This is a genomic window from Glaciecola sp. HA4-3, from assembly GCF_055693685.1.
Window position 1 is genome coordinate 57,672 of record NZ_CM146340.1, and the last position, 57,671, is coordinate 115,342.

The window sequence follows — 57,671 nt, forward strand, 5'->3', positions numbered from 1 at the left end:
TTTTCCGCATCCTAGTCATAGCGTTCTTAGTGACAGCTTAGACATATTATCACAGATAGATCTTCGCGAAGCGCTCAGGCAGCTTGATCCTAAATGTATGCGGATTTATGGGCGTTTAGATTCATTGGTACCCTATCAAGCAATCAATGCAATACAAGATATTAATCCTAGCGCACAATCTATCGTTATTGAACATGCATCACATGCGCCTTTTATTAGCCATCCTCAACAAGTAATAGATGCGATTTATCTTTTTATAAAAAATCTAAAAAAATAGTTAAAGAATGTGTAGTCGCGGCCGATACCTAAGTTACGAAGAAGTGTAACTAACGGGTTTACAGGTGATGGTTGAGATGATTTATAACACAAATGGTGTATCTCCATCGGCATTTACCAATGGCCTAAACGGATACAAAAATGCGTCTGAACAACTAACTAGTGCCGCAAATGATTTAGCAAATAGCCAGTTAGGAAATAAAGATATCACTAAGGCTAGTATCAGTTTATTGAGTGCCCAAACTCAGGCACAAGCTTCCGCAGAAATAATTGAACGCAGTGATAGTATGCTCGGTTCAATTATTGATATATATGTTTGACATTAGTAGGTCCTTAAAAAAAATGAATGCGGTTTTGCCTTTTGATTATCTTGCAAACTCTCAAGCGCCATTAGCTTTAGGGACGGCAAACGCACGTGCAGAAAACAGTCAAAAAGATGCCATTTCAGGCGCAGTCTCTGGACTCAATACAGGCACGTCTCAAAGTGCTTTGCCAGAACAAAGCAATCGTTCGCGCAATAATCAACAAGATGCTTATGCTGAAACATCAAAAGATAAGGTTACTATTTCAGAACAGGGTCAATCACGCCTTGGGCAAACACAGCAATTTGAACTAAGTCAAGAAGAACAGCAAGAGCTTGACGCTTTAAAGCGGCGAGATCAAGAAGTTAGAGCGCATGAGCAAGCTCATGCTGCGGTGGGAGGGCAATATGCCGGTGCACCAACCTACGAGTACGAGAAAGGGCCCGACGGCAACCGCTATGCTGTAGGCGGGGAAGTATCAATTGATGTGAGTGAGGAAGAAAAGCCCCAAGATACAATCGACAAAATGCAAATCGTTAGAGCTGCAGCGCTAGCGCCAGCCCAACCCAGTAATCAAGACCTAAAAGTTGCAGCGCAAGCTTCTCAAAAAGAAAGCGCAGCACGAGCTCAATTGGCCAATCAACAGACCGAGGGGCTGTCATCAGATACTGATAGGCCGAACCCTCACAGCGATGCGGCAAATGTAAGAACCCAAACAAGATTGGTCAATACTTATACGCAAATTCAAGACCAAGCGCTGGTTAATAGTTTTGTCACAAGCGCATAAGTGATGGTAAATCGCAGCCGCGTGCCACTATCATTTTTTCCAATAACGTGTTTTCATACTTTGCAAACGACTCATTGCCAAAGGATCTGCAATATGCTTCGAATCATCATCAGTGTGCTAGTGCTGTTTCAATGTAGTACCTACGCGATAGCTCAAGAAAATAATGAATCTGTACGCTCAAAGCCTGCTGTGGCTAAAGACATAGAAGAGCTAGAGCTTCAAATTTTATCCGTCATGGATTACCATTCAGTGCCGGGCCTTAGCCTTGCGATTATGGATAGAGATGGTGTTCGGTATGCAAAAGGCTTGGGACTTGCCAATAAAGAAACTAATCAAGCTGCAAGCTCAGATACTCTATTTAGAATGGGCTCTATATCAAAAATGTTTGTCGGCTTAGCCGCACTTCAACTTGTCGAAGAAGGTAAATTAGATTTACAAGCAAGAGTCCGAGAGCTAGCCCCTGAAATAAGCTTTACAAACCCATGGGAAACTCGTTACCCCGTAAGAGTGATTCACTTGTTACAACATACCTCTGGTTGGGATGACATACATTTAAAAGAGTATGCTAATAACGACCCCACGCCACTAAGTTTAAAAGCGGGTCTAGATTATCACCCTGCATCACGGACATCTCGTTGGAAACCAGGCGAGCGGATGTCGTACGCTAATTCAGGAGCGCCAGTAGTGGCGTATATTATCCAAAAAATAACCGGCCTGGACTTTGAGGATTACGTAAAAGCGAATTTGTTTGACCCAATTGGGATGACAACTGCAACATACCGGCTACCACAAAACAAGCAGGATCTTGCACAACTGTATCAAGGTAATACACCCGCAGAATATTGGCATATTTTGATGCGTCCTTCAGGGAGTCTTAATGCATCGGCAAACGATATGCTTAACTATTTGCAGTTTTTAGTGGGACAAGGAAAGACGAACAACACACAAATTCTGAGTCCAAGCGCTATGCAACAAATGGAAAAACCTGTCACAACGCTTGCAAGCAAACTAGGGCTTGAAATGGGTTACGGTATTACCAACTATACAACGCCATACAAAGCATTTGTGTTCCATGGCCACAATGGGGGCATTAATGGCGGTGCATCTGTTTTACAATATGAGGCTGAGCTAGGCATTGGTTTTGCATTTGCAATTAATCGCAACGGTGGCGAGCTGATGAACGAAATACAGTCATTGATTCAGGCATATTTGACCAAAGACTTAAAACCACCGATTGCACCTGAAGCTGGCGATATTTCCCAAGTGTTAGCAGAGCGTTATACAGGGTGGTATATGCCGGTTAATCCACGCCAAGAAATGCAACGCTTTATTGACCAAATTACTGGGGTAAAACGGTTTGAATTATTGCAAGATAGAGGGCTGCTATCCTCTAGCAAAAATACCCAAATACGTTATGTGCACTACCGAGATAACTTAATGAGAAGACCCGAGCACTCTCAATCTTCTCTTGCTTTGCTTGAAGATGATGACGGTTTAGCGATTGATGTTAATAATAAGTATTATCAAAAAATATCGGCATTTAGACACTATTCACAGCAAATCGGAATGTGGACCTTCGTCGGTTTAGTGGTCACACATTTTTTCTGGTTTTTTGTTTGGCTGTATCGTCGGCTTAGCAATAAAATAGAGCCAGGTGTGGCGATGCAAATCAGAATCTGGCCCTATGTAGCAAGCATGTGTATTGTTGTGTATATGATTGCGCAAGTTGCCGCTCAGTCCCAAGACGTCATCATGATACTTGGACAGCCAACGGTATATTCTGTTTCGATGATGCTAGCTAGTTATGCGTTTGGATTGGCGTCGCTGATTGGCATGGTAGTAAGTTGGCGATTTGTTTTGGCAAGTATGAACGTTTGGTCAAAGTACTTTTGCTTATTTAGTTCTACGTTTTTCTTTGTCGTAAGCTTATATCTTTGGTACTTTGGCATTATTGGCATTACAACTTATGGATAGTGAGAAAATACTGAGGCTTGAGTGTAGTGAAGGCTTAAGTGTAGTGAAGTTTGCTAAGTTCCCATTTAAAACAATGCTTTACTCTTTTCGTCACACCAAATCGACAACTTATCACAAGTCGCTATTAAGTGCCTAACAACCTTATATAGTAAAGGAGTATCTTGTTTACTCCCTAGACATTCGATACAAAAAGAAGGCTTTAGAGCCTTCTTTTTTTTGTGTGGTATACCATTATCTCAATGGGAGTAACGTTCAAACCAATCGATAATTCGTTCTAGTCTTTCTACTAAGTTAACAGGGGTTCCTGTGCGCGAAAGACCATGGGATTCACCTTCAAAAATAACCAGCTCAGTCTCGACATTATTGGCTTTAAGTGCGTAAAACCACTCTTGACCTTGTCCAATTGGGGTGATGACATCGCCGTCACTATGAATAATGAGTGTTGGCGTCGTTACCTTGTTAGCATATTTAAGTGGCGACCGATCCCAGTAGTAGTCAAAATTAGTCCATAAGTCACCACCAAACTCAGAACTCATTTGCGAAGGAGTAAAGGCTTGAGTTCCCGCTTCAGAAATCCATGAACTGACACTTCGTTGCGTTACCGCAGCTGTAAAACGATCTGTTTTTGTCGTGATCCAATTAGTTAAGAATCCTCCGTGGCTGCCACCTGTCACAAAGAGCTTATCTTCATCTAGCCAATCTTGTTGCGATAACACGGCGTCTAAAAACTGAATATTATCTTGATAATCGGCGCCTCCGTAGTCAAGACGTACGCCTTTACTATGTGCAATACCATAGCCATTGCTACCTCTATAATTAACATAAGCCACAGCATATCCTTTGGCGGCATACATTTGGTTTTCATGAAACCATTTATGCCCCCACATACCGCCTGGGCCACCTTTGATGTTTAATATCAATGGATATTGCTTACCTTTTGTGTAGTTGATTGGTTTGTGAATGAAACCTTGTACATTCATGCCTTTTTCGTTTTCAAACCAAAATGATTGTGCTGGTGATAGTGTCTTTTGGGCCAAAAGAGAATCATTGAAGGTGGTTAATTTTTCAGTTACACCGCTACTCAATGAAAGTCGATAAATTTCAGGAAGACTGACCGAATCCTCTAACGTCAAGTAGGCAAGATCGCTGCTTGATGAGATTCTCACATGATTAACACTTTTTTGTTTAGGACTAATTGCTTTGATTTCGCCACTGTCGATGTTAGCTGCAAATAAACGCTGTGTACCTTTGTCACTGGCCACAAAATATAAAAAACTATCGTTTGCATGCCATTGAGGTGCGCCTACAAAACGGTCAAAGTCTTTGCTTAGGTTTCTAGCTTCGCTACCATCGGTTTTCATAAGATAAAGGTCGGTTTGTTCAAAGTCCGCTTCACTATGTAAATAAGCGATGTAATCACCCTTATTCGATAAAACGGCATTGTATTGCGAATGGGGATGGCTTGTTAAAGGTCGAGTTGTTTTATTGTCTAGATTTACACTGAATATGTCGAAGTTTGAGTCGCCCTCGTATTCTTTTCCAGTCATATTTGCGGTGAAGATGACCTCATTAGTGTTTTTATTAACACTTGGACTCGTCGCATTATAGTCTTCACCTGAGGTTATTTGTGCCAGAGTTTGGTCGTCAATGTTAAATATATATATGTGCTCACGAGCATCACTTAAAAAGCCTCTACCGGATGCCATATATTTAGCTTGATTGAAAATCCTTACATTTGGCGCAACTCGGGTATTCTCAATGTCAGCTTCCTCGATTTTTTGGGGTGATGCATCTATGGATAAAAGTAGGCGTTTATTGTCAGCTAACCACTTTACGCTAACGATATAGTCCTCAATAAAAGTAAGCTGTTTTGCCTCGCCACCATCTGCTGGAATAATAAACACTTGGGGTAAATTATCGACTTTACGCAAAAACGCAATCTGTTTTCCATCGCTAGACCATCGAGGTGAATGGTCATTTTTACCACTGGTGAATAGCATTGCAGACTGTTCATTCTTAATTATATAGATTTGTGAATCGCGGCCACTACCTTCTTTGTTGGTACTTGATTTGACAAATAATAAGGTATTGCCATCTGGTGAGATTTGAGGATCTTTGGGAAAAATAAAATCAAAATAATCCTGTGGTTCAAGGCCAACTTTTTGATTTGCTTGACTTGCAATGATTGGACCTAGTGCAAGTATTAAAGAAATAAATACGACGTGTAACAAACTACGAAACATAATGCTTACCCTAATAGTAATCGCGTTTTTTATGAACGCAAAGACTAAACTACCAGAATATGCAATACAAGCATTCCTACTTTATGGTTTTGGCCTGTCGAGCTATCCAATCTACTGCTGTTGCAAATGTTTCGGGGATATTATTGTGCCCTACACCCGAGAAAAGCACATAATCAAAGTCATGCTCTTTATCTTGCAAGACCTTAAGTCTTTTAATCGATAAATCAACCGGTATGCTGCCATCCTCAGTACCAAAAAGCCATAAACCCGGCATGTCTATATGCTTCAAGCTATCTGATGGGTTAGTATCTTTGCCCAGAAAACGAGGCCAAATGTAAGGCGTTTTTCTCGCGTCGAGCGCCGATTGATAGCTTGGTACCACAGATGTGTCTTTGTCTTTAGTATACTTACTGTATATATCTTCTTCACTGACTTTAGTTACAGGTGCGCTCCACAGCACAATAAAATCAACATGCTCGTTTTCAAGTGCTGCTATGGGCACTATCCAAGCTGCTTGACTGATGCCTGTTAGGCCAATTGGAAGGTCTTTGGTGAATGAATGGCTACTTAACGCATTTATTGCCGCGCTAGCATCTGCCGCTAACAAACGGATATTTTTTTCACTAACACTTTGTTGCGATTCATATTCTCCCTCGGATTCTCCTACGCCTCTTTTATCATAAACAAAGGCTGCTACATCATGTTTGGCAAATAACTTGGCTAATTTTATACTTCGCTGTTGAGGCCCTGAACCGTGAACAAATACTACCGCAGCTTTTACATTTTGATCGCCCGGATAAACAAGCGTTCCACTCAATGTACTTGATTGGCTGACAAAGCTAATATCTTCAATTATCCATTGATTTGCGCTGACTCCAGCAGACATACCTAAGCTTAAGCAAAAACTAATGCAATATATTATATTCATATACAAGAATACCTATTCCTGTTCAACCTTGCTTGGTTTCAAACATTTCTTTCATTTGATGAGCAAACGCAACAAACTTTTCTTTAATGGTTGTCTTAATCATAATTTTCAGTTCACTCAACAGTATAAAACCTTCAACCGTTATCACTGGTGCTTGTTTGGTAGCAATTGAAGGCGCTTTGTTTTCAATCCCACTTAACACACAAACGGCTTTGCTGACGATATTTACGTTCTCAGGAACAAAAATTTTATCCCCACTAAGGATGCTATAGACTTTTACCGTCACATTAGGTGAGCTAAACCTTAGCATCAGTAAAATCTATTTTAGTGCCACCTAGAAAGCTAAATACTTTGATAGTTCGTGCGACTGTCCAGACGCCGCTTCTATCAGTCGAACTCAATATATTCACTATGCTGTCAGTATCGGCGGTTTGTTCGTCACTATAATTAACTGAAAACTGACTTTCTTTGTGTTTTTTGACAGTATCATCAGGAACAGGTTCTAAGTCAGCTATTTCGTCCATCATTGCTTGATGAGAGTTGGTTTCTATTACGACATCGAGCCTGCGTTCAAATGCTTCGTTAGAGATATAACCATGGCTGTAGTTATGTACCAAGGTATCAATCACTTCTTCTTTTACTGTTTCAATTGGTCTATCTTCAAGTTTAATGGGCATCGTCTAGTCCTTTTGTGCATGACTATTAGCATCAGCAGTTTCAGTCAACATGGTCAATTAGACCAATAATTTAGTGCAATCCTATTATAAAGCATAGACCATACCATTTATTTATTACATATTTATCAGTGGTTTATGTTTATTAAAGATTTGATTGTGTGTGAAATTAGCCACAAATTAACCAAAATATTAATCTAAAATAAAAAATGCCAGCATAATGCTGGCATATTTACTAACAGATCTCTTAGAAGCTAAAGTTTAGCCCAATTTTATAAATACGCCCTAACGTGTCGTATTGACTTGGGAAAGTGTTACCAGAATTAGCTCTTGTAGCGCCAATCTGATTACCTAGTACAGGTGGATCTTTAGCCAATAAATTATCAATACCTGCGGTAACCACTGCATAATCAGTTACATGATAACTTGCAAATAAATCAAAGTAATCATATGACTCTATGCTTCTGAACTCTTCAAAACGCAATTGTGCTTCTGGAAGTTCAACATCTACAGAGTTGATGTGACGCCATTGAAGTGACACGGTAAAGTCATTCATGCTCCAAGTCGTTCTTTGAATCCATCTTAAATCCGAGATTGGTGTACAACTTGTGCCATAAAACCCTTTGCAGTCCGTTACTGGGACATTATCAGAGCTTTGAGATTCTTGGGTAAGGTATTTATTGATATTGGCTGTAAAGTTAATCTCGCCATATTCGTCTAAATCCATTCCAATATTCATTGCAATTTCAATACCTTCTGCCCTTAAGAACTTCAGGTTGCTAGTAAACAAGTTAACGCCAGCAGATGAGCCCGTTAAATCACCGCCTACACGGTTTATTTTAGCGCAGTCCTCGACTAAACCTTGTATATAGCAAGAGTCCAATACCTCTTGAGCACTAAAGTTACCAATAATATCTGATATATCGATGTCATAGTAATCCGCTGATAGCGTAAAGGTACTAAAAGTATCAAAATCAGGTGTCCAAACAAAGCCTGCGGTGGTTGTATCGGCTTCTTCTGGCCCCGGTGGCTGGTCGGGATTACTACCAGCAAAGGTATTTATTTGACCTGAAATAATATCAGGGATAATACCCACTTGAGCATCGGACATGCCTGTTGATATGCATAATTGACGCAAAGTGTCATCGATATTACCAGCATTTGCTACCGAACATGGGTCTTGGGTTGCGTTACTTAAACCCGAGGTTACAGGCGAAGATAACTCACCGATATTGGGTGCTCGGTTGGCACGTTGTTTCATGACTCGCACTAATAAGCTATCGACAGGGCGCCAATTTAAGCCATATTTCCATGAATCAGTAGTACCAATAGTGTCATAGTCAGAGCTTCTATAGCCAACTTCTAAGTCAAGCTTCTCGGCAAAAGGTTTACCATCAATCATTGGTAAAATACCTTCAAAATAGATATCTTGAGTTTTGTAGCCGCCTTTTATGGGTAGTAAGTTTCCACCAGCACCCCCTTGACAACTTGCTGGCGCCAATTTTAAACACTCATCCGGCTCAAGCAAACCTGTTTCATTTCTAAATTCAAAGCCTACACTGACCGATAATGGCGCGTCTGCAGTTGGCAAAGTTATCGCATCTACTGGACCGGTTAGAACAATTGAACCTATCTCTTGCTCATATTTTTGTTGTTGAATAGCAATGGCTCGAGCAAATCCCGCTTGAGCTTCTGTGATGGTGCCAAAACCACCAAATAGGTCGATGGGTACACACGTTCCACCAGATGCGCAAGTTACGCCATCTCTTGTATCTAATGCGGCTTGAATGTTTGGAAGGTTAGTGTAGCCATCTCTTACGGTAGTTCTGTTTGATTCACCATATTGATACGAAACATCGTACTCCCAGCCATCTTTAATTTCGCCTCTAACTCCTAGATTCAGCTGCCAAATATCAGAATCAAAGCGCTCAGTTCTTGGGCCTAACTCTAATGTACGCCTGCGCAATCTGACGTTGAGTGAATCCTCAGAGTCTACAACGCCGTTAGCATTAGTGTCTGTCCAACTTCCGCCATCAACAAGCGAACCTCCTGCCACTGCATCGTTTGCACCATCTAGAATCCACTGGAGTGCTTGATCCCCAATAAATGGATTGTACAAAGGGAGATTAAAGGCTGCGCCAAACGTACCAGATGGAGCGACTTGTTGATCCACAGAGCTATTTGAGTAGTTAAACGATGCGTACACTTGCGCATGATCATTTATTTCATAGTTTGCTAATGCTGTTGCCGAATATCGTTGCGCCGGGGTTTGGTAAAAGTTAAAGGGATTGAAGTTAAAACGGCTACACTGCTCACCAAGGGTTCTATCATCTCTGAATTGGCCAGACACTCCAGTCCCAATGAGCTCAAAACGGGTGGGGATAGCGGTAGTGGAACCACTGCCGTTGACAAAATCTACGACATTGGGGCCGCCACAACCAGCGATTGGTTCAGCGGGTTGCTGACCGGCAAGGAATTCGGCATAGCCAGCACCGGTATTAGAATTAATGCCTAATTGACCTAGTGGGCGTTGACCTAATCGAATTGCTTCACGCTCAAACCAACTAATTGATACCACAGCATTGCCGCGACCGTCGTCAAAATTTGACCCGACTGTCAGGGCAATACTATCTTGATCGCCGTCAGATTCATCGGTCTGTGAATGGTTTAAGTCAAGAGCGACACCTTCAAAATTATCTTTTAGGATTACGTTAACCGCACCTGCTACTGCATCTGAACCATATACAGCTGACGCACCACCTGTCACAACATCTATCCGTTCGATAAGTGCAGTAGGAATATTAGTAGTATCTACTTGTCCGTTAAAGTTAAACGGCACCATACGTTTGCCGTCAAGTAACACAAGATTACGTTGTGCACCTAAGCCCCGTAAGTCTATTGTCGCAGCGCCAGCGGTACCGTTATTTGCGTTACTCCCGTCAGCAGGAATAGTCGATGGGAGTACTCTTAATACTCTTTCAAACTCGGGCGTTTGTAAAAAACCAATTTCTTCTTCTCCAATTGAAACAATGGGGCTTGTGGATTCGGTGCCTGGAGCTCTGATGCGGCTACCAGTAATGGAAATTTTTTCAACAGTGACTTCCGCTGCGCTGCCTTCTTGTGCTAATGCAGCGCTAGCGCCAAGCCCAGAGAATAAAGCGACGCAAAGTGCCGTATTCACTGATAAAGCGATTTTTGTTTTTGTGAACATATGTATCTCCCTTTTTCTCACGATAAGCATCAGTGCGTGGTGTGAGAAACTGTGTGGTTGAATGCGGACAAAATTGATGTCCTTCATTAAACTAGGCTAAAAAGTAGTACATGCACTAGTGCGGATACACGAAGCGAGGCATTGATGTGATAACTGGTATTGATGAAGGGACAAACGGGGGGAACTTAACAGCAATTACCATCAAAATGATAAGGGCTAATTTAGAATCAAACTATATAAAGTAAGGTAATTACATGAATTAATTGTATTTATTACAGAAGCTTAGGGTATGTCTTATGGCCGGTCTTACAAGGGCTCACTTGTATTGGTACAAATTGTCTATTCGGTGTGATGAGTTGGAATTTAAAGCATAAATAGATTACTGTGTTGAAAAGGCTGTATGGTTTTTTGAACAAAACAGGATGTGAACGGGGTCATCATGAAGGATACAGACACACTATTGACGCGTTATTTTTGGGTCATCAATAGCTGCTTTTGGATAGCGGTGCTGGGCATATTTACACATATCCAAGTTGGAGCAGATTTAGGCACCGAACAAGAGCGTTCGTGGCTGTATACGTGGGTGCTGTTGAGCCCTTGGTTTTTGACATGGATAGGAGTTAGTGCCTGCGTTTTTAAACTTGTCGATGTTTCTAATTTCTTAAAGCTTAGTGTGAAACAAAAAATACTATTACATTTGTTGTCCGCTTGTTTGCTATTGGCAATATATTGGATGATATGTACCTTCTTTCACATCATTTTGCGTGCAGAGGCACTAAGTGATTACATTGCTAGGTTAATTCGAATTGTCTCTGGTAGTGCGCAATTGGATATTGCAATATATGCAGGGGTGTTAGCAGTTGCTTTAGGTGCGAGTCTTTATCATGCGAATATGCATGAAAAGCTTGAAATCAAAAAACTACAAGCCTTGCTGGCACAAGAGCAATTAAAGTCATTACGCTCGCAGCTTAATCCTCATTTTTTATTCAACTCACTAAATACTATTGCCAGTTTAGTGCGCTTAAAGCGTGAAAAAGATGCCATTTCGGCCTTGTCGGAATTGAGTTTAATGTTGCGTCAAATTCTTGAGAGCAAGAACCATACTGATATACGTTTGAAGGACGAAATATCATTTATTAATAGTTACTTATGTATCCAGAAAATTAGATTTGCTGACAAAATCAAAGCTCAAATTGATGTGGAGCCTGCATGCATGGATATTGAAATCCCTAACATGTTGTTACAACCTTTAGTTGAAAATGCAGTGCAACATGGCTCACAATTAGAATCAGACCAAAATCCAATTAGCTTAAAAATTACGCGAGACGAACACGAACTAACATTTTTAATGATCAATAAAGTTGCGGCATGTGATGAACACAATGGGTTTGGTATCGGTGTTTCAAATACACGAGAGCGATTAACGCGATTGTATAAACACTTTTTATTCGAACTGACCCCTTTAAATGGAGGTTTATTTCAAACCGTTTTGACAATACCTATAGGAGCAAAGGATGCTTAATGTATTAATAGCAGATGATGAAGCACTCGCCAGAGAAACGCTAAAACTTCTGTTAAGTAATATTGGTTCAGTGGCCAATGTATATGAAGCGAGTAATGGTACCGAAGCACTTTCACTAGCTACGCAAAAGCAACCTGATATTGTGATATTGGATGTAGAAATGCCTAGGTCAGTCGGGATTAGAGTTAGCAAAGCATTTGCCTTCGCAATGCATTGTTATGTTTGTGACAGCTTATAATAATTATGCGATTGAAGCTTTTGAGTTAAGTGCAGTAGATTATGTGCTAAAACCCTATGAAGATGACAGGTTTATCGAGGCGTTTGAAAGAGCTAGCCAACGATTTCATGAACGTGGTTTTCGTCACTACTCTGAAATGCACGAAGCTTTTCAACAGCTTAGTGAAAAACCTAAGACCGATTATAAAGAACGACTTGTGATAAGAGATCCAGGCCGTATAAGGCTGATTGATATTGAGAATGTCAACTTCATCACTGGTGCAGGCAATTATGTCGAATTGCACCTAGATGACAATAAAACCGTGTTACACCTAGAAACACTATGTGAGTTAGAAAAGCAATTAGATCCCGATATTTACGTGAGGATTCATCGTTCGTCTATTGTTAGACGTAAACTTATTGTTGAATTACGACCAAATGATAAAGGTGACTATACCGTTATTTTGGCCACTGGTGAGACTTTAACCTTGTCTCGCAGGAATAAGCTTAAACTTGAAGAAATCACTCACTAGTACAGGGCTAGTGAGTAACACTTATCCAGAGCAGATTACTTTTTAGCTTTTGCAAACGCTTCTGCAAACGCATTACCCATCATTCCATTTGCAGGAGCTGAATTTTGATGGGAACGACTAGTTTTTGGGGCTCTGTCGGATCTGTTGCTTGCGGGCTTGCCAGCCTTAGTAGGTTTTGAGTGCGCTTGAGTTGGTGCGGATTGAACATCGTCATCTAAGCGCATGCTAAGTGATATTCGTTTGCGCTGAACATCAACCTGTGTCACTCGGACCTTTACAATATCACCTGTTTTGACTATCTCACGAGGGTCTTTGATGAATTTGTTTGTAATGGCTGATATATGCACCAAACCATCTTGATGGACACCGATATCGATAAAGGCTCCAAAATTGGCAACATTACTGACCACACCTTCTAAAACCATACCGACTTCAAGATCGTTCATGGTTTCTACGGCATCATTAAATTTCGCTGTTTTAAACTCTGGCCTTGGATCACGGCCAGGCTTTTCAAGCTCTTTCAATATGTCGTTTACGGTCGGTAAACCAAAGGCTTCGCTGACATATTCTTGAGGCTTTATGGTGCTAAGTGTGCTTTTATCACCCATTAGGTCATTTACAGCAATACCAGTATTTTTAACAATATTGGTAACAACTTCATAGGCTTCTGGGTGAACGCAAGAGCGATCAAGTGGATTATCACCATTCATTACTCGCAAAAAACCAGCCGCCTGTTCGAAGGCTTTGGGCCCTAAGCGTTCTACTGACTTTAAGGCTTTTCTATTGGCAAATGCACCTTGTTGATTACGTAGCATCACAATATTATTAGCCAAGGTTTTATTTAGTCCAGACACATGGGACAAAAGCGCAGGAGAAGCAGTGTTGAGATCAACGCCTACTGCATTCACACAATCTTCAATAACGGTATCTAGTGAAGTGGCAAGTTGGCTTTGATTAACGTCATGCTGGTATTGGCCCACGCCAATGGCTTTGGGCTCTATTTTTACAAGCTCTGCTAGCGGGTCTTGCAGGCGTCGCGCAATTGAAACTGCACCTCGTAAAGAAACATCCATATCAGGTAATTCATCACTGGCTAGCTCAGAGGCTGAATATACACTTGCTCCAGCTTCGCTTACAACAAGCTTTTCTAGTCCTAGGCCTTTGTTTGCCTTTATTATTTCGCCGACAAGTTTATCGGTCTCTCGAGACCCTGTTCCATTACCAATGGCAATTAATTCAACTTTATGTTGTTGACACAGGTTAATCAAAGTGCGCGACGATTTATCCCACTGATTTTGAGGTTGATGAGGAAATATTGTTGTAGTGGCTAATACTTTGCCCGTTGGGTCTAGCACCACTGTTTTAACACCGGTTCTAAGACCAGGATCTAGCCCCATTGTTACTTTTGGACCAGCAGGTGCGGCCATTAATAAGTCTTTGAGGTTTTTGGCAAATACATCAATCGCTTCAGTTTCAGCGCGCTGGCGTAATTTGGCAAACAATTCAGTTTCCATATATTGGCTGATTTTAACGCGCCATGTCCATTGAACCACCGAATTTAACCAAGGTAAGTCTATTACGATTGCTAGTGCTATCTGCAAAAGTGTTAGAACCAAGCGCATCTTTTATAATTTGTTCACATACCTGCGAAGAGGCATCTGGTTGAGCGGCGTTTGCTTCTAATTTAACGTGTAATACGCCTTCATTTCGTCCTCTGAAAACAGCCAGTGCCCGATGAGATGGTACACTTGATAGTTTTTCAGAATAATCAAAATAGTCTTTAAATTTCTCACCTGTACTTTCCATGCCCTTTATCACTTCGCTGACGATATGAGCATGTGACATCAGATATTGGCGCACTGCTTGGAGCACCTTTGCATTTTCAGCAAACTCTTCCATTAAAATAAAGCGAGCACCATCAAGGGCAGACTTTTGATCTTCTATCCCTTTGCTTACATCAATAAATTGATTTGCTATGTCTTGTGGATCTGCCTGTGAATCACTTAACAGCGTTTGTGCTAGTGGACCGAGCCCGTTCTCAATTGCTATTTGGCCTTTTGTTCGTCTTCTTGGCTTAAATGGTAAATATAAATCTTCAAGTTCAGTTTTATTATCAACACCAACAATTTGTTGCTTTAACTCTGGAGTGAGTTTGTCTTGTTCAGCAATCGACTTTAATATGACCTTGCGTCTGTCTTCAAGCTCTCTGAGATAGCCTAAGCGCTGTGCAAGTAATCTAAGCTGGGTGTCATCTAAGCCTTGTGTTACTTCTTTTCGATATCGAGCGATAAAAGGAACAGTTGCTCCCTCGTCTAATAGCTTAACAGCGGCATCGACTTGAGCTACTTGTGCGTTAAGTTCTTTTGCGATCTGATTAATGATCATGATTTGATTCCTAGCATAGTTTGGCTGGGTTAATATTTTTCATAACGTATCTCGATGATTTCCCATTCTGCAATACCCTTTGGGGTATTAACGCTTGCGACGTCACCTACTTCTTTTTTTATTAGCGCGCGCGCCATTGGTGAGTCAATTGAAATGGCGTCTTTACGGGAGAATATCTCGTCATAACCGACAATTTGAAAGCATTTTTGTTCGCCTTCTTCACTTTCTATACTCACAAAAGCGCCAAAAAATACTTTGCCTTCTTGTTGCGCAGAATAGTGAACAACTTGACAGTTTTCTAGACATTTTTTTAGGTAACGTACTCGGCGGTCAATTTCGCGCAAGCGTTTCTTGTTGTATTGATAATCAGCGTTTTCACTACGATCGCCAAGTCCCGCCGCCCAAGTCACTTTTTTGGTGATATCGGGGCGTTCTTCTCGCCATAAAAAATCTAATTCTTTTTTAAGTGCGGCGTAGCCTTTAGAGGTTAATAAGGGTGTTCTCAATGCTCAAATAGGACCTTGTAAAACAAAAGAAGCTGCCTGAAAAGGCAGCTTCATATTGATAAATTGACTTATTGTGCTGCAACAACATCCAGTAATTCAACATCAAATATTAATGTAGAATTTGGCGGAATGCTACCTGCTGAACGTTCGCCATAAGCTAGCTCGCTTGGGATATAGAAACGATACTTTGAACCAACTTTCATTAGTTGTAAGCCTTCGGTCCAACCTGAAATCACGCGGTTTAATGGGAAGCTAGTTGGCTCACCACGACCATATGATGAGTCAAATTCTTCACCATTAATCAAAGTACCTTTATAGTGAACAGTAACAGTGTCTTCAGCAACAGGGCTAACGCCTTCACCTTCACTTATGACTTCATATTGCAAACCAGACTCGGTTACTACCACGCCTTCTTTGTTTGCATTTTCAGCCAAGAATGCTTCTCCTTGCGCTTTTACTTCAGCAGACTGAGCAATTGCTTGAGCCTGTTGTGCTTCTTGTAACGCCATATCAGATGCTTGAGCAAAGCCTTGAATTTCAGCTTCAGTAAATTGAAGCTTATCTGCCATGGCATCACTAAAACCTGCTTTAAGCGCAGTTTCGTCTACTTCAAGGTCTAACGATTTTTGTTGATCTAGACGGTTTTTGGCGAACAAACCCATGCTTGCGCCTAGCGCATAAGAATGTTGCTCGGCTTGGCTTTCAAATGTTGTTAATGTTTGTGTAGTTTCCTCAGCGCTTGCTGCAGGTGCATCGGCTTGTTCTTTTTTGTCGCCAGAACATGCAGCAATAGTCAGTGTAGCGCCTACTAATAGGGCAATTGATGCCTTTTTCATTTTTTTATTCTCCTTCAACATATAGTAAATATGTTTGGGTTAGCTTAGTTTGATGATTGATAGTGTTTTACAAATCATGGATTATACTGTGATACATGTTAATGCGGTTACCAACAAAGTGAAACCCTTGATAAACAATAGAGCCATATTTTTTTCAATTATTGCCATATTTGCGTTATTTCTGGCCGCTTGTTCAGTGCCAAGCTCCACGCCTATTGATAAAGTGAACTTATCACAAGATGGTGTATATGCAGCGGATATACATATGGCGTCAAATTTAGTTGTGTATTCACAGGTAAATGGTGAAATCATAGTGTTTGATTTGACTCAACAAGAGCAGTTATTTTCTTGGCGGCATCAGCAGAAAGGCTTAAATTTAGTCGACAATGTAAAATTTTCTAAAGACGGCCAATTTGTTATCACATCAGATAGTGAAGCATTTGCTATTTGGGATATTGCGAGTGGCGAGCCGACAGGCTTTTGGCGAATTAATGCGCAAGACGATGCTCCAGAACAAGCGACGACTATTCGGGACATTGCTGTTGCCAATGGTGGAAGAGCCGCGCTTATTGCCAAAGCTAATGGACAAGTCATGTTTTTTGAACCGCAGACACAAAGACGTCTTGAATTTATTGCGCACGAGGAAAAAATCAATAGTGTTGATTTGTCTGCCAATGGATTTTATGCCTTAAGTGGCTCTAACGATTATAAAGCTTACTTATGGGACACACGTGATGGGCAAATTATCCATGTGTTTGATCATCCTCATCGGGTAAGTCATGTTACTATTGATCAACAAGGAAAGTACTTATTTACATCAGATAGTCAAAATAAAGCGCAAGTTTGGGATGCACAAACAGGGCAAGCAGTTTCGCGCTTAGACTTTATAGAACGACAACTTATTTTTACAAGCGCAAGGTTTTCAAAAGATAGTAAGTATTTACTGACTGGGTCTCCAGCAAAGCGGCTTGCTTTGTGGGACGCAGCCAGCGGGAAGTTAGTCAATCAGTGGCGTGTGGCACCTAGCAATGGACCAGCTCCGCAATCTGCAGTTGTCTACGCAGTGGATTTTTCCGATGGACGCCCGGTGTCAGTTGCTAGCAGCGGTAATTTTGAGCGATGGGGCCTTGATTCAATCAGTATAGAACAGGATAAAAATGAACAATAAACCGCAAGACCTTCAAGCAAAGATAAGCGACCTTGAAAAACAGCAAGAATCATTAGAGGTAAAATTAGCCTATCAGGAAGACACGATAGAGGCTCTTAATGAGCAAGTTGTTGTGTTACAACAATCTCTAGATAAGCAAAGCTATATGCTGGAAAAGGTTGTTGACAAAATCAAGACAATCAATACCTCTGAGTTACCCACAAACGACCAAGTTGAGCTGCCTCCTCATTATTAAGTCTTTGTGTAAATACCTCGATTTTTCTTGGGGTTAAGCATCCTAATCTAGGGAGCTTTTTAAACCTTGAGTATTTTGTAAATACTTTAAAGTAATATCATCATTTTCAGATAACAAGATATCCTTTGTTAACACCAGTTTGAATGCACTTGCATACCCTTTTAAAAGTACTCATTAGTAGCGTCCTGATACTTGCATCAGCATATTGCTTTGCAAATAAGACGGCAGTGTTTGACAATACCGGCAAAATACTAGTACTTGATGAATATGTAGAGTACGCACTTAGTAGCACTCCATCACTAACAGGCAATGAAAAATGGCAATCTGAGCCCATCGAAAGTAATTCATTTTCATCGCAACAATATCTGCACTTCAGGTTAACTATTCGTAATGCATCCCGATTTGATAAGCCCATTTGGTTTTCTGTTAATTTTCCGGCTTTCTCAACGATTATGGTGAGTGATGGCGATCAAGCATGGTTAACTGGGGATGAGATGCCTTTTAGTTCCCGCCCAATAAAAGCACCAAACTATCATTTCCCGATGATATTAAAATCGGACGAAGACTTACAAGTGTCTGGCTATATGCAAGGCGAGATATTGCGTTATAGTTTTGCACTTGGCACGCCGCAACTGATAAGTGAGCAGTACAGAAAAGAGTTGCAACTTGATATGACCTTTTTTGGCGCGATGTCGCTATTAGTGATCATCGCCATTATGGTATTTTTGACAACCAAGCAGACTGTATTTTTAAGTTTTGCTTGTTTTGTTTTCACTGTCATCGCATGGCTTTTTAGAATTTACGGCTATGGATTTGAAGTAATTTGGCCCTCGTATCCAAGTCTAAATGATGTTACCTATGTCACTACTGTTTATGCTTTGATGGCATCAACTGCCTTGGACTAGTATTGCTTTTTTAATTGATCACAAAGTACCCATGATAGGGAAAAGGGTCATGCTTGCTTATCTAATGGCTTTGCCGATAGGCGGAATTTTACTACGGGTCTTTGAAGGCTTTGAAGCATCCATCGACTATCCATTGTATTGGTTTTTCGCTTTTTTCCCTGCATTAATTATCGTGGTAGCACTAAACATAAAAGCGGGCTCAAAAAAAGCAAAACTATTTGCGATTTCTATGCTGCCTTCTATCTTAAGCGGTTTGCTTGTGGCAATGTTCGTGACAGGTGTTGATTTAGGGCTTGATCCTAAAGCCGCCATTTTATGGGGGCTAGCAGCGACTAGCTTTTTGTTAATTTCGGTTACCTGTTCATATTTGATAAAAGTCTTGCGAGAAGACAGAAACAATCAAAAACAACTAAGCGAAATGAAAACCCGCCAAGCTGAACAACTTGAGAGCTTAGTGATTGAACGCACTCAAGCTCTTGAACAAAGCAACCAGCGCCTCAAAGATATCGCTCATATTGATAGCTTAACCAAACTCCCCAATCGCCGTAGTATTGACATTTTTGTAGACAGCTTACAAGACGCTGATTTGCCCATATATATTGCTATGATTGATTTAGACCATTTCAAACGCATCAATGATAGATATGGCCACGACATCGGTGATATTGTGCTAAGTAAAGTGGGTGAATTGTTTGGTCCATTTGGTGATAAAGATACGATGATTGGTCGCTATGGTGGTGAGGAGTTTTCAATTGTGGCAAGGCATACCGACAAACAAACTTTCGAAGATATGCTCAAGGCCTTGCATGCGCACATCAATACAACAAGCATAAAAGAGTGTTTGGCACTTAAGCTAGGGGTATGCATTGGTTGGGTGGTATGTGATGATATAAATACTATTACCGATGCATTTAAACAAGCAGATCAGGCTCTATATCAGGGTAAGCAAAGTGGTCGAAATTTGGTGATTGAGTATCAAACATCATTTAATCAGGCTTAAACACACCAATGACACCACTATCTGTTTTACTTGCCTGCGTTACCTCAGCAGTTGTTTGTGTTTCTTTGTAGTTGCAATTAACGCAGGCTAGCTTTTCAACATTGTTCTCAAAATACAGCATTAAGGTATCCAGGCTTTTGCACGATGGGCAAGTTGCCCCAGCGATAAATCGTTTTTTAGCTTTATTGGTCATCTTTGTCGATTAATTTGTGTGTCTTAGTCGTATTATACCCGAGGCAAGGATACAATGATCACCATTAATGCGTTTCATCCTATTTACGTATGTACAGGTCACAATACAGAGCTCTTTTATGATAAAGCTACAAAATCTTGGATTGCAAAGAGGCGTTAAACCTCTAATTGAAGATGCTAGTTTAGAAATTTATCCACAGCAAAAAGCCGCCATTATCGGCCCCAATGGTTGCGGTAAGTCTACTTTATTTTCTTTACTATTAAATGATATTAGTGCCGATGCAGGCGAGTGCACGGTTGCAAAACATTGGCAGATTGTTGCGGTTGCGCAATATATTGATGATACTTCGCGCACATGTTTAGACTACGTGATTGACGGCGATACACACTTGCGTGCTCTTGAACAGGCTTTATTAATTGCAGAGTCGGCTAACGAAGGTGAAAAAATTGCCGACTTACATGAACAACTTGCCCACGCTGGCGCATATGATGTTAAGTCTAGAGCGGCGACGATATTGGCTGGCTTGGGTTTCAGTGAAGACGACTTGCATCGCACGCTTGATAATTTCTCGGGTGGCTGGCAAATGCGTTTAAATTTAGCGCGAGCATTGTTATGTCCTTCTGATTTATTGCTATTAGATGAGCCGACGAACCATTTAGATTTAGATGCCGTTATTTGGCTGCAAGATTTTTTACAGCAATATAAAGGTACACTTTTACTGATATCGCACGATCAAGCCTTTATCGACGCTTGTGCAAGCATCATTATCAGTTTTGAGCATAAGTCGCTTGAGGTGTACACAGGTAACTATTCAAGTTATCAAAAACAACGTGCTCAAAAGCTTGTACTTGCTCAAAAGATGTATGAAAAGCAGCAATCAAAACGACAACATCTAAACGCTTTTATCACTCGATTTAAAGCAAAAGCAAGCAAAGCTAAGCAAGCGCAAAGCCGCGTCAAACAGCTAGAAAAGATGGAAGAGCTTTTGCCTATTCAACAGGCAAATGAGTTTTCGTTTGAATTTAGACAAGCTGACAAGCTCCCTAACCCGCTTATCAATATGGAAGAGATAAAAATTGGTTACGATGGGCAAGTTATATTGTCTGATATCCAACTTAATTTAGTACTCAGGTAGCAGAATTGGTTTGCTAGGTCGCAATGGGGCGGGTAAGTCTACTTTAATTAAGTTACTGGCAGGCGAATTAGCGCCAATTTCGGGTAATTACACAACATCTGCAGGTTTGACGATTGGATATTTTGCACAACATCAAGTCCAAGCTTTACATCTAGAAAGCTCTGCCTTTGAACATTTACTGCGATTAGACAATAAACTGAGCGATCAACAAATTCGTGATTATTTAGGTGGCTTTGGTTTTCATGGTGATGAAGCATTAAAGAAAGTTGAGCCAATGTCAGGTGGTGAAAAAGCCCGCCTAGTCCTTGCTTTGATTGTATATACTAAACCTAATTTATTGCTACTTGATGAGCCGACTAACCACTTGGATATGAACATGCGTGAAGCTTTAGCCTATGCTTTACAATCGTTTGATGGCGCAATGGTAATTGTATCGCACGACCGCTATTTGTTGTCATCAGTGTGTGACGATTTTTACTTAGTAGATGCTGGTGAGGTGAATCGTTTCAGAGGTGATTTGATTGATTATCAAAAGTGGTTATTTAGTACTAATGTGAGCGCTCAGAAAACATCAAGTTCTGAGCATTCATCGCCGAGTCTGGATAGAAAAACGATTAAAAGACTTGAAGCTGAGTTTAGGCAATCTACCAAAGCTTATCGTCAAACCATTGCTCAATGTGAAAAGAAAATGGCAGAGCTAGAACAAAGCTTACAAACAATCGAAGAGCAAATGTCTGATACCGCTTTGTATAGCGATGAGAATAAGGGTAAATTACATGCGCTTATCGAACAACAAACCCAATCAAAGAATGATTTAGAAGAAAATGAAATGTTGTGGCTAGATGCCCAAGAGCAACTTGAAAACGCAACGGATTCGTTTAATCAAAGCACGCAGGTATAAGATGCAAGATGTTCTTTCTTTAAAACAAGCATTTTGGGCCTTTTCATTAAACTTTTATCAAAAGCCGGGTAATCAAAAAGCATTATTAGCCTTGCAAGACAACTTTGATGTTAATGTCAATATTGCGCTGTTTGTATTGTTTTGTACGCATCAAACTTTGGCGCTAGACAAACAGACGATGTTTGATATCGTTGGTGAAATCCAACAATCTGACAGTACACTCAAGAGATTCAGGGATAAGCGCAGTAAATTTAAACAACAACATCCACGCAAAATTGATGAATACAAAGCCTTATTAAAACAAGAGCTTCTACTTGAAGAAAAACAACAAATGAGTATTGTAAGTGCCTATCATTTGCGTGCCGATCAAGTCAAAAAAAATACTGAGTCGTTGCCAGAAGCGCAAAGCATTTTATTACTTAAGGCGCTTGTGAATATAAGAACAAACCCAACGCAGATAAAACTACAAAACAAAGAGGATGCTATACGTCATTTGGTGCATTTGTCTGAATCTGTGGCAACGATGCTAAAGGACGAATATGACAGTGGAGCTTAAACCAAGTACTTTCGGTGATATTACGGTATCGTCGTTTGCCCCTACACAAACAATAAGAAACCGGCATTTACAAACCATATTACCTAAATATGCTGTTCAAAAACCTAAGATACAATACATAAAAGAACGCTTAAAAACACCTGATGACGACTTTATTGATGTATCGTGGTACATGCCCAAATCACCTAAGGCACTGGCCATCGTTTTTCACGGTTTAGAAGGTTCTGACCAATCCCATTACGTCTTGCATTGCGCTAATACCTTACATGCTAACAATATAGGCTTAGTCGTTATGCATTTTAGAGGATGTAGCGGCGAACCTAATGTGCAGCCAATCGCTTATCATTCAGGCGCAGTATTTGACCCCTTGTTTTTTATTCCCATTGTGCATGAGCGATATCCTAGTCTACCTTTATTTGGTCTAGGCTTTTCTCTTGGTGGTAACATGTTGATGAAGCTTATTGCTAATTATCCACAAATGCCTTTTACAGCATGCGTTTGTGTATCAGCGCCTATTGATTTAGCAGCCTCATCAGTATCGATTAATCAAGGTTTTGCACAGGTTTATCAGCGTCATCTGATGAAAAGCATGAAACGGAATTTGCTCAATAAAATGCAAAAAGTCGATATGCAAGCGCATCTTAAGGTTGATGCTCAAGCAATTAGTCAAATGACAACATTTAGAGAATTCGACGAGCATATAACATCGGTCTTGCATGGCTATCGTGATGCTGATGATTATTATCAGCGAGCCAGTGCACTTCATGACTTATATAAAATAACCATTCCAAGCTTAATCTTACACGCAAAAGATGATCCTTTTATGGATGAACGTGTGATACCTACTGCTGCTCAAATTAATCAGTGTATTGCTTATGAGTTAAGTGATTATGGTGGACATGTTGGTTTTCTTAGCAGTTTGACGGGACCAAATAAACTATGGCTACCCAATCGAATTGTTCACTTTATTAAGGAGTACTTATGATTGTTCCTTTTAAAGAGCTCTCAACAGAGGCCTTATATGCATTAATTGAAAGTGTTGTCTTACGTGATGGTACTGACTATGGCGAACAGGAGTTAAGCCTAGAAGAGAAAGTCGCTCTGGTAATGACTCAGTTAGACGCAGGCACTGCTGCGATTGAATATTCACAAGAGCACGAGTCAGTCACCATTATACAACTTCCTTAAACACGCGAAACTTTTGGTGCTGCTAAGCCCTTTAAATGAGCTCTTTAAATGAGCCCGTTAAATGAGCCCGGTAAATGAGCCAAACAAATAAGCCATAAAAGTAAAAACCGATGAATATCACAAGTTTAAACGAATAAATGCCAGTAAACTTTATCGAATGTTATACTGTAACAATATCCATACAGTATAATTCAACCTTATGTGAAGAGTAGGTGATATGAATCATGCTGTAAATACGGATGTTACGCATGGAGTCTACAGCGGAGCATCAATTAAATTAGTGTTTACAATTTGATAGGTGAAAAGAATGAAGTTAGGTAAATTAATCGGTACGGCTGCTCTTACATTTATGGCTGCTAGTGTGTCTGCTAATGTCACAGTGGTCAATCAAGGTCTTTCTGAACAAGAAGTACTTGATGCTCAAAACGGTTGGTGCGCTGCGTTATTGAATATTAGTGCAACCAATGAAGAAAAGGGCCAAGCAGCTGCCGAGAAATTAGCAAAAGATATCATCGATGCTGCATACGGTTATCAAATGGGTGGAGTACTGTTTAAACCAACTTTGACTGTTGTTCCACAAACATTTAGACCTACCAGTGAAGGAGCGCTATCGTATTTTGTAGGTGGCAATGAATCTTTTCCAAATGATAAAGGCTTTGCTTTAATGGGTTGGACAGACTGTAAAGTTGACAACAATGCAGTATTTATTGCTGGCGACAGCGCATCGACTATCGGTAAAGTCCACTTTACGGCGCCAGATGGTAGTGTCACATCAGTTGATAAAACATGGGGTTTTGTTAAAGATGATGCAGGTGCGCTAAGAATTGTGCTTCACCACTCTTCATTAGAATATAAAGGCTAGTCCTTTTTATCGCATTAAAAAAATGGCCCTTCAAGATAGGGCCATTTTTGATTGACAAACTATACTTCTAATCCATTAACTCTTGAGCTAAAAATGTATATTCAAGCGCAATACGTTTGGCGGATTCTGCTAAGTTAGCCGCAGCTGAATGACCACCATCAATATTTTCATAATAAGTGAAATCATGCCCTAGGTCTTCAAGCACATATGCCATTTTACGAGCATGAGCAGGATGCACTCGGTCATCTTTTGTTGATGTAATTAAGAATAAGTTAGGGTACTCGGTCTCTTTTTCTACGTTGTGCACAGGTGAAATAGTCTCAAGAAATGCGCGCTCCTGTGGGATATCGGGACTGCCGTATTCACCAACCCAACTCGCGCCAGCTAATAGTTTATGATAACGAAGCATATCTAATAGAGGGACAGAACTAATCACAGCATTGTACAATTCTGGACGTTGAATATACATGACACCAGTCAACAATCCACCATTAGAGCCACCCGCTATTGCCAATCGCCGAGGACTTGTGATTTTACGTTCGATTAAATCTTCAGAGACCGCCGCCATATCATCATAAATGACTTGGCGATTAGTTTTAAGACCAGCTTGGTGCCATGATGGACCAAACTCTCCGCCACCACGGATATTTGCAAGCACGTAGACTCCGCCATTTTCTAGCCAAAGTTTGCCACGAGTACCCGAATAAGATGGCGTTAACGATACCTGAAAGCCGCCATAGGCGTATTGAAGTGTAGGATTGTTACCATCATAAGCGATGTCTTTGTTGCGGATAACAAAGTAAGGTACTTGCGTACCATCCTTAGATGTTGCCATTAGCTGTTCAACAACTAAATTACTCGCATCAAAGCGCTCAGGAGAAGATTTAGCTACTCTTACAGTATTTTCTACAACGTCTACTTGTAGCAAAGCAGAAGGGCTTGTGAATGTCTGTTGATTGATAAATACCATATCGGTATTGTCGTTTGCAGAGCTTACAGATAAGGTACCATTTTGAGGTAGCTTAAGCGCTTCTGAAATCCAGTTATTATCTTCATCTTTTTGAAAGGCGTAGACTTTACCAGTGACATTTTCAAGTACCGTCACCAACACTCTGCTTTTAGTGATACTCATTGATTGAACTGTTGAGCGTTCGTTTGGTTCATACACTAACTGCACTGCTACATTGGTTTGATCTTGACGCCAAGCGTCTATATCCATCGCTACTAGGGCACCTGAAGGATAAATCTTACCGCCAATTGCCCAGTCTTCTTGCAAGTTGATCATAAGTTGTTTGTCAAAAACACCTAATAAACTTGCTTTTGCAGGGACGGGTAACTTGATCTTATCCTCGCCGTTTTTTAACCAATCATATGATGTCTCATAGAAGGTTTCTGCTCGGTATCCAAGCAAGATATAGTCGTCTTCATCTACCTTAACACTGTAAGCCCCAGCCGCTACATCAGATGTTTCACCAGAATATAATGGTGTTGCATCTTCAAGTTTTTGGCCGCGCTTTAGAGATTTTGAAATTAGCGGGTAACCACTATCTGTAAGAGAACCCTCGCCAAAATCGGTACCTACGATGATGGTGTCAGCATCGACCCATGAAACCCTGCTTTTTGCTTCAGGAATCAAAAAGCCATTCTCTACAAACGCCTTTTGATTATGGTCCCACTCTCGTATTTCAACGGCGTCTTTACCGCCATCAGATAATGAAACTAAGCATCGTGTATACTCGGGTTCTAAACAATTACTACCTTTGTAAACCCAATTGGCTTCTTCTTGTTCAGCTAAGGCATCAACATCCAAAAGGGTTTCCCATTGTGTTTCGTCAGAAATGTAACTTTCAAGACTGGTGCGTCGCAATACGCCTCTTACGTTTTTTTCATCACGCCAAAAATTATAAACAAAGCCACCTCGGTATGAGCCATAAGCTATTTTGTCAGTCGCATTAACGATTTCAAGCGCTTCGTTTTGAAATTCAGTAAAGCGTGGATCGGATGTTAAATGCGCAAGGCTTCGTTCATTCCATTGAGTTACTTTACCAAGTGCCTTTTCTCCTTCAACTTCTTCAAGCCACAAAGGTGCTGGCTCAACGACAAGAGAGCTTTGAGAGTCTGCTGAGTCAGTTGGTGGTGTCTCGACGGTTTCACTTGGTTGACTACATGCAGTCACAAGTAGTAGTGATGATGCTATTAAGGTGAGTTTATTGTTCACTAAATTTTCCTTTTTATTATTATACGTGCGCTATTAATTGGGGCCCTTGTGATTTAGGGGCTTGCAATAAAGGTATCAAGCGCTCTATTGCTTTTCAAAATGTACAGAAAACGTTAAGGGTACGGTTTTTGATATACTATTTAGCATGGCTACTTCTTGCAAGGCAGCAACGCCCGCGTCTAACCCAAAGGCCGTAGTACTCACAATGGTAGGTTTGCTTGTTGTGGCCATATAGCTACCATCTGCTAATTTGCTAACGCTAACATTAAACGTTGTATCAACATCCTTGCCGCTAATACTCAAAACACCACTAATCGCTTGATTTGAAGACTCTCCGCTGTTCATTTGCATTAGGTCTTTGTTCAAGGTGGCGGTGAATGTAGCACTTGCAAAATCAGACACCTTAAACAACATTGCTTGCATACGTTCATTACGAATAGGAATAAGTGTATTTACCGAACTTAAATCAATTTTGATTTCAAGGGCGCCTTTTTCACTAAGACTTCCCATTACTGTGTCAAAAGTATGCATTTCTGCGATATGTTCATTTTTAATCGAGATAAAATTAACGGTGCTGTTATCGTTATTTAAAGTGAAATCTGCAAAAGCATTTGTGCTAAGTGAAGCACTTACTAAAAGCGTAACAAAAAGCGATTGAATACATTGATGAAGTTTCATAGCTAACCTTAAAAATAGAATTTATTTATACTGAATTATACTTTCCCAATCGACTCGTTGATCACCTAAGACCACAAAGTCAGGGTTAGTTACAATGTCACGTTGGTTGTACGTAATGGGATCAAAATTAGCTGCTTTTATTTGCCCGCCCGCTTCATTAATGATGCATTGAGACGCACCAGTGTCCCATTCACCTGTCACCCCTAAACGCATAAAGACATCCGCTTTGCCTTCAGCAATAAAACAGGCTTTTAATGAACAACTGCCTGTTGGCAAAGTTTGGTACTGTCTTTTTTCGGTGAGTCGATCAAACACGCGTTCGCGGGATTGCCGGCGGCTGATAGCAATCATAATGACATCTTCGCTTGGTACTGCAAACTTTCTCACCTGAATGGGTAATGTCTCGCGAGAACACAATTTATATGCGCCCTAGTCTTTGCTGGCAAAATACAATGACTCACCACAAGGCCAATAAATTACGCCAATTACAGGCTGGTTGTTTTCAATTAATGCGATATTTACGGCAAAATCACCTGAACGAGCAATAAACTCCTGAGTACCATCAATCGGATCAATTAGCCAATAGCGTGTCCAATTGGCTCGTTGTTGTAAAGGAGCAATTTCTGTTTCCTCTGACATAATGGGGATATTAGGTGTTAAACGTGTTAATGCTTCAGTAATTATCTCATTTGCACGATAGTCAGCGCTTGTTACTGGGCTATTGTCGTCTTTCTCATATTCCTCAAAATCGCCTTTGTCATATATGCTTAGTACTTCAACGCCTGCTTGAACCGCAGCATCCTTGGCGATTTCTAAAAGCTCATTAATGGATTTTGACATCATACTAAGCTTTCCTCCATTTCATTAATAATAGTAAAGCAGCCACGCTGCGTGCTTCACAAAAATCGTCCCTGTCTAATAGGCTGTTTATATCCGTTATCGGCCATTTTATGACTTCTAAGGGTTCTGGTTCATCGCCTTCTAGTCGTGACTCACTTAAATTTTGTGCAATAAGCACATGCATATGTGCATCAAAAAACGTGGGAGCCATGGCAAGAGATTTTAAAGGGCTAAACTGCGCTGCTTGATATCCGACTTCTTCTTGTAATTCGCGATTGCCCGCTTCTACAGGTGTCTCACCAGGATCAATTAAGCCTTTGGGAAAGCCTAACTGGTAGCTATGGGTGCCGGCGGAATATTCTCGGATAAGTAAAAAGTGTTCGTCATCGATTAAAGGAATGACCATAACTGCACCACGACCAGAGCCTGCCATTCGCTCAAATTCGCGAGTTTCACCATTTTCAAATTCAAGATCCACTTGCTCTATTTTGAAAAACTTACTTTTAGCGACGGTTTCTCGCCCATGTATTTGAGGCAACTTTTTTTCTATGTTTATTTTACTCATGCCAACTTCACGCGATACACTATTACCCTAAACTTTAGCATAAGGAAAACCCCTTGGCACTCTTACCGTGGCATAAGATTGAAACTGTCTTGTTGGACATGGATGGTACTTTATTGGATTTGCATTTTGATACGCATTTTTGGATGCATCATATCCCTTTAAAACTGTCACAACGAAGTGGCAAACCCTTTGAACAATGCCAAAAAGAGATGCAGCAGATGTGCGCAGATGTACAAGGTCAGATTCAATGGTATTGTTTGGATTATTGGCAAGAAAAGCTTGATCTGGATATTATGCAAGCTAAGCGTGAAATAACACACCTTATCAGTATGAGGCACGACACTATTCCTTTTTTAGATGCCCTCAAAGCAAAAGGCAAAAAGGTTGTTTTAGTCACTAACGCGCACCCTGACTCCTTATCATTAAAAGTAGAAAAAACGCAATTAGACGAACATATTGATACCTTAATCTCTACGCATCAATTTGGCGTTACCAAAGAGTTCCAATCTTTGTGGCAAAAGCTTCAGGCACATTTGGGTTTTGACGCCAGCAAAACCTTATTTGTAGATGATGGCCAGCGTATCTTAGATGCAGCAAAAGAGTTTGGCATTGCATACACCTTAGGAATTACCAATCCTGATAGTCAACTTGAAGATATTAAAATTACTGGCCATCCTAGTACCAATAATTATCATGACTTGCTTGATTCAATCGAACATTATACATCATAAACACAATAAACCATTTGGAATACAAAAATGACTACAGCCTTACGATTAATTATTGCTTCAAAAAATCCAGTTAAAATAGAGGCAGGTAAGACGGCTTTTGAGGCTGTGTTTGGCGTCGCAGTTGACGCTATTGGGCTAAACGCAGATTCTCAAGTTAGCGATCAACCCATGAGCTTAGAAGAAACACGTTTAGGCGCGCAAAATCGCGTTATAAATGCCAAGCAAAGCGAGGACGCCGATTATTACATTGCCTTTGAGGGCGGCGTAGATGTGTTTGAAGATGGCCCTAAAACATTTGCCGTTGTGTGCATATCAAATGGTGATTTAACGCATCCGCGCACTTTGTTAGGACAATCAGCCACCTTACCCTTGCCCTTAAGTATTTACACGCAATTACTAGAAGGCAAAGAGCTTGGCGATGCAATGGATGAGCTGTTTAATACCCATAATATTAAACAAAAAGGGGGCGCAATTGGTCAGCTAACGAAGGGCTTAGAAACCCGAAAAAGTATTTATACCAGTGCCGCTATTTTAGCATTAAGTCCTTTTGCTTTTCCTGAACTTTATACCAACGCGTAACACTACATCGCAACCTTGGCGTTGCGTCATTACAAACAGACGCAAACTCACAAATCAATAATATAAAACCCTTGTGAGTTAGGTCCTTCAAAAAATTGTGTTGCGTTTCTTATGGTTGCCGGTAGCTCTGTGGATGGTAGAAACTGACCGTCGACTTTATAACTGCCATCAATTGAAAAGGTCGCGGTAGCTCCTAATTGAAGACTATTGCCGGGCTCTATGTTAAGAACAAATTCAGGGGTATTACAGCTTAAGCTGGCTTGAAATGCACCCAAAGGAATATTTTGGTTTTGGACATTCACACTAGCATTAAGCCATGAGCCTATGCCTTGTAATGACTGACAGCCCTTGTCAAACTCAAATTGGTCAATGTCGGCTCTAAAACGACCATCGGCTGTGACAAATACTGGTAGTTTGACACGCGCTAGAGCGGGCTTTGTAGGTACAAATATTTGCGCTTCTTGCGCCTTAATTTTCATCGGATTGAGCAATGATGCGCTGACATTACCTTTAAGATATATTTTATCGGCGTTTCTGATATTACCGCCTTGTACATCTAGATTCGCCCGCAAAGCAAGTAAAGACCATGCGGATAATTGCCACTTAACATTATCGATTCGCATACCTTGAAACTCAATTGCTTCTGCTTGGCCATCAAACAGACTGCCTTGAACAGAATAAAAGCTTATCGCTTTATTTGTGTTAGCGTTAAGGTACTCAGTAACAAAGGTGGCTGGCAAATATTTCACCAAAAAGAAGACATAAACAGCGATGATAAATAATACCCAATACAGCTTTTTCACGTTTTTATTTTCCTAACTGAATTCGTCTAACACGCACGTAACCTTGTTCATCCGCTTTGGAAAAATCGGTTTGCAAAATGATCACTCCACGGCGCTCAAGTGTGTCTATCCACGTGAGTAAAGTATTAAACTGTACTTCATCAATGGCAACTTGAAGCTCTTTACCCTGTGGCTGCATGCGCGCAATGGCAATACCTGCTGAACGGGTTGTTTGATTGACCACTTGGGTTAATGAGCCAGTAAAACGTTGAGCAGACGCGCTTTGCTTTAATAGTTGCGCACGGGCGCTTTGCTCTTGTAACCACTGCTTATTTGCTTTTTCTGCAGCAACGCTTGTTTGTGCATTTTCTAATGATGTATTTAACGGTGACCATATCGCAAAATAAAACGTGGCGATAATCGCCGCGATCCCGCCCAACATGACAATTTTCTGTTCTCTTTCACTTAGGCTTTTATACCAAGTTTTTAGTGCACTCATATTCATCCTTTGATCACCAATACACCTACCGTTTCGTCGCCACGATTGTTGATTGCACCTTGTTCTACCTCAAAGCCAAGTGCTCTGGCGTCTCTGCCGAAGCGTTCAAACGAATCAAAATTACTGGCAACAGATTGCATTCTAATTTCGCCTCGACTCATATCAAAGCCGATACTTTGTGGGCGAATACCACTTGAATTAAAGACATCACTGAGCCGATTTAACATTGCTAGCATGCTAGCATCGCCAGAGCTTTGCTCTAGTCGAGCTATTTCATTTTCGATGGTTTGCCGTCTAAATATCCGAGTATTAGGAAAGTTTTGCTTCATCAAGGTATTGATATCTTGTCTAAGCATGTCACGTTGGTTTTGTAATGAATTTAGCTCGACACCTTTTACAATCAAGTTAGCAAATAATGCCACTACTGCTAGGCTGGCAGCTAATTTCCATTTATCCCATCTTGGATTGGCTTTGCGTTTGACTTCATACTCTGCTTGCAACAGATTAAGTGATACACGAGCACTACCATTTAGTAATAACTGCATGGGCAATTTATCAAAATCAAATTCAACCGTGTCTGATTGCTCAAGCGTATCAATTTCACTATAAGCACAGATTTTGAGCTCTTTTGCTTGCGCTTGTTCCATAATCAGTGGCAATAGCCACTGTGTTTCGCCCATCATTGCAGTGCCATCGGGAAAACGTACTAATAGGTCATCGTCAATTTGTGCAACATTAAGATTCTCATTAAGAGGCAAGCAATAAGCATCGGGGAGTAATTCTTGACAAAAAATACCAGCATTATCAAGTTGTGTCTGCCACTGTTGCATTAGCGATTTGCTCACCACCGCTACTTCTACAATACTGTCAACTTTACTTCCTAGGGCAAAAAACTGAGTTTCTATAGATGAGCATAGTTCTTCCTCAACCATAAAGGGAACCGCTGATAATGCTTTACGAGATGCGCCTTTTGGCATTTCAACACGGGTATGATAAATAGCGCTTGCTGGCACAACCGCGGTGACCCTTGCATTATCTGCATGTGAGCTTAGTGTCTCAAGTTCACTTGCACCAGCAAGTCTACCAGACGCGATAATTTCGTTTTCATCTTCGCTATAAACGAGCCAATGAATGGGTTCTTGATCAGTTATACCTAACCTGACAATTAATCGCTGCATTTACAATGCGCCTCCAAATTCTCTGCCTATCACGGTAACCTCGGTTTCTTCTAATTTAAACAATGTCGACATTCTAAACTGCGAACCTTGGTACGTCGCGCGCGTATCGAGTCTAAAATAATCGCCTGTCACATCAAACCATGCTTGTTTTTCAGGCGACAATTGTAAAGCCTGTACCGTCGAGACATCTAAAAAACTTTGCTTATCTGCAAAGCCTTCTTCGGGTCTGTTGTCGATGATACTTATACTGTTATCTAAAGTGTCCCCTAAAAGAGCTGCAAGCACAACCGCGTTGTCTTGTGTAAAGGTGTTTACATTAACTGAAATAGTAGATTCAGGTAACACGCAAGTAACATCACTTAGATCTTTAAACCAGCCATCGGTCACCCCTTGGTCGACGCCATTGACTAATCGTAATTCTGATTTATGCGACATTAAGGTATTGGCGGCCAAGTACGGAATAGCCAAAGACTCATAATCGGCGTCTTCTGCTCCGTAATTAGTTGGAATGTCGTCTTCGTCAATCCAGTCGATTAATGAGTCTCGCAGTGTTTCTGCGGTAAAACTATCATCTATAAAGTTCTCAACAAGCGCTTGAAACGCTTCATGGGAGGCGGGTCTTTGTGATGGAGTATTAGGGTTTCTGTTAGGTGCATTATTGGTGCGCTGCTCTTGGGGGCGATTAGGCTCACCTGAATCATTGGGATCATCGGGATTATTTGCACTAAACTGAGAATTTATCGCATTTAAATTGAAGCACGAATGCATATGCACAATGCGCGCTTCAATTGACCCACCTTCCACAGGAAAAGCGAACTCTTCAGCCCAAGGCTGATTAAGATGAATGGTATCGCCAGAGAGCGCTTTTATTTGCAACAAGGATTTCTTGGCAAATTGCTCAGCGCCTAACGCGTACCAATATGCTTGGTTGTTGGTTTTGATATTTACAGTGCGCGCTAAATTCATTTGCAAGCGCGCGCCCATTTCTACCGCGACGACTGTAACCATTACCACAATGAGCATCACCACAATTAATGCAACACCTTTTTGAGGGGTCTTAGTGGATATATTTAGCTTTCTCACTAAACCTTCACCTTAAACACGCGGCGAATCTCACCAAAATTCTCAGTGTTTATTGTAATTGCAATCGCATAAGGCAATTCGGTAGCCACGATAGTATCTGACCACCTAAATTCTCTGGATAAGGTGCTTAATACCTCTACTTGAAAATCAGTTACACCCTCAACTAATACTCTTACTTTGGGTTCGGTACCAATGACTGAATCAACATAGTTGGTATGAAGACGCTGCAATTGATTATCTTGAATACGGTAGGCAACGTTTTGTAAATGACTACGCTTGAGCCGTAGTTGAGGGTTTTGCCAGCCTGTGCGCACAAAGCCAATGCCATAAGCATCGCTTTCAAGCTCAAATTCACCGCCGGTTATAACAAGCTCATTATCAAGACCCGGCGAACGAGGAACGCGTTGTTGTATTTGTAAGAAGTCTCGCTCCATGACCAACATCGCACGTTGTAAATCTTCAAGCTGCTTGCCTTTTTCAATGGATAATTCATTGGTATCTAACACCCCGCTTAGCAGTGCATTTGTCCCCAATGCAACCAAGGCGAAAATAGCCACAGCGATAATTAATTCAATAAGCGTAAAACCTAGCGATGTTCTAGGTTTATGTGAGCGTTGATTGAATAACAATATAGAGTGCTTTGACATTTACTCGCCTAATTAGGCTTAGGGCGAGCAATAAAGGTACTCACGCTGGTAATTTGGTTATCCATGGCTTCGTCAGTCGCAACACTGATAGTCACCATAAAAAGCGAATCATCTAGTGTGGCAGTAACGTCTTGCTGCCAAAACCAAATTTGTTCGCCCATTTCAACTTCACCTTTTGCATCTTTTCTTAATGGCCATTGCACTTGTGCTTTTAAGGTCGCTTCGGTTAATTGATTATTAGCCACCCAAGTAGCAAATGTCTGTTCTTGTATTGCGCCTAAGGAGCGTAGATGTTCTTGCGATGCTTTTAATATCGCCATACCAGCAAGTGCAAAAATAGACACCGCTACCATAATTTCTAGCAAGGTAAAGCCACGCTGTCTATAAAACTTGTTGCGTGGCCTTTTCATATTAAAGAGCCCGTGCGTTCTAATGGGGGAATTTCCTTACCCGATAAACTAAAATAAAATGGCTCGTTATCAAAGCCCTCAGGAAAGTAAGAAAATCTGAGCTCAAAAGGGGTAATTTCGCCGCTTGACAGAATAAATATTTGTGGTGGTTCTGGCTCTTTATCTTCTTCATTGCCAATATCTACGCCTTCAGTACTGACACTGAGCTCTTCATCAAAGAAACTCCCGTCAAAAAGGCTGTCGTCTTGTTGCCAATCAAAACCGTCTAGTGTGAGCTCAATCTCTGGCTCACCAATAAGTGTTTGTAAGGCAAAATGGGGTTGATTATCGATCGCTTGCCATTGGTCTTTTTCATTTAGCACGACAAACTCATAGGTCTTTTCTTCTTGATCGATACGCAAGCCCATTTCAAGCTGATTAAGTACAGCAAAATCACTCGCTAATTCAAATACAACTTGAAGACGTTGAATATCGCGCTCTACTTTTTCTGCTTCAGATACTGAAAATACAGTAAAACGAACAGTAGCCATGACAAGGGCCATAATGGCAATAACCACAAGGATTTCAATTAAAGTGAAGCCTTGCTGAGGTTTACTGACTTGGCAATGAAAATTCATGCTAATGGCAAACGGTATTCGCTAGTTTTTCAAATAGTCGTTAAGGTTCCACGTGCCGATATCATCTTCTGTCCCTTCTATTTGATCGGGCCCAAAAGAGTAAATATCAATTGCACCGATTTCGCCTGGATTAAGCAACACATATTCGTTACCCCATGGATCTGCAGGTAAACGTCTAATGAATCCGCCATCAGGGTAGTTACGCGGGATAGGGTCTAGCGAAGGAGCCGTCACTAATGCCTCTAAACCTTGCTCGGTAGTTGGCAATACATTAGTGCGTAATTTGTAGCGTTCAAGCGCGGTTTCAAGTTGCTGAATATCTACTGCTGCAACCCGCAAGCTAGCGGCTTCACCTTCGCCTAAAATTTGTGGAGCGACAACAGCGGCCATTAGTCCAATAATAAATAAAACCACCATTATTTCGATGAGGGTAAAGCCTCGTTGAATAGAATGTTTTAGCTTGTTAAGTTTCATCTTGGTTTTCTCTTTTTATAATAAGTTACATGCCAACTAGGCTATTTAAGGCCAGTATAGGCAGCAAAATTGCCATTACAATAAATAGTACTGTTAATGCCATTGATACAATTAGTACAGGTTCAAATATTTTCAAGGCCACATTGATGGTACTTTCAAATTCTCTTTCTTGATTACTTGCGGCGCGCGCAAGCATTTGTTGTAGCTCACCAGAGCGCTCACCCGAAGCAATCATATGCATCATCATCGGAGGAAATACTTTAGTTTGCTCAAGTGCGGCTCGCAAACTACTGCCTTCTTTCACTCGTTCAGCTGCTGTTTTTACCAGTCCTTGCAAATGTTTATTTTCAAGGACTCTACCGCCAATACGCATTGATTCTAACAAAGGTACCGCACTGGCCGTTAGTATACTTAATGTTCGAGCAAATCTAGCGGTGTTAGTTCCCCTTGAAAGCTTACCAATAATTGGCATTGTTAGCAGTGAGCGATGCCAACGCAATGACATCTTCGGATTTTTGAGGATTTGCGATATGCCTAACATCAGCACAGCAATACCTATCGCGATATAAATGCCATAGTTTTGCAAGCCTTCGCTAATAAATATCAAAATTTGCGTAACGGTTGGGAGTTCTTGCCCCATCGAATCAAACTGATCGACAATTTTGGGCACGACAACGGTTAACATCATGATTACCACGCTCAAAGCAACAACTACCATTACAATAGGGTATATCAAGGCTTGTGATATTTGGCTCTTTGTTTCTTGTCGGCGCTCTGCATAATCGGCTAAACGTGTTAATACTGAATCTAAGTGTCCAGATTTTTCACCAGCGGCAACCATGGCGGTAAACAGATTATCAAAGACACTTGGAAATTCAGCTAAGGCTTCAGCTAGGCTATATCCTTCTACCACTTTGCTTCGCACCGCCATCATCATGTTTTTTGTACGGGGTTTTTCTGATTGCTCAGCAACGGCTAGTAATGCCTCTTCAATAGGTAAAGAAGCTTCAATCAGCGTAGATAATTGGCGTGTTAGTAGGGATAAATCTGCAGTGGATATGCGCGGTTTAAAAAAAGAACGAAAAGACTGTTGTTTCTCTTTTTGTTCAGCGACCTGCTCGACTTCAAGGGGAATTAAATCCTTTTCTCTGAGCTGTTGTCGAATCTGACGAGCAGTATCCGCCTCAAGCACACCATTGTTACTTTTGCCTTTCTTGTCGAGGGCTTTATATGCAAATGCTGGCATTACTCTTCTCTGGTAACGCGAAGTACTTCTTCTAACGAAGTAATACCGGCAATGACTTTGTCGCAACCATCTTGGCGAATCGAAGGAGTGTTGCTTCGAATATGTTTTTCGATAGCTTGTTCGCCTCTGCCATCATGCATCATCTCTCGAACGTGCTCATCAACAATCAACTGCTCGTGGATGCCGGTTCGACCGCGGTAGCCAGTATGGTTACAATTAATACAACCAACAGGGTTATAAATTGTAACCTTATCGGTTGATGCTAAGCCTAGAATTTCTTGTTCTCGTTCGCTGGGAGTATGTGGCTTTTTACAATCAGGGCAGAGCGTTCTGACAAGGCGTTGCGATAATACTGACAATAAACTAGATGATAGTAAAAAGGGTTCGATACCCATATCTTCTAATCGGGTGATGGCGCCTGCAGCCGTATTGGTATGTAGGGTCGATAATACCAAGTGACCGGTTAAACTGGCTTGGACAGCAATCTGCGCGGTTTCAATATCTCGTATTTCACCAACCATTACCACATCAGGGTCTTGGCGCAATATTGCTCGCAGACCACGCGCAAAGGTCATATCGACTTTACTATTTACTTGGGTCTGGCCAATCCCTTCTAAATCAAATTCTATCGGATCTTCTACGGTTAGAATGTTTCTATCTTTGGAGTTTATTTCACTTAAGCCTGCATACAAAGTTGTACTTTTACCTGAGCCTGTTGGGCCTGTGACTAGCATGATCCCATGCGGCTTGCGAATAAGCTCTGAAAACTTCTCACGGTTAGTCGCGGTCATGCCTAAATCTTCAAGGTTGAGGCGTGCATTGTTTTTATCTAGCAAACGTAGCACTACTCTTTCGCCATGGCTCGACGGCATTGTTGATACACGCACATCTACCGCTCGGCCACCAATGCGCAAACTGATTCGGCCATCTTGCGGTACGCGCTTTTCTGCAATATCCATTTTTGACATAACTTTGATACGCGACACTAGCATCGACGACATTTTACGATTTGGGCGTAAAATTTCCCGTAAAACACCATCTACCCTAAAGCGGATAATTAGTTGGTTTTCAAAGGTTTCAATATGAATATCAGATGCGCCTTCTTTAATTGCTTCTCCTAACATTGCATTGATTAACTTGATTATTGGTGCGTCGTCTTCGTTATCTAGCAAGTCTTCTGTATCGGGTAAGTCTTCGGCTAAAGCAAATAAATCACTTTCATTACCTAAGTCTTCCATTAATTGCTTTGCTTCAGAAGAATCGCGCTGAAATGAATCGGTGAGCAGTGTTTCGAAGTCTTCTTGTGAAGAACGTTTAAGCAAAAAAGCTTGGGCACAATACCGCCTGACCTCAACGAAAGCTGACATTGGCGTATTATCTGTATAATACAACTCATACGGCTGTGTCGCGGTATCAAGCAAGACGTTAAAGCGCTTTGCAAAACTAAAAGGAATTTGTGAGTTAGACACTTCGTCAACAGTGGCTTCATTAGTATCCTCGTCGATAGGAGCTAACTCATCAGTGCTTAATTGCGCCGCAATATCATCAATTTCCTCTGACATTTCGTGTTGCTCAGAAACCTTCGATGACATTAGTCCTTATCCTCTTTTGCTTTTTCAGATAAAAATTCATCATATGAAGGCGGTAACACCAATTTATCATCCCATTGCGGCAGTTCAGGGCCAGTTGCAAACGGCATTAAGGGAATACCTTGTGATAAACGGTCTAATTGTTGGGCGCGGATATAATTATATTTACGATGACTGATTTCATTCATAGTGGCGGCATCACGCACAATAGTAGGGCGTAAAAACACCATCAAATTGCGTTTACGTTTGCTAGTACTGGTCGATTTAAACAGATGGCCTAAAATAGGGATGTCACCAAGCAGTGGTACCTTAGATACACTTTCTTGAACGTCCTCATCGATTAATCCACCTAACACGATAGTGCCACCATCATCTACGATAACAGTGGTTTTGATTTCTCTTTTGTTAATCGAAATATCAACTGAAGTTGCCCCGCTGACGCTTGACACTTCTTGTTCGATGGTCATCTGAACGGCGTCGCCTTCGTTGATTTGTGGTGTGACTTTAAGCTTGATACCGACTTCTTGACGTTCGACTGTTTGGAAAGGATTGGAGTTATTTGAACCTGTACTTGTGCCAGTAATTATCGGTACCTCTTGACCAACAATGAAAAAAGCTTCTTCATTGTCCATAGTCGTCAAATGAGGCGTAGCTAATATGTTCGAATTAGTATCAGTACTGACGGCTTGCACTACAGCACCCCAGCCATTTTCAATGACGCCTGCAATTAAACCGTTTGCCCCGCCTAAAATACTTGCAAGAGGTGTAAGGTTACCTTCCGTTGTATCGGTTGTTTGCACAGGTGAACCATCATTTGAAATATTCGTTACAGTTCGTTCTACATCTTCTGCTTCTCGTAATGCGACACCTAGTGAGCCCACACCGACAACGCCATTAGTAAACTGAGTTCCGCCGCCTTCTTCTGACACTAACTGTACGCCAAGCGTTACGCCGTCGCCTTCAAAGACCTCAACAATTATCGCTTCTACTTGCACTTGGGCGCGGCGAACATCTAGTTGTCTTATGACATCTTCAAGCGAGCGCATCATGTCAGGCTCTGCGGTAATGACTAATGAATTAGTATCTTCGTGTGATTCGATACTCACTTCACGATTATTAGATGAACGACGTTGCTGTTGCCCTCCGCCTTGTGCTTCTGCTTGAATGCCTGCACTGACTCCTTGAAGTACTTTTACAATATCTTCTGATTTAGCATAATCAAGGTATATAACGCGTGTGTTTCCGCTAGATTCTAGCTCTTGGTCCATGCGATTAATTAAGTTAATTAAGCGTTGGCGCGATTTTGAATCGCCACTAACAATAACGCTATTGGTTCGGTCATCAGCAACGGCTCTTGGACCCGAGCGCGCATTAGCGGCAGCTTTGCCTTGGTTACTATTGATGCTGGTAACAATACGGACAATTTCAGATGCTGAAGCAAACTTTAGTTTTACCACTTCAACTTCTTCATCACCAGCTTGGTCAACACGCTCTATAATTTCAGCTAAGCGATTCACTACCGCTGCCCGCCCGGTAATCATCATGACATTAGATGGATCATGGGCAACAACTTGTCCACCGCCGGCTTGGTCATTTAACTGGCGTAAAATTGGTGCTAAATCGCGCACTGGCACATTGTAAACAGGTATAACGCGAGTAATCATCTCATCACCGTTAAAATCGGTGGATTCGACAACGGGAATATTTGATGATTTCGCGTCTTTTGACCTAACGACTTTTAATATACCGTTAGGCATTTCAACTACAGCAAAATCATAGACTTGCAACACATTCAAAAAGAATTGATAGTATTGGTCTTCTGTCATCAAATCATAGCTTGTGACGCTTATCTTACCGCGTACATTGGGGTCAACAATGATAGTTCGCTTGAGGTTTTTACCAACAATATTGATAAACTCGGTAATTTCCGTATTTTTAAAACTAGGCTGATATTGCGGGCCTTCTTGTTGCGCTAGTAAATGGGTAGACCCAAGCGCTGCAACAATGCAAAGCGAGTAAGCTAGATTTCTTATTCTTCGTCCATGCTGTTTAAGCATCATAATAACTCGTACCTTATTAGTCTGCTATCTAAGCAGAGATATCAAAATCAATTGAAACGAACTCTTCGCCGCGCATTATTTCTAATTGCAAAGAGTCACTATTTTGTAGCTCACCTAGTGCTTCTATCGCCTGGCGAGGGTCGGTTAAATCATAACCATTCATTTGTGTCACAATATCACCGTTTTTTAAGCCCACTGAGTTAAACAGTTTAGGGTCTGAGCCTGGTGAAATTCGATACCCTACCAACTGGGAATCAATACGATGGGGCGCTAAAGCAATTAGCTTGGCAAAACTATCAGGAGACTGCAGTGCAGCCTGACGAGCATCAATCAACGCTTGGCGGTCTTGTGCCGTAAGCTCCGTCGTGTTGCTATTTGTAGATGAGCTAGTGTTTTGTCTTGGACTTTGGCTCGTGGCAAGCTGTGTTTGTTGCCGTTGGACAGCTCTATTTCGATTCGCTTCTTCGAAGTCGAGACCTTCTAACATCAAGGTCTCTAGATTGACGCGGTTTTTAATAATGACGCGGTCGGCATACACTTCTTCCAGTGTGACATTTGTGCCTTCGATTTTTTCGCCGATTGAATAGGTATTTTGCGTGTTTCTATATTCGATTATCGCGGCTGATTGAGGATCTTGATTACTTGCCACAACGCCCGAAAGTACCAAGTTTAGCTGAGTTTCAGGTGCGTCGCTAACATCATTAACGACTTCTTCTACAGGTTTTGCGCTGGCATCGCCAAACAGATTTAAGCGAGTAATATTGGCTATATTGACTTGCGAAGCGTTGTTGTTTTGAGATGAGTTTGTGTTGGCAGTATAATTAGCTTGGTCAGACTGCGCTTGTGGAACAGCCATCCACGTTAACCTAGCTAAAAATGCCAGTAAATAAATAAGCAATAACACGACTACCACAAAAATGAGTTTATTTTCGTGTTTGAAGTAGCGTTGTTGGATCGCATTAAGGTCTATACTTGTCATGTACACTTATTTTATTAATTTTATTGAATATTCAAGCCATATCATATCTAGTCAAAGAGGATGCTACAATACTTAGTAGTGATTCAGATGAAATAGTTTCATTTACACCTAGATAGATTTTGCTAGCTTGCTTTATATCTGTGTATATCTTGATTTGATAACGTTATTTTTTTAAGTGCAGTAGATTGAAACTATGATATTCGTCCCCACTTTCTTCACAAGTAAAAAGTAGGTCATACAGTGGTAAAAAAACACAGCACCAATAACAAACAAAGCGGTAACGATGTCGAGTCAGTAAGACTTGATAAATGGTTATGGGCCGCTAGGTTTTTTAAAACACGAGCCATTGCTCGCGAGGCAGTTTCTGCTGGTAAAGTGAATTACAATGGTCAACGATGCAAACCAAGCAAGGTAGTTGAGCAAGGTGCAATCATAAAATTACCCAGCGGTTACGACGACAAGACCGTAGTGGTAATGCAGATAATAGATAAACGACAACAAGCAAGCTTGGCAGCATTAATGTATGAAGAAACCGCTCAAAGCATTGCATTGCGAGAGAAAAATCAACAAGCACGCAAATTAAGCGTGTTTCATAGCCCAAGACCTGATTCACGGCCAGATAAAAAACAGCGTCGTCAAATCATCCAATTTAAACACCAATAACGAGACAGACATGAGTGATACTGTAGATAGATTTTTATTTGATAATAGAGATATCAGAGGCGAAGTAGTCAGTTTACAAGAAAGCTATCAGCAGATTTTGCGAAATGCTAATTATCCTTCAGCCGTTAAAACCTTGCTAGGGGAGCTAATGGCGGCAGCAAGTTTATTGACGGCTACCTTAAAGTTTGAAGGTGAAATAGCGCTTCAAATTCAAAGTGAAGGGCCTATTAAATACGCAATTATCAATGGTGACCACAAGCAGCAGCTAAGAGGTGTTGCTCGATGGGATCAAACTCAAACCTTAAGTAATACGTTTAGCGATTGGTTTAAAAAAGGGGTGCTGGCGATTACACTGACGCCAAAAGATGGCCAACGTTATCAAGGCATGGTCGCACTTGATAAAGCGTCGCTAAGTGAATGTATTGAAGATTATTTTTTGCAGTCAGAGCAACTATTGACGAAGGTTTCGTTAATGACAAGTTTCGATGAAGCACCGATGGCTGGTGGGATATTGATTCAAGTAGTACCTACCACTAGCGAAAGTTCTAATGTTGAAACTAACCCTGATTTTGAACACTGCTCGCATTTAGCCAATACATTAACAGCACACGAGCTATTTTCTTTGCCCGCAAACGATATAATTTATCGTCTTTTTCATGAAGATGATGTGCGTGTTTTTGAACCCCAAGCAGTTAGTTTTCATTGTGATTGTTCAAAGCAACGGAGCATGGCCGCGCTAAAGAGCGTGTCGAAACAAGAGCTTGATTCTATTTTGGAAGAAGATGGCAAAATCACAATGGATTGCCAGTTTTGTTTAACACAATATAGTTTTGACGCTATCGATGTTGCCAACATACATGGTCAAAACTTTGGTGCGGGCGAAGCGTAAATCAGTATTTGGATAGTGTGCACTTGCATTAGGCAATTGCAACTAAGCAGTTTCTGTATTTTGAACAGCTAAGGCAGACAAAGCGATACTTACGAAAACAAAAGCAACGACGGTCGACATAAAGCGCATGTATGTTGAGGCTCTTGTAAGCAAAAAAAGGGCACTTAGTAAGTGCCCTTTAAACGCTGAATTAAGCTAGTTATGATTCGCTTTTATGGAACGCTCTTGCTATCCGGTCTTGCAAATATTGCTTGTGAATTTTGCTAGCATTATTGCCTCTTGAGTTATCAACCATTTTGGCAACGCGGCGAAGTTCATAAATAGCCGTTGCTTGTGTAATGGTGTCATGGCTACTGTTCCCCTCTAATCCCGAAGCTGCAATCAAACGCTCGACATATTCAAGCTGAAGGTTTTGACGGTATGTATTAACGCTTGATTTAATATCAGCGCTAAAAATACCATTAGTCAAATCTTCCATCATTAAATCAATTGTGTATTTGTTACCAAATAAGGCCGTATCAGTTATGCGCATGGTTACGTTTGGATGCATGACATGATCAAGCACGCGTTGTTGGGTACGCAATAACATATTATGGATTCTGGGTGATTCGTCACGCCCCCAACCATTAAATCCACGACGCTGCCTTTGCATGTAAGCAAATAGTGGCTGCATTTCTTCTATCGCATCAGGTGCAAAGAAGAACTCGTTAAGTGTATTCATTGCCTTTTTCTGATAGTCCAATGGCACAGGTGTTAGGGGCTGAGTGTAGCCTTGTTGACCGACCATCGCGCGATTAAGATAAACACCACCAATGTATCGACTGACTACAGCTGCTTGAGAGCCAAACTCACGAAACAAAATATTCGCGCCAATGACTAAGTCATTATGAGATTTACCTTCGCTTAATACTCTATCTTTAAGTTTACCGGCTGAATGCTTGATTAATTTAAAGCGGTCTTGCGCATAGGCAACAGCGTCATTCGACATATCAAAAATGTTGATACGCGGGTCAACATGTCTGCCTGGAGAACGCATATCATCTGCATCATTACCAAAAGCCAACGCAGGCTCTGTTGAACGTGACAATATTTCATTTAAACGCGCTTCTTCGGCGTCAGCATCGGCTAGGGCTGGTGAGTAACCATATTCAATCACCCAATCATCATACGGCCCTTAGTCTTTCAGAATAAAAATCACCTTGCTTCATGCCAACAGGGGCATAGTTAACCGCAGGGTAATCCATAATAGATCCCGCTAGCAGGCCTTGAGTAACATCGATATTGTAGGCATCTTCAGGGCTATGTAGTTGCGTTGCCATCATATTGTGGTTTAGCCCAAGTGTATGGCCAATTTCATGCAATATTAAATAGTGCATTGACTGTCGCATTAGCCTGTTCTTTTCCATGTCGCTCATGCCATTTGCCATACCAGCAAATTTTGCAAATTGCTTGGTGAACTGTAACTCATGCCCTAATGAACAATGTTGGAAGCTATGTTCACCATCTGTATGTTGATGCTCAGGTAGATTTTGTGCTAATGCTGAATAGCCATCAGTAAATACTTTCTCTGATAACCATCGTCCTGATATAAAGCTATACTCAAGCATTATATCGGCAGCTAAAATTTGGCCTGTCAAAGGATGCGCAACACTTGGCCCATAGCCACCAAATGGCGGGTTTGGAGATGATGTCCAACGAAGCACGTTGTATCGAATATCATCAGCTGTCCATGTTGCATCATCTGGTTGCACTTTTACTACAATTGCATTGCTAAAGCCTGCTTTTTCAAAGGATGGATTCCATGCCAAAGCCGCATTTTTAATTGTTTCGCGCCACTCAAGTGGCGTGGTATTTTCTATCCACCATACAATAGGTTCAACTGGGTCTGACACTGCTGCAGTTGGGTCTTTTTTAACTAGATGCCATCTGTTGATGACATCACGGTAATAGGTAGTTTGATCGCTAGTCAAATCATCAAATTGTTGACCAAAGTAGCCAACTCTTGGGTCGTCACGTCTAGGTGTAAAGTCGTTTTCGGGTACCTGAACAAAAGCATGTTGAATACTTAAAGTTGTGTAACGCTGATCAGGAATTTCCGCGCCGCCTGAGGCTTTTGGCGTTTTATTCTCAAATACATAGTCAACAATAACATGTGTATTTTCAGGGAAATTGTTTATATCAACAATACGTGACTTGTCTTCTGATAAGCCGCCTACGCTAAATCGGTCACCGCCTGATGAGTCACTTGGTGGCATCGGAGCCACTCGGTGCATTGATTCATTTTTGATTAAATCACCTAATGATATAGCGATTTTTCCGTCTTCTTCGTGAGCAATTTCTGTTGAAACAAGCACTGACTCACTTATATTGGCGTCAGCTGCTCTGCTTACCGCATTATCAGGGTCAAAGTAAAAACGATTGGTTTTAGCAATCACATCGATACGATTAAAATAACGTCTAAATTCAATAAGTCGTGCTTGACGATATTGGCCTCTGAATGTGCCTGCAGCAACCACACCATCAACGGTTGATACAATATATAAAAAAGGCTTATCTAAATCGGCCTCTTCAATAAGAACAAGGCCTGAGCCGTCTTCTTTGTCTCGATATATGTCAAGAAACCCCTCGTATGCACTTTTTTCTGCAAGAGTTTCTGCCAAAGTAGGCTCTTTTTCTTCTTTTTCTTCGTCGCTTTCAAAGCTAAGTGCTATATGACTGTAGCTCGTTAAGAGAGCTGCAGCTAGCGCAGCGATCAAGGTTTTGTTGCGTAGTTTTGTCATTAGATCTAGTCCTATTTTTATTCATTTGTGTTTACCATAAATGATAAGCACGCCTGAAAGTATAGTTAATAGTTTAGTGTTTATGTGGTGACTTTATAATTTTTGTATCTAGTGGCAATGTAAAACCAGCATTCAATCCGCCTTGTGGATGATTGCTAAACTTCACTTTACCTTTGTGGCTCTCCACAATTCGTTTGATGATAGCCAGGCCCAAGCCCGAGCCCGAACTACCTCTTGCATCATCACCTTGAGTGAAAGGCGTGAACATTTTTGCTAATTTATCCTCGTTAATCCCTGTACCGAAATCTCTTATGGTGCATGAAACGCTTCGTGTAGCGTTATTTAGTTCAGTATAGATTTCGATCTTATCGCTACCATATCTAAAAGCATTTTCGATAAGGTTTTCAATGACGCGCTTAATGCCGACTCTTCGCATCCTAAGAGGCGCAAGAGAAGATAAGTGTAAATCTATTTGATGAGAGACATCGATGCTCCGCGCGGTCACTACTTCACTGATTAATGCATTAATATCGTGTAACTCAAACTCTTCTTGTTGATCTTGTCTGGCGTAATCAATGAATTGGTTAATGATATTATTCAAATCATCAATATCATGTTCAATTCCATCTTTGACCCAGTCATGTTCTTGAGGGAGCATTTCACTTGCTAGGCGAATCCGTGTAAGCGGCGTTCTTAGATCATGAGATATGCCAGCAGTCATGATCATGCGATCATTTTCAAGCTGCTTTATATCAGCAGACATTGTGTTAAACGCACTAGTAACGGCCACAATTTCTTTATTACCTTCTAGTGGTAAAGGTTCAGGAAATTTGCCATCACCGACTAATCGGGCCGCTTTTTGAAGCGCTTGAAGGGGGCGATTTAATCGCCTTACAAATAACCAGCCACCGATAACACTCAAGCCGCCTATCACTAAAAAGTACATCGTTAGAGGGGAAATCGCTTTTTCATTAACCCCTTTTAAAGGAATCGCAATCCATAGATTAGGTTTAAAAGACGGTTTGATCCAAACGACATATTGTTCGCCTGTTTTTATTCTAATTTCAGTATCACTTCCTAAGCTGTCACTAACTTGTGATGACATAAATGCATAATAAGAAGCATTACTTAAGCCTGCATGCATTGCACTAATATCATTGTGAAAGACAATACCTGTACGTTGTTGCAAATCAGCGATTTGCTGCTCGGTTAAGTCGTCAATATCATTGATTAAAAAAGTGTTTATTTGATTGGCAATGAGCCTGTTAATTTGTTCATAGCTAGGGCCAATAAAATAATGAGTAATGGATAGATAAGACACCAATTGGTTAATCAGTAACAATGCACCAATTAGCAAAGCGGTTTGACCAAAAGCGGTAGAGGGAACTAAACGGTTGAGCACTTAAATATCAAGCCTTACCGTCAGGCACAAAAACATAGCCTAAGCCCCAAACTGTTTGGATGTAACGAGGATTAGCGGGGTCATCTTCAAGCATTCGGCGTAGGCGTGATACTTGTACATCAATACTGCGCTCTAATGCACTATAGTCTCGGCCACGTGCAAGATTCATAAGTTTATCACGAGACAGAGGTGTTCTAGGATGAGACACGAGTGATTTTAGTACCGCAAACTCACCACTGGTCAATGCAATCGATTTGCCATCGTCGCTCATTTCGCGCGTAGCTAAATTGAGTGTAAATGGACCAAATGAAACAATTTGTTCAGATTGAGTGGGTGCGCCTGGGGCTTCGCTGGTTTTGCGCCTAAGAACAGCTTTTGCTCGCGCTAATAATTCTCTTGGATTAAAAGGTTTTGGCAGGTAATCATCTGCACCCATTTCTAGACCAATAATCCTATCTACTTCGTCACCTTTTGCTGTGAGCATAATGATAGGGATATTATTATCTTGTTGACGTAAGCGGCGGCAAATAGACAAGCCATCTTCGTCAGGAAGCATTAAATCTAGCACCATCAAATGAAAGTTTTCGCGCTCTAGCATGCGATCCATTTGCTCTGAATTGGCCACACTTCTAACTTGATAACCTTGTTCCATCAAGTATCGTTCGAGCAAGGAACGAAGTCTCATGTCGTCATCAACGACAATTATTTTAGTGGTTTCCTGTCCCATCTTGTTGGTGCCTTAATACCTTTATCTACCTGTTAATATACCCAACAACGACGATAAAACCTACGATAGACACATTCAAAAAGTGTTACAAAGTGTGAAATCTGTGGATTTATTTCTCGGCGACCCAATCAACTTGGTAACCGGCTCGACGTTTGGCTTCCATTAACTGTGCAATCAAAGGGCTTAGGATTAATTCCATAGCAAGGCCCATTTTACCACTAAGGCACGACCAAGGTATTGATACGAGACATGAAAGCACCATCTATCATTTGCAGTAGGTAGGGGAAATCGACTTTTTTCATGTCACGTCTAAATCTCACAACGACAAAGCTCTCGTCTTGAGACGGTATTTCTCGTGCGCTAAAAGGATTTGATGTATCAACGGTAGGGACACGTTGAAAATTAATGTGTGTACGTGAAAATTGTGGAGTAATGTAGTGAAAATAATCATCAAGACTACGCACTATACTGCTCATTACCGCATCTCGTGAATGCCCGCGATCTGTCGTGTCGCGAACTATTTTTTGTATCCATTCAAGATTCACAATAGGAACCATGCCTACCAGTAAATCAACATGTGAAGCTACATCACAACTGTCGGTTTTTACACCGCCATGAAGACCTTCGTAAAACAACAAATCGGTTTTTTCAGGCAAGTCTTGCCAAGGTGTAAAAGTCCCCGGCATTTGGTTGAAAGGTACCGCTTCGTCAAAGGTATGTAGATATTGTCGATATTGCCCTTGCCCTTGTGCAGAGTATTGCTCAAAAAGCGTTTCAAGCAATTCAAAGTCATTCGCGCGAGGACCAAAGTAACTAATATGTTTACCTTGTTCCTGTGCTTTACGGATTTCAACTTCCATTTCAGGGCGTGTAAAGCGATGAAAGCTGTCACCGCCAACAGATGCGGCGTTCACATCTAGGTTTCTAAAAATATGCCTAATAGCATTTGTGGTAGTCGTAGTACCTGCACCAGAAGAACCGGTAATTGCAATAATGGGATGTTTAGCTGACATGGTCTTCTTTTTTGTTGGCAATACCCATTTATATGCAAGCAAATGCTATTGGTCAAGTGCTTATTTGTTAGATTGCTCTCTTGCGATTGCACGATACCCTATATCTTGTCGATAAAACGCATCTTCAAAACTAATGTTACTTAGTACTTCATATGCCAAAGCTTGGGCTTGAGTAACATCTTCTCCAAGGCTGGTCACACATAACACGCGGCCACCCGATGTCACAACTTGACCATCGCTTATTGCGGTACCAGCATGGAATACTTTTGAATTGGATAGATTGGACTCTAAACCATTTATTGGCTTACCTTTGGCATATGATTGCGGATAACCACCTGCCGCCATCACTACACCAATAGATGCTAAAGGGTTAAATTCAATCTTAGCTTGGTCCAAGTGCCCATCACAAGCTTGCATACATAAGCTAACCAAGTCAGACTCTAAACGCATCATAATAGGCTGTGTTTCGGGGTCACCAAAACGGCAATTAAACTCAATTACTTTAGCTTGCCCGGAACTATCAATCATCAAGCCCGCATACAAAAATCCTTTGTAAGGTGTTCCTTCGTCAATCATGCCTTGCACAGTTGGATAAATCACTTCATCCATTATGCGCTTGTGTATTTCTGGGGTAACCACAGGTGCAGGAGAATATGCGCCCATTCCACCTGTGTTTGGTCCTTTATCTCCATCATATGCACGCTTGTGGTCTTGGCTAGTAGCAAAAGGCAACACATTTTTACCGTCTACCATAACAATAAAACTTGCTTCTTCGCCTGCTAAAAAGTCTTCAATCACTACACGGCTGCCAGCATCGCCAAATTTATTGTCGGCAAGCATATCATTTACCGCTTCTATTGCTTCTTGAACGGTCATTGCAACAATAACGCCTTTGCCCGCAGCTAAACCATCCGCTTTGACAACAATTGGTGCACCTTGTTGCTCGATATAGGCAGACGCTTTTTCGATTTCGGTAAATGTCGCGTAAGCAGCAGACGGGATGTTATATTTTGCTAAAAAGTCCTTGCTAAAAGCTTTTGAACCTTCAAGTTGAGCTGCCTGTTTGCTTGGCCCAAAAATAGCAAGGCCGTTGCTCTCGAACAAATCGACAATACCTAATACAAGAGGTTGCTCAGGTCCTACAATCGTCAAATCTATTTTTTGTTCAATTGCAAATTCCAACAAAGCATCTAAGTTGTCAGCTGCAATCGCGATATTCTCAAGTTTGGCTTCACTTGCAGTACCTGCGTTACTAGGAGCTACGTAAACAGTGTTAACTTGTGTTGATTGTGCGGCTTTAAATGCTAAGGCGTGTTCACGCCCGCCTGATCCAATAACTAATATTTTCATGTTCGAATTCGCTTTTTCAGTGCTGTGTTAAAAATCAACTTGTTAATATTGTACTAGTGCTTAAAGTGTCTCATTGAGGTAAATACCATGGCTAGTCCATGCTCATTAGCGGCATCAATGACTTCTTGATCTCGCATAGAACCACCCGGTTGAATCACTGCTGCGATGCCAGCTTTAGCCGCTGCGTCAATGCCGTCTCTAAATGGAAAGAAAGCATCCGAGGCCATTACACAGCCTTCAACCTCAAGGTTTTCATCTGCAGCTTTTATGCCCGCAATTTTAGCCGAATACACTCTGCTCATTTGCCCTGCGCCAACACCAACAGTTGCACCATCTTTACAATAAACAATGGCGTTAGATTTAACATATTTTGCCACTTTCCATGTAAAAAGAAGATCGTCTATCTGCTGTGGTGTTGGCTGCTTTTCAGTTACTACCGTCAAGTCATCGGCTTCTACCATACCAAAATCTCGCTCTTGGACTAAGACGCCGCCATTTACACGCTTTAAGTCAAATTCTTCAGTTAGCTGACCTAACCAATTACCGCAAGCTAACACTCGTACATTTGGTTTATTTGCCAATACTGTTTGCGCTTTATCACTAACGCTAGGCGCGATAATTACTTCAACAAACTGTTGATCGATAATAGCCTGTGCGGTCGTTTCATCAAGTTCTTGGTTAAAGGCAATTATGCCACCAAACGCTGATGTAGGGTCGGTTTTAAAGGCTTTTTGATAAGCGCTTAATATGGTGTCAGAAATCGCCACACCACAAGGGTTTGCATGTTTAACAATGACGCATGCAGCTTGTTCAAATTCTTTAACGCATTCAAGTGCTGCGTCAGTGTCTGCAATATTATTAAATGAAAGCGCTTTACCCTGCAATTGAGTTGCACTTGAAACAGACGCTTCTGCGATGTCATGTTCAACATAAAAGGCAGCCGATTGGTGGCTATTTTCACCATATCGCAGATCTTGCTTTTTTTGGAATTGCAGATTGAATGTGCGTGGGAAAATAGATGGTTCATCTTGTTCTGCATCGCTGTTGTCGTCGCCAACTAGGCTACCAAAGTGACTAGCTACCATGCCATCATAACGAGCAGTGTGTTCAAAGGCTTTTACTGCCAAAGAAAAGCGTGTTTGATACTCAACGCTGCCACCTGATTCATTTAATTGCTCAAGCACTTCTGTGTAGTCTTTAGGGTCGACAACAATCGTTACATCCTTAAAGTTTTTAGCTGATGCTCTGACCATTGCTGGACCGCCAATATCAATATTTTCAATGGCATCATCAAAACTACAATCGGGGTTTGCCACAGTTGCTGCAAAGGGATAAAGGTTAACTACGACTAAATCAATTGGCACAATTTCGTGTTTTTGCATGACATTAGCATCAATATCGCGCCGCCCTAAAATACCACCATGAATTTTAGGATGAAGTGTTTTTACACGTCCGTCCATGATTTCGGGATGACCGGTGTGTTCGCTTACGTCTTTGACATCTAAGCCTTCTTGACGAAGAAGCGTAGCGGTTCCGCCAGTGGATAGTAGTTCTACGTTCATGTTAGCAAGTGCTTTTGCTAATTCCACAATACCGGTTTTGTCAGATACGCTAAGTAGCGCACGTGTAATTTTAGTGTTGCTTTGCATGGTTAACTCTGTGTGATTGTGTTTAAGCGGGGAGTAGTTAACGACTTTTATGTTACTAGTGTGTTACTACCGATTCTATGCCAAATTATACAAAAAAAAGAGCGTTAAAAAACGCTCTTTTTTGTGACACTTTAGCCTAAGCCATACTGCTTAAGTTTTTTGCGTAAGGTACCGCGGTTGATACCCATTAAATTTGCAGCGCGTGTCTGATTGCCACGAGTGTAAGTCATTACTTCTTCTAGTAAAGGCGCTTCAATTTCAGCCAATACTAATTCATAAAGATTGTCGATATCTTGGTTATTAAGTTCTTTAAGATACTTATTGACGGCTTGCTTCACTGATGAACGAAGCGGTTTTTGCGCTTGAGTTTGCGAAGGAGTTGTAACTGTCGTACTAAATGGAGATGTAAGATTTTGATCGAACATAAAAATGACTGCTCTCTTTATTAAAATATAAACTTAGGCTGCATCACAGTTGCTTTCGCGAACTTGATCAGGCAGCGTTGAATAAAACTGTTTTATTGACTCAATTTGCAAGTCTTTACTTTCTATCGTATTAAACCCATTCCTAAACGTTTTTTCGTTGTCAAAATGAGCTACATACCAACCTACGTGTTTTCGAGCAATGCGCACGCCCATGTGTTCACCGTATAATAAGCAGATATCCTCAACATGTTGTATGCATGTTTTGGCTTGCTCTTCAATACACGGGGGAGCTAAGGTAATCACCCGTTGATAAAAAGTGTTCAACTTGTGAAAAAATCCAAGGATTCCCTTGCGCAGCCCTTCCAATCATCACGCCATCTGCACCGGTATAATCAAGCACAAACTTTGCATCATCGGCATTACGTATATCACCATTTGCAATCACAGGAATCGAGATGCTGTTTTTAATTTCGGCGATAGTGTCAAATTCTACTTCACCTTTAAACATGCATGTTCGAGTACGTCCATGAACGGCTAAAGACTGTATGCCACAGTTTTCAGCTATTTTGGCGATATGTACGCCATTTCGGTTTTCTTCGTCCCAACCGGTCCTTATTTTCAAAGTCACGGGAACATCTACCGCATTTACCACACTGTAAAGGATTTCGCTTACCAGCGCGGGCTGTTGCAATAAAGCAGAGCCTGCTAGTTTACGATTTACCTTTTTTGCTGGACAACCCATGTTAATGTCGATTATCTGTGCGCCATGCTCGACATTAAAGCGCGCTGCTTGAGCCATTAGTGCTGGTTCATTTCCTGCAATTTGAACCGCTCTTATGCCTTGTTCGCCCTCGTGATTCATTCGATGCATAGACTTTGCAGTGTTCCAGACTCTAGGATTAGAAGACAACATTTCTGATACCACTAATCCTGCCCCTTTTTGCGCGCACAACTTGCGAAAAGGTTTGTCAGTAACACCCGCCATTGGAGCAAGTATCAAATTATTACGCAGTGTATACGGTCCTATTTGCATCCTTTACTCTTCTATGTTTTCGATTGATATATTTGTGGCAAATAATATCGCCCAAATAGTTACAATTTGAATCACACAACACTACATGTTGTGGTTGGTCCACTCACGGGGGGCGTATATTACTGATTTTTGCAGCGCTTGAAAAGGTTATTTTTTATACGAATCTTAAATAATCTACTTGACTTAGGTAAATTTCTTTTTGCCACACAATAGAACCCATTCTCCTTGCGTTTTGACCGGCTCAAAATCAAAAATAGAATCATAGACTTGCATAACTGATTGAGCTTGTTCTTGTAAAATACCAGACATAATAAGCCATCCCGACGGCCGGCAGGTCGCGGCGATTACTTCATGCAATTCTTTTAGGGGGGCTGCTAAGATGTTGGCAACTACTATGTCAGCTTGTATTTGAGGTTGTTCAGACGGCAGATAAAGTGATAGCTGTGCTGATACATCATTTTTGATTGCGTTGTCGCGGCTTGCTTGAATCGCTTGGGGATCAATATCAACACCTATGGCTGTTTGAGCACCAAGTTTTAATGCTGCAATAGCCAATATTCCCGAGCCGCAGCCAAAATCTAGTACTGCCTTGCTTGTTAGGTCGTGTTCGTCTAACCACTTTAGACACAAGGATGTTGTTGGGTGAGTACCCGTGCCAAATGCGAGTCCTGGATCTAGCATGATATTGACTGCATTGGGGTCTGGAATTGGTTTCCAGCTAGGGCAAATCCACAACGACTGACCAAACTTCATCGGTTCGAAATGCTTCTGCCATTCGCGCACCCAGTCTTTGTCTTCTAGCGGATCTATCTTAAGTGTCGATATGGCGTGACTGAACTTTATCTTAATCTGGTTCACGTCATGATTGATATCGTCAAGCGCGTCGAACAAGCCTATTACCTGAGTATCTGGCCAAAGCATCGTTTCGCCAGGTTTTGGCTCGTACATGGGGGTGTCTTTAGCATCTACAAACGTTACAGAAGACGCGCCAATCGACTCTAACATGTCACCGATGGCTTCTGCTGTAGAGGAATTTGTATTGATCTTGATTTGTTGCCAAGCCATTATTTGCTCTTTGTTATTGTGTCATTGGAATACTCGCGCCACAAAACAACAGCTCAAATGCCTTGCAACAAGGACCAATTAAAGCAGATTTGTATTATTGTGCTTTTTCTAAAGCTTCAATTTCTTTCCACATCGCTTCTGCTTCAGCTGTTAGCATTGAATAACTTTTTATATCGCCTTTTCGCTGAGCTAGCATTGCCTTTTCAAGTTTCATGTCATATTGCTTGCGTAATTTCTTAGTAGGGTTAGATTTGAACAGTCCAAACATTGTTATTGCCTAAATTTTTAATAGTGACTCTATATACGCTTTAAGCGGCGTTTTGATTACTTTTACATTACTATTTTCTTCAATTTCTATCGCTCGTTCTATTATTTTTATTAGATGCGTAAACTCTTGCTTATTACCGTCATCGATAAGCGCAAACATTTCTTGTTGCGTAAATTCGTTGGGCGTTAGCTGCTTGTACTGTAAACGCTTTTTCACATAACTTATCCATTCGGCCCGATAACTGCCTTCTAATCGTTCAGGAAATATTTGTAGATCTTGAATGTCTTGCACTAAATCGACAATGTCGCCTTTTTTATCCAAGACATAACGCAAGGTAAACAACGTATATATATCAATTGTGTCGTCAATCATCACTTATGCCTGTGTTATAAAGATATCCTTACTATATACATTTTTAGCTTGCAGTAGTTATCATGCGAATTAAAAAGTGAGTTAAGACTGTAAAGATCAGACAGGCATCAGTAAAACGAGTATTTTATTGAAGATTGTTTGGGTAGCGTTGCATTGCAACATGAATCTAGATTAGGGATCATTCTTTCACAATGAAGAAAAAACACTTTGCTGAATTAAGTAATTGCAAAGAAATATTAGAGGATTTACTAAGTTACTGACAAGATAAACTGGGGCCAGTGTTATTTAATTCATTCAAATAGGCGCATAAAAAAACCAGCATACGCTGGCTTTTTGTTTTTCATTTTTGTTGCTAAGACTCGTTCTCTAGCTTTTTCTCTAAGTAGTGAATGTTCGTTCCGCCATTAAAGAAGTTTTCATCATGCATGATGCGCTGTTGCAAAGGAACATTGGTTTTGATTCCTTCAATCACAAGCTCATTAAGCGCATGACGCATTCTAGCAATTGCTTCATCGCGACTTTCGCCATAGGTAATTAATTTACCAATCATCGAGTCATAAAATGGCGGTACCGAGTAACCCGAATAAATATGAGATTCCCAACGAACACCCAAACCACTAAGGCGCATGAAACATATTTATTTTGCTAGGGCTAGGGATAAAGGTAACGGCGTCTTCTGCGTTGATTCGACATTCAATCGCGTGGCCATTAAGCTTTATTTGAGATTGCTCAATTGACAGGGGTTGACCCGCCGCAATTCGCAGTTGCTCTTTAATTAAATCAACACCGGTGACCATTTCTGTTACTGGGTGTTCAACTTGAATACGGGTATTCATTTCGATGAAATAAAATTCGCCGTTTTCATATAAAAACTCAAATGTACCCGCGCCTCGATAGTTAAGTTCAATACAGGCTCGACGGCAACGTTCACCGATTTTTTCGCGCATTGAATCAGAAATGCCTTGGTGCTGGTGCTTCTTCTACTACTTTTTGATGGCGTCGCTGCATAGAACAGTCTCGCTCACCAAGATGTACTGCATTTCCTTGACCATCAGCAAGTACTTGAATCTCAATATGACGAGGATTCTCAAGAAACTTTTCCATGTAGACTACGTCATTGTTAAACGCTGCACCGGCTTCTTGCTTGGTCATTTTTATCGCTTCAACAAGCTCGTCTTCACTGCGAACAATCCGCATTCCACGACCACCACCGCCACCTGCGGCTTTAACGATCATTGGATACCCAATGCGTTTTGCAATTGCTTTGTTTTTGTCTGCATCGTTACCTAAAGGGCCATCTGAACCTGAGTACACAAGGCACGCCTGCTTTACGCATAGCGGCAATGGCAGATACTTTGTCACCCATTAAACTAATAGTCTCAGCAGTAGGGCCTATAAATACAAAGCCGCTTTTTTCAACGGCTTCAGCAAAGTCTGCACTTTCAGATAAAAAACCATATCCGGGGTGAATGGCAATCGAATTTGTTACCTCAGCCGCTGCAATTATACGAGGAATATTCAGGTAACTCTCGGTTGCGGGGGCATTGCCAATACAAATAGATTCGTCAGCAAGTAAAACATGTTTTAGATTTCTATCAGCTGTCGAGTGAGCTGCGACGGTTTTAATACCAAGCTCTTTGCACGCTCGTAAAACACGCAGGGCAATTTCACCACGATTAGCTATTAACACTTTATCCAACATTGTGGTGCCCTTATCCTATGATGAAAAGAGGCTGATCAAATTCAACTGATTCTTGATTAGCGACCATTATCTCTTTGACTGTGCCATCAACTTCGGCTTCGATTTGGTTCATCATCTTCATAGCTTCAATGATGCACAGTGTTTCGCCCGCTTTAACTTGTTGTCCTACTTCGACAAACGGTTTGGATTCTGGCGATGATGAGCGGTAAAAAGTTCCTACCATTGGCGATTTTTGAGTATGTCCAGCTACAACTGGTGCCGCTGGTGCTGCAGGTTCTGCGCTAGGGGCTGGTGCTGGTGCAACAGGTGCTTGCATCACTTGTGGCTGAGGCGCGTAGTTAACAGCTGCTTGGCTACCGCCTCTATGAATTCTCACTGACTCTTCGCCTTCTGTAATTTCAAGCTCAGCAATTCCTGATTCTTCAACCAATTCAATGAGTTTCTTGATTTTTCTTATATCCATCATTAAGCCTTTTGTAAAAATTTATTTTTGTAATTGTTCAACTAGCGCTTCAAACGCATACCTATAACCTGCTACCCCAAGTCCAATCACGCAACCTATAGCTGCATCACTGAAATATGAATGGTGTCTAAAGCTCTCACGGGCGTATACATTTGAAAT

The 57,671-nt window shown here is 41.2% G+C and carries 54 protein-coding genes and 6 pseudogenes (2 of these 60 cut by a window edge); 20 read left to right on the forward strand and 40 right to left on the reverse strand.

The annotated features are described in order from the left end of the window. From bioH to ACZ1G6_RS00285, 4 genes are all read left to right on the forward strand, one after another. A protein-coding gene (gene bioH / locus ACZ1G6_RS00270) for a pimeloyl-ACP methyl ester esterase BioH (protein ID WP_472617549.1) crosses the window boundary here: on the forward strand, positions 1–277 show its end. The gene continues 494 nt to the left of window position 1, outside the view; 277 of the gene's 771 nt are visible here — the last part of the coding sequence; its start codon lies beyond the left edge, outside the window; its stop codon occupies positions 275–277. Between the two features lie 76 nt (positions 278–353). Beyond that, a complete protein-coding gene (locus ACZ1G6_RS00275; RefSeq protein ID WP_472617550.1) occupies positions 354–596 on the forward strand; it encodes a hypothetical protein in 243 nt (80 codons plus the stop codon). Positions 597–618: 22 nt separating this feature from the next. After that, positions 619–1,365, forward strand: coding sequence for a putative metalloprotease CJM1_0395 family protein (locus tag ACZ1G6_RS00280; RefSeq protein ID WP_472617551.1), 747 nt, complete (start codon positions 619–621; stop codon positions 1,363–1,365). Positions 1,366–1,458: 93 nt separating this feature from the next. After that, positions 1,459–3,339 carry a serine hydrolase domain-containing protein gene (locus ACZ1G6_RS00285; RefSeq protein WP_472617552.1) on the forward strand — a complete coding sequence of 627 codons (1,881 nt, stop codon included), beginning with the start codon at positions 1,459–1,461 and terminating at the stop codon, positions 3,337–3,339. Between the two features lie 236 nt (positions 3,340–3,575). Here ACZ1G6_RS00285 and ACZ1G6_RS00290 read toward each other — a convergent pair whose 3' ends face one another. From ACZ1G6_RS00290 to ACZ1G6_RS00310, 5 genes are all read right to left on the reverse strand, one after another. Then, positions 3,576–5,582 carry a S9 family peptidase gene (locus tag ACZ1G6_RS00290; RefSeq protein ID WP_472617553.1) on the reverse strand — a complete coding sequence of 669 codons (2,007 nt, stop codon included), beginning with the start codon at positions 5,580–5,582 and terminating at the stop codon, positions 3,576–3,578. Positions 5,583–5,658: 76 nt separating this feature from the next. Further along, a complete protein-coding gene (locus ACZ1G6_RS00295; RefSeq protein WP_472617554.1) occupies positions 5,659–6,510 on the reverse strand; it encodes an alpha/beta hydrolase family protein in 852 nt (283 codons plus the stop codon). Between the two features lie 22 nt (positions 6,511–6,532). Continuing rightward, positions 6,533–6,820, reverse strand: a complete 288-nt coding sequence (locus ACZ1G6_RS00300) for a hypothetical protein (RefSeq protein WP_472617555.1) — start codon at positions 6,818–6,820, stop codon at positions 6,533–6,535. Beyond that, positions 6,807–7,187 carry a hypothetical protein gene (locus ACZ1G6_RS00305; RefSeq protein ID WP_472617556.1) on the reverse strand — a complete coding sequence of 127 codons (381 nt, stop codon included), beginning with the start codon at positions 7,185–7,187 and terminating at the stop codon, positions 6,807–6,809. Before ACZ1G6_RS00305 ends, ACZ1G6_RS00300 begins: the two co-directional genes overlap by 14 nt. Before the next feature lie 244 nt (positions 7,188–7,431). After that, a complete protein-coding gene (locus ACZ1G6_RS00310; protein ID WP_472617557.1) occupies positions 7,432–10,395 on the reverse strand; it encodes a TonB-dependent receptor domain-containing protein in 2,964 nt (987 codons plus the stop codon). A gap of 439 nt (positions 10,396–10,834) precedes the next feature. On the opposite strand from ACZ1G6_RS00310, the gene ACZ1G6_RS00315 reads away from it, so the two are divergent. From ACZ1G6_RS00315 to ACZ1G6_RS00325, 3 genes are read left to right on the forward strand one after another with little or no spacing between them, the layout of a single operon-like run. Beyond that, positions 10,835–11,917: a sensor histidine kinase gene (locus ACZ1G6_RS00315; protein ID WP_472617558.1), complete on the forward strand. Its 1,083-nt coding sequence runs from the start codon at positions 10,835–10,837 to the stop codon at positions 11,915–11,917. Beyond that, positions 11,910–12,155: a LytR/AlgR family response regulator transcription factor gene (locus tag ACZ1G6_RS00320; RefSeq protein ID WP_472617559.1), complete on the forward strand. Its 246-nt coding sequence runs from the start codon at positions 11,910–11,912 to the stop codon at positions 12,153–12,155. Before ACZ1G6_RS00315 ends, ACZ1G6_RS00320 begins: the two co-directional genes overlap by 8 nt. Then, positions 12,136–12,666: a LytR/AlgR family response regulator transcription factor gene (locus ACZ1G6_RS00325; RefSeq protein ID WP_472617560.1), complete on the forward strand. Its 531-nt coding sequence runs from the start codon at positions 12,136–12,138 to the stop codon at positions 12,664–12,666. The genes ACZ1G6_RS00320 and ACZ1G6_RS00325 overlap by 20 nt, the downstream gene beginning before the upstream one ends. A 35-nt stretch (positions 12,667–12,701) precedes the next feature. Here ACZ1G6_RS00325 and ACZ1G6_RS00330 read toward each other — a convergent pair. The 3 genes and pseudogenes from ACZ1G6_RS00330 to fkpA form a co-directional block, all read right to left on the reverse strand. Further along, positions 12,702–15,051 (reverse strand): annotated as a pseudogene (locus ACZ1G6_RS00330) (Tex family protein). 29 nt (positions 15,052–15,080) lie between these two features. Continuing rightward, on the reverse strand, positions 15,081–15,557 hold the full coding sequence (greB, locus tag ACZ1G6_RS00335; RefSeq protein WP_472617561.1) for a transcription elongation factor GreB: 477 nt from the start codon (positions 15,555–15,557) through the stop codon (positions 15,081–15,083). A gap of 68 nt (positions 15,558–15,625) precedes the next feature. Continuing rightward, a complete protein-coding gene (fkpA, locus tag ACZ1G6_RS00340) occupies positions 15,626–16,393 on the reverse strand; it encodes an FKBP-type peptidyl-prolyl cis-trans isomerase (RefSeq protein ID WP_472617562.1) in 768 nt (255 codons plus the stop codon). Between the two features lie 52 nt (positions 16,394–16,445). On the opposite strand from fkpA, the gene ACZ1G6_RS00345 reads away from it, so the two are divergent. The 4 genes from ACZ1G6_RS00345 to ACZ1G6_RS00360 all read left to right on the forward strand — a co-directional run bounded on the left by ACZ1G6_RS00345 (position 16,446) and on the right by ACZ1G6_RS00360 (position 19,701). Then, entirely contained in the window at positions 16,446–17,561 is a 1,116-nt protein-coding gene (locus ACZ1G6_RS00345) for a WD40 repeat domain-containing protein (RefSeq protein WP_472617563.1), read from the forward strand. Further along, positions 17,551–17,796 (forward strand): SlyX family protein, encoded by a 246-nt coding sequence (locus ACZ1G6_RS00350; protein ID WP_472617564.1) that lies wholly within the window; start codon positions 17,551–17,553, stop codon positions 17,794–17,796. The genes ACZ1G6_RS00345 and ACZ1G6_RS00350 overlap by 11 nt, the downstream gene beginning before the upstream one ends. Positions 17,797–18,023: 227 nt before the next feature. Further along, entirely contained in the window at positions 18,024–18,701 is a 678-nt protein-coding gene (locus ACZ1G6_RS00355; RefSeq protein WP_472617565.1) for a 7TM diverse intracellular signaling domain-containing protein, read from the forward strand. Positions 18,702–18,750: 49 nt separating this feature from the next. Beyond that, positions 18,751–19,701, forward strand: coding sequence for a GGDEF domain-containing protein (locus ACZ1G6_RS00360; protein ID WP_472617566.1), 951 nt, complete (start codon positions 18,751–18,753; stop codon positions 19,699–19,701). Here the strand turns inward: ACZ1G6_RS00360 and ACZ1G6_RS00365 are convergent. Then, positions 19,688–19,894 (reverse strand): YheV family putative zinc ribbon protein, encoded by a 207-nt coding sequence (locus ACZ1G6_RS00365; protein ID WP_472617567.1) that lies wholly within the window; start codon positions 19,892–19,894, stop codon positions 19,688–19,690. The two genes, ACZ1G6_RS00360 and ACZ1G6_RS00365, sit on opposite strands and share 14 nt — an antisense overlap. A gap of 118 nt (positions 19,895–20,012) precedes the next feature. Between ACZ1G6_RS00365 and ACZ1G6_RS00370 the strand changes: the two are divergent. The 5 genes and pseudogenes from ACZ1G6_RS00370 to ACZ1G6_RS00390 all read left to right on the forward strand — a co-directional run bounded on the left by ACZ1G6_RS00370 (position 20,013) and on the right by ACZ1G6_RS00390 (position 24,536). After that, positions 20,013–21,930, forward strand: a pseudogene (locus tag ACZ1G6_RS00370) (ATP-binding cassette domain-containing protein). A gap of 1 nt (position 21,931) precedes the next feature. Then, on the forward strand, positions 21,932–22,486 hold the full coding sequence (locus ACZ1G6_RS00375) for a TIGR02444 family protein (protein WP_472617568.1): 555 nt from the start codon (positions 21,932–21,934) through the stop codon (positions 22,484–22,486). Then, positions 22,470–23,471 (forward strand): hydrolase, encoded by a 1,002-nt coding sequence (locus tag ACZ1G6_RS00380; protein WP_472617569.1) that lies wholly within the window; start codon positions 22,470–22,472, stop codon positions 23,469–23,471. The genes ACZ1G6_RS00375 and ACZ1G6_RS00380 overlap by 17 nt, the downstream gene beginning before the upstream one ends. After that, complete coding sequence (locus ACZ1G6_RS00385) at positions 23,468–23,674, forward strand: YheU family protein (RefSeq protein ID WP_472617570.1); 207 nt, start codon at positions 23,468–23,470, stop codon at positions 23,672–23,674. The genes ACZ1G6_RS00380 and ACZ1G6_RS00385 overlap by 4 nt, the downstream gene beginning before the upstream one ends. Positions 23,675–23,981: 307 nt before the next feature. Beyond that, positions 23,982–24,536, forward strand: a complete 555-nt coding sequence (locus ACZ1G6_RS00390) for a hypothetical protein (RefSeq protein ID WP_472617571.1) — start codon at positions 23,982–23,984, stop codon at positions 24,534–24,536. 67 nt (positions 24,537–24,603) lie between these two features. Here ACZ1G6_RS00390 and ACZ1G6_RS00395 read toward each other — a convergent pair whose 3' ends face one another. The 4 genes and pseudogenes from ACZ1G6_RS00395 to nudE all read right to left on the reverse strand — a co-directional run bounded on the left by ACZ1G6_RS00395 (position 24,604) and on the right by nudE (position 28,837). Next, entirely contained in the window at positions 24,604–26,754 is a 2,151-nt protein-coding gene (locus tag ACZ1G6_RS00395; protein ID WP_472617572.1) for a prolyl oligopeptidase family serine peptidase, read from the reverse strand. An 84-nt stretch (positions 26,755–26,838) separates the two neighbouring features. Further along, complete coding sequence (locus ACZ1G6_RS00400) at positions 26,839–27,432, reverse strand: YceI family protein (RefSeq protein WP_472617573.1); 594 nt, start codon at positions 27,430–27,432, stop codon at positions 26,839–26,841. A gap of 21 nt (positions 27,433–27,453) precedes the next feature. After that, positions 27,454–28,275, reverse strand: a pseudogene (gene cysQ, locus ACZ1G6_RS00405) (3'(2'),5'-bisphosphate nucleotidase CysQ). A 1-nt stretch (position 28,276) separates the two neighbouring features. Further along, a complete protein-coding gene (gene nudE / locus ACZ1G6_RS00410) occupies positions 28,277–28,837 on the reverse strand; it encodes an ADP compounds hydrolase NudE (RefSeq protein ID WP_472617574.1) in 561 nt (186 codons plus the stop codon). 53 nt (positions 28,838–28,890) lie between these two features. On the opposite strand from nudE, the gene yrfG reads away from it, so the two are divergent. Both yrfG and yjjX read left to right on the forward strand, forming a co-directional pair. Then, a complete protein-coding gene (gene yrfG, locus ACZ1G6_RS00415; protein WP_472617575.1) occupies positions 28,891–29,568 on the forward strand; it encodes a GMP/IMP nucleotidase in 678 nt (225 codons plus the stop codon). 27 nt (positions 29,569–29,595) lie between these two features. Continuing rightward, entirely contained in the window at positions 29,596–30,147 is a 552-nt protein-coding gene (gene yjjX / locus ACZ1G6_RS00420; RefSeq protein ID WP_472617576.1) for an inosine/xanthosine triphosphatase, read from the forward strand. A 47-nt stretch (positions 30,148–30,194) separates the two neighbouring features. Here the strand turns inward: yjjX and ACZ1G6_RS00425 are convergent, their stop codons facing one another. From ACZ1G6_RS00425 to gspC, 12 genes are read right to left on the reverse strand one after another with little or no spacing between them, the layout of a single operon-like run. Beyond that, positions 30,195–30,950, reverse strand: a complete 756-nt coding sequence (locus ACZ1G6_RS00425) for a type II secretion system protein N (RefSeq protein WP_472617577.1) — start codon at positions 30,948–30,950, stop codon at positions 30,195–30,197. Positions 30,951–30,954: 4 nt separating this feature from the next. After that, entirely contained in the window at positions 30,955–31,428 is a 474-nt protein-coding gene (gene gspM, locus ACZ1G6_RS00430) for a type II secretion system protein GspM (protein ID WP_472617578.1), read from the reverse strand. A gap of 2 nt (positions 31,429–31,430) precedes the next feature. Further along, complete coding sequence (gene gspL, locus ACZ1G6_RS00435) at positions 31,431–32,606, reverse strand: type II secretion system protein GspL (RefSeq protein ID WP_472617579.1); 1,176 nt, start codon at positions 32,604–32,606, stop codon at positions 31,431–31,433. Further along, the gene (gene gspK, locus ACZ1G6_RS00440; RefSeq protein WP_472617580.1) at positions 32,607–33,689 is read right to left on the reverse strand and encodes a type II secretion system minor pseudopilin GspK; all 1,083 of its coding nucleotides are present in this window, start codon (positions 33,687–33,689) and stop codon (positions 32,607–32,609) included. It abuts the gene before it with no gap. Then, on the reverse strand, positions 33,689–34,336 hold the full coding sequence (gspJ, locus tag ACZ1G6_RS00445) for a type II secretion system minor pseudopilin GspJ (protein WP_472617581.1): 648 nt from the start codon (positions 34,334–34,336) through the stop codon (positions 33,689–33,691). The genes gspK and gspJ overlap by 1 nt, the downstream gene beginning before the upstream one ends. 8 nt (positions 34,337–34,344) lie before the next feature. After that, positions 34,345–34,746, reverse strand: coding sequence for a type II secretion system minor pseudopilin GspI (gene gspI / locus ACZ1G6_RS00450; RefSeq protein ID WP_472617582.1), 402 nt, complete (start codon positions 34,744–34,746; stop codon positions 34,345–34,347). Next, the gene (gene gspH / locus ACZ1G6_RS00455) at positions 34,743–35,363 is read right to left on the reverse strand and encodes a type II secretion system minor pseudopilin GspH (RefSeq protein ID WP_472617583.1); all 621 of its coding nucleotides are present in this window, start codon (positions 35,361–35,363) and stop codon (positions 34,743–34,745) included. Before gspH ends, gspI begins: the two co-directional genes overlap by 4 nt. A gap of 21 nt (positions 35,364–35,384) precedes the next feature. Beyond that, complete coding sequence (gene gspG / locus ACZ1G6_RS00460; protein WP_472617584.1) at positions 35,385–35,837, reverse strand: type II secretion system major pseudopilin GspG; 453 nt, start codon at positions 35,835–35,837, stop codon at positions 35,385–35,387. A 25-nt stretch (positions 35,838–35,862) separates the two neighbouring features. Next, a complete protein-coding gene (gene gspF, locus ACZ1G6_RS00465; RefSeq protein WP_472617585.1) occupies positions 35,863–37,083 on the reverse strand; it encodes a type II secretion system inner membrane protein GspF in 1,221 nt (406 codons plus the stop codon). Further along, complete coding sequence (gspE, locus tag ACZ1G6_RS00470; RefSeq protein WP_472617586.1) at positions 37,083–38,675, reverse strand: type II secretion system ATPase GspE; 1,593 nt, start codon at positions 38,673–38,675, stop codon at positions 37,083–37,085. Before gspE ends, gspF begins: the two co-directional genes overlap by 1 nt. Further along, positions 38,675–40,732, reverse strand: coding sequence for a type II secretion system secretin GspD (gene gspD, locus ACZ1G6_RS00475; RefSeq protein WP_472617587.1), 2,058 nt, complete (start codon positions 40,730–40,732; stop codon positions 38,675–38,677). The genes gspE and gspD overlap by 1 nt, the downstream gene beginning before the upstream one ends. Before the next feature lie 28 nt (positions 40,733–40,760). Next, entirely contained in the window at positions 40,761–41,711 is a 951-nt protein-coding gene (gene gspC, locus ACZ1G6_RS00480; protein WP_472617588.1) for a type II secretion system protein GspC, read from the reverse strand. A 240-nt stretch (positions 41,712–41,951) separates the two neighbouring features. On the opposite strand from gspC, the gene hslR reads away from it, so the two are divergent. Both hslR and hslO read left to right on the forward strand, forming a co-directional pair. Further along, positions 41,952–42,374, forward strand: a complete 423-nt coding sequence (gene hslR, locus ACZ1G6_RS00485) for a ribosome-associated heat shock protein Hsp15 (protein WP_472617589.1) — start codon at positions 41,952–41,954, stop codon at positions 42,372–42,374. Positions 42,375–42,384: 10 nt separating this feature from the next. Next, positions 42,385–43,263, forward strand: a complete 879-nt coding sequence (gene hslO / locus ACZ1G6_RS00490) for an Hsp33 family molecular chaperone HslO (protein ID WP_472617590.1) — start codon at positions 42,385–42,387, stop codon at positions 43,261–43,263. A 199-nt stretch (positions 43,264–43,462) separates the two neighbouring features. Here hslO and ACZ1G6_RS00495 read toward each other — a convergent pair whose 3' ends face one another. The 15 genes and pseudogenes from ACZ1G6_RS00495 to aroQ all read right to left on the reverse strand — a co-directional run. Next, entirely contained in the window at positions 43,463–44,419 is a 957-nt protein-coding gene (locus ACZ1G6_RS00495) for a zinc-dependent metalloprotease (protein ID WP_472617591.1), read from the reverse strand. Between the two features lie 7 nt (positions 44,420–44,426). Further along, entirely contained in the window at positions 44,427–46,043 is a 1,617-nt protein-coding gene (locus ACZ1G6_RS00500; RefSeq protein ID WP_472617592.1) for a DUF5117 domain-containing protein, read from the reverse strand. A 73-nt stretch (positions 46,044–46,116) separates the two neighbouring features. Then, positions 46,117–47,445 (reverse strand): two-component system sensor histidine kinase EnvZ, encoded by a 1,329-nt coding sequence (gene envZ, locus ACZ1G6_RS00505; protein ID WP_472617593.1) that lies wholly within the window; start codon positions 47,443–47,445, stop codon positions 46,117–46,119. Between the two features lie 7 nt (positions 47,446–47,452). Continuing rightward, on the reverse strand, positions 47,453–48,172 hold the full coding sequence (gene ompR / locus ACZ1G6_RS00510) for an osmolarity response regulator transcription factor OmpR (RefSeq protein ID WP_472617594.1): 720 nt from the start codon (positions 48,170–48,172) through the stop codon (positions 47,453–47,455). A 109-nt stretch (positions 48,173–48,281) separates the two neighbouring features. Continuing rightward, positions 48,282–49,185 (reverse strand): annotated as a pseudogene (locus ACZ1G6_RS00515) (phosphoribulokinase). A gap of 60 nt (positions 49,186–49,245) precedes the next feature. Next, a complete protein-coding gene (gene purD, locus ACZ1G6_RS00520) occupies positions 49,246–50,535 on the reverse strand; it encodes a phosphoribosylamine--glycine ligase (RefSeq protein ID WP_472617595.1) in 1,290 nt (429 codons plus the stop codon). 53 nt (positions 50,536–50,588) lie between these two features. Next, positions 50,589–52,184, reverse strand: a complete 1,596-nt coding sequence (gene purH, locus ACZ1G6_RS00525; protein WP_472617596.1) for a bifunctional phosphoribosylaminoimidazolecarboxamide formyltransferase/IMP cyclohydrolase — start codon at positions 52,182–52,184, stop codon at positions 50,589–50,591. 131 nt (positions 52,185–52,315) lie between these two features. Beyond that, complete coding sequence (gene fis, locus ACZ1G6_RS00530; protein WP_472617597.1) at positions 52,316–52,609, reverse strand: DNA-binding transcriptional regulator Fis; 294 nt, start codon at positions 52,607–52,609, stop codon at positions 52,316–52,318. Between the two features lie 33 nt (positions 52,610–52,642). Next, positions 52,643–53,642, reverse strand: a pseudogene (gene dusB / locus ACZ1G6_RS00535) (tRNA dihydrouridine synthase DusB). 183 nt (positions 53,643–53,825) lie between these two features. Beyond that, complete coding sequence (prmA, locus tag ACZ1G6_RS00540; protein WP_472617598.1) at positions 53,826–54,707, reverse strand: 50S ribosomal protein L11 methyltransferase; 882 nt, start codon at positions 54,705–54,707, stop codon at positions 53,826–53,828. Between the two features lie 94 nt (positions 54,708–54,801). Beyond that, positions 54,802–54,975 carry a DUF6435 family protein gene (locus ACZ1G6_RS00545; RefSeq protein WP_472617599.1) on the reverse strand — a complete coding sequence of 58 codons (174 nt, stop codon included), beginning with the start codon at positions 54,973–54,975 and terminating at the stop codon, positions 54,802–54,804. A 9-nt stretch (positions 54,976–54,984) separates the two neighbouring features. Continuing rightward, positions 54,985–55,347 carry a hypothetical protein gene (locus ACZ1G6_RS00550; RefSeq protein ID WP_472617600.1) on the reverse strand — a complete coding sequence of 121 codons (363 nt, stop codon included), beginning with the start codon at positions 55,345–55,347 and terminating at the stop codon, positions 54,985–54,987. 352 nt (positions 55,348–55,699) lie between these two features. Continuing rightward, positions 55,700–57,049 (reverse strand): annotated as a pseudogene (accC, locus tag ACZ1G6_RS00555) (acetyl-CoA carboxylase biotin carboxylase subunit). A 10-nt stretch (positions 57,050–57,059) separates the two neighbouring features. Continuing rightward, positions 57,060–57,512, reverse strand: a complete 453-nt coding sequence (gene accB, locus ACZ1G6_RS00560) for an acetyl-CoA carboxylase biotin carboxyl carrier protein (RefSeq protein WP_472617601.1) — start codon at positions 57,510–57,512, stop codon at positions 57,060–57,062. A 21-nt stretch (positions 57,513–57,533) separates the two neighbouring features. Then, on the reverse strand, positions 57,534–57,671 hold the 3' end of the coding sequence (gene aroQ / locus ACZ1G6_RS00565) for a type II 3-dehydroquinate dehydratase (protein ID WP_472617602.1). Its footprint extends 297 nt past the window's final position; the window shows 138 of its 435 coding nt (coding positions 298–435); its start codon lies beyond the right edge, outside the window — the gene reads right to left on this strand; the stop codon is at positions 57,534–57,536.

Excerpts from the sequence above, each read along its gene's own strand:
- ACZ1G6_RS00275 (WP_472617550.1), top strand. The coding sequence starts at position 354 with ATGATTTATAACACAAATGGTGTATCTCCATCGGCATTTACCAATGGC.
- ACZ1G6_RS00280 (WP_472617551.1), top strand. The coding sequence starts at position 619 with ATGAATGCGGTTTTGCCTTTTGATTATCTTGCAAACTCTCAAGCGCCA.
- ACZ1G6_RS00285 (WP_472617552.1), top strand. The coding sequence starts at position 1,459 with ATGCTTCGAATCATCATCAGTGTGCTAGTGCTGTTTCAATGTAGTACC.
- ACZ1G6_RS00290 (WP_472617553.1), bottom strand. The coding sequence starts at position 5,582 with ATGTTTCGTAGTTTGTTACACGTCGTATTTATTTCTTTAATACTTGCA.
- ACZ1G6_RS00295 (WP_472617554.1), bottom strand. The coding sequence starts at position 6,510 with ATGAATATAATATATTGCATTAGTTTTTGCTTAAGCTTAGGTATGTCT.
- ACZ1G6_RS00300 (WP_472617555.1), bottom strand. The coding sequence starts at position 6,820 with ATGCTAAGGTTTAGCTCACCTAATGTGACGGTAAAAGTCTATAGCATC.
- ACZ1G6_RS00305 (WP_472617556.1), bottom strand. The coding sequence starts at position 7,187 with ATGCCCATTAAACTTGAAGATAGACCAATTGAAACAGTAAAAGAAGAA.
- ACZ1G6_RS00310 (WP_472617557.1), bottom strand. The coding sequence starts at position 10,395 with ATGTTCACAAAAACAAAAATCGCTTTATCAGTGAATACGGCACTTTGC.
- ACZ1G6_RS00315 (WP_472617558.1), top strand. The coding sequence starts at position 10,835 with ATGAAGGATACAGACACACTATTGACGCGTTATTTTTGGGTCATCAAT.
- ACZ1G6_RS00320 (WP_472617559.1), top strand. The coding sequence starts at position 11,910 with ATGCTTAATGTATTAATAGCAGATGATGAAGCACTCGCCAGAGAAACG.
- ACZ1G6_RS00325 (WP_472617560.1), top strand. The coding sequence starts at position 12,136 with ATGTTTGTGACAGCTTATAATAATTATGCGATTGAAGCTTTTGAGTTA.
- fkpA (WP_472617562.1), bottom strand. The coding sequence starts at position 16,393 with ATGAAAAAGGCATCAATTGCCCTATTAGTAGGCGCTACACTGACTATT.
- ACZ1G6_RS00345 (WP_472617563.1), top strand. The coding sequence starts at position 16,446 with ATGATTGATAGTGTTTTACAAATCATGGATTATACTGTGATACATGTT.
- ACZ1G6_RS00350 (WP_472617564.1), top strand. The coding sequence starts at position 17,551 with ATGAACAATAAACCGCAAGACCTTCAAGCAAAGATAAGCGACCTTGAA.
- ACZ1G6_RS00360 (WP_472617566.1), top strand. The coding sequence starts at position 18,751 with ATGCTTGCTTATCTAATGGCTTTGCCGATAGGCGGAATTTTACTACGG.
- ACZ1G6_RS00365 (WP_472617567.1), bottom strand. The coding sequence starts at position 19,894 with ATGACCAATAAAGCTAAAAAACGATTTATCGCTGGGGCAACTTGCCCA.
- ACZ1G6_RS00375 (WP_472617568.1), top strand. The coding sequence starts at position 21,932 with ATGCAAGATGTTCTTTCTTTAAAACAAGCATTTTGGGCCTTTTCATTA.
- ACZ1G6_RS00380 (WP_472617569.1), top strand. The coding sequence starts at position 22,470 with ATGACAGTGGAGCTTAAACCAAGTACTTTCGGTGATATTACGGTATCG.
- ACZ1G6_RS00385 (WP_472617570.1), top strand. The coding sequence starts at position 23,468 with ATGATTGTTCCTTTTAAAGAGCTCTCAACAGAGGCCTTATATGCATTA.
- ACZ1G6_RS00390 (WP_472617571.1), top strand. The coding sequence starts at position 23,982 with ATGAAGTTAGGTAAATTAATCGGTACGGCTGCTCTTACATTTATGGCT.
- ACZ1G6_RS00400 (WP_472617573.1), bottom strand. The coding sequence starts at position 27,432 with ATGAAACTTCATCAATGTATTCAATCGCTTTTTGTTACGCTTTTAGTA.
- nudE (WP_472617574.1), bottom strand. The coding sequence starts at position 28,837 with ATGAGTAAAATAAACATAGAAAAAAAGTTGCCTCAAATACATGGGCGA.
- yjjX (WP_472617576.1), top strand. The coding sequence starts at position 29,596 with ATGACTACAGCCTTACGATTAATTATTGCTTCAAAAAATCCAGTTAAA.
- gspM (WP_472617578.1), bottom strand. The coding sequence starts at position 31,428 with ATGAGTGCACTAAAAACTTGGTATAAAAGCCTAAGTGAAAGAGAACAG.
- gspL (WP_472617579.1), bottom strand. The coding sequence starts at position 32,606 with ATGCAGCGATTAATTGTCAGGTTAGGTATAACTGATCAAGAACCCATT.
- gspJ (WP_472617581.1), bottom strand. The coding sequence starts at position 34,336 with ATGTCAAAGCACTCTATATTGTTATTCAATCAACGCTCACATAAACCT.
- gspI (WP_472617582.1), bottom strand. The coding sequence starts at position 34,746 with ATGAAAAGGCCACGCAACAAGTTTTATAGACAGCGTGGCTTTACCTTG.
- gspH (WP_472617583.1), bottom strand. The coding sequence starts at position 35,363 with ATGAATTTTCATTGCCAAGTCAGTAAACCTCAGCAAGGCTTCACTTTA.
- gspG (WP_472617584.1), bottom strand. The coding sequence starts at position 35,837 with ATGAAACTTAACAAGCTAAAACATTCTATTCAACGAGGCTTTACCCTC.
- gspF (WP_472617585.1), bottom strand. The coding sequence starts at position 37,083 with ATGCCAGCATTTGCATATAAAGCCCTCGACAAGAAAGGCAAAAGTAAC.
- gspE (WP_472617586.1), bottom strand. The coding sequence starts at position 38,675 with ATGTCATCGAAGGTTTCTGAGCAACACGAAATGTCAGAGGAAATTGAT.
- gspD (WP_472617587.1), bottom strand. The coding sequence starts at position 40,732 with ATGATGCTTAAACAGCATGGACGAAGAATAAGAAATCTAGCTTACTCG.
- gspC (WP_472617588.1), bottom strand. The coding sequence starts at position 41,711 with ATGACAAGTATAGACCTTAATGCGATCCAACAACGCTACTTCAAACAC.
- hslO (WP_472617590.1), top strand. The coding sequence starts at position 42,385 with ATGAGTGATACTGTAGATAGATTTTTATTTGATAATAGAGATATCAGA.
- ACZ1G6_RS00500 (WP_472617592.1), bottom strand. The coding sequence starts at position 46,043 with ATGACAAAACTACGCAACAAAACCTTGATCGCTGCGCTAGCTGCAGCT.
- ompR (WP_472617594.1), bottom strand. The coding sequence starts at position 48,172 with ATGGGACAGGAAACCACTAAAATAATTGTCGTTGATGACGACATGAGA.
- purD (WP_472617595.1), bottom strand. The coding sequence starts at position 50,535 with ATGAAAATATTAGTTATTGGATCAGGCGGGCGTGAACACGCCTTAGCA.
- purH (WP_472617596.1), bottom strand. The coding sequence starts at position 52,184 with ATGCAAAGCAACACTAAAATTACACGTGCGCTACTTAGCGTATCTGAC.
- fis (WP_472617597.1), bottom strand. The coding sequence starts at position 52,609 with ATGTTCGATCAAAATCTTACATCTCCATTTAGTACGACAGTTACAACT.
- prmA (WP_472617598.1), bottom strand. The coding sequence starts at position 54,707 with ATGGCTTGGCAACAAATCAAGATCAATACAAATTCCTCTACAGCAGAA.
- ACZ1G6_RS00545 (WP_472617599.1), bottom strand. The coding sequence starts at position 54,975 with ATGTTTGGACTGTTCAAATCTAACCCTACTAAGAAATTACGCAAGCAA.
- ACZ1G6_RS00550 (WP_472617600.1), bottom strand. The coding sequence starts at position 55,347 with ATGATTGACGACACAATTGATATATATACGTTGTTTACCTTGCGTTAT.
- accB (WP_472617601.1), bottom strand. The coding sequence starts at position 57,512 with ATGGATATAAGAAAAATCAAGAAACTCATTGAATTGGTTGAAGAATCA.